Genomic DNA, 54,940 nt, shown 5'->3' with positions numbered 1-54,940 from the left:
GGGCCGGCGCGGCGGTCGCCGACCTGTCCGGCTTCGCGGCCCGGCGGGTCGACCGACGGGTCGATCCCCGGATCGCGGACATCCTCGTCGACCTGCGGGCCCGGCCGGAGGCCCGGATGAGCGCGGGACGGCTGGCCATGGCGGCGTCCTTGTCCTCGTCGCGGATGCAGCACCTCTTCCGTGCGACCATGGGCGTCCCCTTCCGGCGCTATCGCGGCTGGCTGCGCATGCGCCGCGCCATCGAGGCCGTCATGCGCGGTGCCAACTTCACCGGGGCCGCCCATGAGGCGGCGTTCGCCGACCAGGCGCATTTCGCCAACGCCTTCCGCCGGACCTTCGGCGCGCCGGCCTCCTACAGCCTGCAGGACATCCGCCGCCCGATCCCGTCGCGACGCTCAGGCGCGATCGCGCAGGCTGGTCAGGACGAACACCCGCAGGGCGGATGAGAGGTTCTGGCCCTCCCGGCCGGCATCGATGGCGCCGATCAGGGCCTGGACGGACTGGTCGCGGGCCGCCGCGATCTCCCGCAGGACCTCCCAGAACGGGTCTTCCAGGGAGACGCTGGTCCGGTGGCCGGCGATCATCACCGAGCGCTTGGTGATGCCGGTGGTCATTCCGATGCCGGGCCCTCTCCCGCAGGAGGGAGGGGGAGATGCGCACCCGCCATCCCCATCACCCCTCCGACTCGGGCCCCACCAGCTTGTGGCCCTCGTGGCGGGCGAACGCGATCGCCTTCTTGGCCTCCGCCAGGGTCCTGGCCTTCTTCGGGCGGCCGAAGGCGATGCGGTTGTCCGCCGCCTGCGCCTCCTTGACGTCGCGGGCCTTGGCCTTGCGGGCCTGACGCAGGTTGATGATCTCCGCCATGCCGGTCGGCTCCCTCACTCGGCGCTGGGCGCCAGCATCGTCTCCGGGCGGACCACCCGCTCGAACTCCTCGGCCGTGACGTAGCCGAGGCGCAGGGCCTCCTCCTTGAGGGTGGTGCCGTTCTTGTGCGCCGTCTTGGCGATCTCGGCGGCCTTGTCGTAGCCGATCGAGGGGGCGAGCGCGGTCACCAGCATGAGCGAACGGCTCATCAGGTCGGCGATCTTGTCCTCGTTGGCCTTGATGCCGACGACGCAGTTGTCGGTGAAGCTCACGGCGGCGTCGGCCAGGATGCGGATCGACTGCAGCACCGCGTTGGCGATCACCGGCTTGAACACGTTCAGCTCGAAATTACCCTGGCTGCCGGCGAAGCTCACGGTGGTGCCGTTGCCGATCACCTGGGCGCAGACCATCGTCAGGGCCTCGCACTGGGTCGGGTTGACCTTGCCGGGCATGATCGACGAACCGGGCTCGTTCTCCGGCAGCGAGAGCTCGCCGAGGCCCGAGCGCGGGCCCGAGCCGAGGAAGCGGATGTCCTGGGCGATCTTGAACAGGCCGGAGGCGAGCGCCGTGAGTGCGCCTTGCGTGAAGACCAGGGCGTCATGGGTGGCCAGGGCCTCGAACTTGTTGGCGGCCGAGGTGAAGGGCAGACCGGTCAGCTCCGCGACCTTGGCCGCGAACTTCTCCGCGAAGGCGGGATGGGCGTTGAGGCCGGTGCCCACCGCCGTGCCGCCCTGGGCCAGCGCCAGCACGCCCGGCAGGGTCGCCTTCACACGCTCGGTGCCGAGGGCCACCTGCGCCACGTAGCCGGAGAACTCCTGGCCGAGGGAGACCGGGGTCGCGTCCTGCAGGTGGGTGCGGCCGATCTTGACGATGCTGGCGAACGCCTCGGACTTGGCCTGGAGCGCGTGCTGCAGGTGCTGGAGGGCGGGCAGCAGCCGGTCGTTGATCTCGCGCGAGACCGCGATGTGCATCGCGGTCGGGAAGACGTCGTTCGAGGACTGGCCGCGATTGACGTGGTCGTTGGGATGGACCGGGGACTTGCCGCCGCGCTTGCCGCCGAGCAGCTCGTTGGCGAGGCTGGCGATCACCTCGTTGGCGTTCATGTTCGACTGGGTGCCGGAGCCCGTCTGCCAGACCGCCAGGGGAAATTCCTGGTCGTGCTCGCCCGAGACCACCTCGGCCGCGGAGGCCGCGACGGCCTGGGCCACCTTCGGGTCGAGGGCGCCGAGATCCTGGTTCACCAGGGCGGCGGCCTGCTTGACCATGCCGAGGGCGTGGACGAGGGGCGCCGGCATCTTCTCCGTGCCGATCTTGAAGTTCTGGATCGAGCGCTGCGTCTGCGCGCCCCAGTAGCGATGCGCCGGGACCTCGATCGGGCCGAAGGTGTCGGACTCGGTGCGGGTGGCGGGCGTCTCGGTGGGCGACATCGTGGCCTCTTCGTCTGGTTCAAGCGGACCCTACTTAAACCGCACGTGGTCGGAGCGCGATGGCGCAGGTCCAGCGGGCCGTGTGCCCGGCGCCGAATTGTCATGGTTTATCAGCCCGGAGCCCGGGCCCGGAGTGTCGTCGATGTCGAGTGCCGCCGCCCGCGTTGAAGCCCCGATCGACGAAACCCGGAGGGGCGACGTCCAGACCGGCCACGCCGGGGTCGACCCGGCCGCGCCGGTCCGCTTCCGGCCCGCGGTCCCGAAGCCCCTGCGCGAGCAGCCGGGCCTGTTCGGCTTCCTCAAGGCGGCCCGCGCCAACCCCCTGACGACCTGGCTCGACGTGCATTTCGAGAAGCCGGTGGTGGCCGCCGACGGCGCCCTCGGGCGCGTCACCGTGGTGAGCGACCCGGCCCTGATCCGCTACCTCTACGTCGAGAACGCCGCCAATTATCGCAAGGACGACCTGCAGCGGCGGGTCCTGGCGCCCGGCCTCGGCAACGGCCTGCTCACCGCCGAGGGCGAGGAGTGGAAGCTGCAGCGCCGGACCCTGGCGCCGATCTTCTCGGCCCGGCACGTGCTCGGTTTCAACGGAGCCATGAACGCCGCCGGTGCCCGCATCGCGCGCCGGCTGGCCCGCCGCGACGGCACCCGCATCGACGTCGCCCTGGAGATGACCCGCGTCACCCTCGACGTGCTGGAGCGGACGATCTTCACCAACGGCCTCGCCAGCGACCCCGACGCCCTGGGCCGCGCGATCACCCGCTTCCTCGAATCGGTCGGTCCGATCGACCCCCTCGACGTGTTCGGGGTGCCGGGCTTCGTGCCGCGCATCGGCCGCCTGCGGGCGCGGCCTGCCCTCCGCTTCTTCGCCGAGGTGGTGGACGAACTGATCGAGCGCCGCCGCGCCCTGATCGCGCAGGGGACCGCGCCCGCCGACCTGCTGACGCTCCTCCTGAAGGCGCAGGACCCCGAAACCGGCAAGGGGCTCACCGACCTCGAGGTGAAGGCCAACATCGTCACCTTCATCGCCGCCGGCCACGAGACCACGGCCAACGCCCTGACCTGGGCGCTCTACTGCCTGTCGCAGGACCCCGCCGCCCAGGCGCGGATCGAGGCGGAGGTCGATGCCGTGCCGGCGGGCCAGGACTTCGACGCGGATGCGCTGCCCTACACCAAGGCCGTGATGGAGGAGACCATGCGGCTGTTCCCGCCGGTGCCCTTCCTGAGCCGGCAGGCCATCGCGGAGGACCGGATCGGCCGCATCAAGATCCCCAAGGGCTCCCTGGTGATGGTGGCGCCCTACGTGCTCCATCGCCACAAGACCCTGTGGCAGGAGCCCGGCGCCTTCATGCCCGAGCGCTTCCTGCCCGAGGCCCGGGCCGCGATTCCGCGCTTCGCCTACCTGCCGTTCGGGGCCGGCCCCCGCGTCTGCATCGGCCAGAGCTTCTCGCTGCAGGAGGCGGTGGTGGTGCTCGCCCACATCGCCCGCGCGGCGCGCTTCACCCTGGCCGACGACCACGCCCCGGTGGTCCCGCTCCACCGCGTCACGCTGCGGCCGGAGCACGGGCTGCACATGACGGTGCATCCGCGGGGGTGAAGGACGCGCTGTCCTGTCCGAAGGGCCGTCGCCTCGATCCAGGCGGTGTTGGGGGCAGTACCCGCGCCCAGCACCGCGTCATCCCGGGGGCGCACGGCGGCGCCGGGGATTCAGACCCGCACGGGGTTCAGGACTTGAAGCCCTCGGCGGCTCGGGCTTGCACGCCTCCGGCGCGCGCCCGCAGGTCCGGGGCTCGCTTGCGGCGACCCGGACCGACGGTTCGGTTTTCCCGGTGAGCGTCCGCGTCGGCGCTGCTCCGGTCAGCTCTTCTTGCGGAAGGCGTCGAGACTGACGACCTCGGCGCTGGTCTCGCTGCCGTCCTCGGCCTTCTTGGCCGCCGGCTTCGATTCGGACCCGTCCTCCGACTTCGCGGCCTGGGCGGCGGGGGCCGGTGCGGTGCCGGAGCCGATCTTGGGGACGGCGCTGCCGATGGTGGCGAGGCCCGTGCTCTTCGGCTTGATCTCGGTGGGCTCCGAGGCGGCACCGCGGGGCGGGGTCTTGCCGGCCAGGGCCGGCGCCTCCTCCGAATCCTCCTCGGAGGCGGCCGTCTCCGTGCCCTCGCTGAGGTCGAACTTCAGGCCGAACTGGACGGAAGGGTCGAAGAAGCCCGTCAGGGCGTCGAAGGGCACCAGCAGGCGCTCGGGCACTCCGGAGAAGGACAGCCCGACCTCGAAGGTGTGCTCGTTGACGCCGAGGTCCCAGAACTGGTGCTGGAGCACGATCGTCATGTCCTGCGGGTATTTTTCGCGCAGGCGCTGCGACATGCGCACGCCCGGCGCCTCGGTACGGAACGAGACGTAGAAGTGGTGCTCGCCCGCGAGCCCCTCGCGGGCCGCGTCGGTCAGCACCTTGCGCACCACGCCGCGCAGCGCGTCCTGCACCAGAAGATCGTAGCGGATCAGGTCGTCTGCCATCTGCGGTCGCTTATGCCCGGTCACTGCCCGCCGTCACACGCCGCGATGGCGCTCCGGGTCGGATGAAAATCGAATGGGAACGCCGATGCCCGGCCCTCCCAGAACCCTGCCTGAACAGCCGTCGCGGCCATCCGGGCTTCCGCCCCATCGGGGACGCCCGCCCCGAACGATCCGCGACGCGGCGGCTGCCCGGCGCGGCACTGACCGAGATCCCTGCAACGGACCGAGCTTCCGCCAAAACCCGGGGCCTGTCGAGCCTCGGACCCTTGCGTCCAAAAGCCCGTGGTCCGGAGAGGGGCTGCCGGGTTACCGTTCGGGTCTCGAAGCCGTTCCGGCACCGCCGGATCCCCGTCCTCGCCGAGCCTTTCGGCCAACGCCTTGATTATAGTGGGAGTGCCGCAGCATTTGAAGCCCGATGATGGGGCGCCGATGCCCGAGGTGCCGGCAGGCGGGTCCGCCCCCGCACGGCCGCGGCCGTCCCGGGTCCGCACCGGCCTCGGCGCCGCGGCGGCGCTGGTCGGGCTGGCCTTCGCGGCGTTCCTGGCCCTGGCGGTGGCGACCCTCCTCGCCCTGGTGATCGTGCGGGTGGGCGGCGACTGGATCGACGGCGTCGCCGTCCTGGGCGGGGACCGTCCGCGCCTGCATCCCCGCCAGCTCGCCCTGCGGGAACTCTCCGTGGACGTGGTGCGGCAGCTGGTCCTCGCCCTCCTGGTCGTGGGGGCGGTGCGCTGGCGCGACGGCGCGGCCTGGCGCCGGACCCTGGCCCTGGTCCCGCCGGTGCCCCCGCCCTGGGGGGCCGGCGCCCCGGGCCTGTCGGTGCGCCGCTTCGCCGTGATCCTGCTGGTCTGGCCCGTGCTCCACATCACCTGGGTGACCGGCAGCGCCGAGCTGTTCCGGATGCCGATCGGCCGGCACACCGCCCTGTCGCCGGGCCTCACCCCGGCCGCGGCGGCCCTGTGGTTCGCCTACGTGCTCGTCCTGGCCCCGGTGGCGGAGGAACTGCTGATGCGCGGGGCCCTGTTCGCCCGGGCGCGGGAGACCTTCACGGCGCGGGGCGCGATCCTGGCGACGGCCCTGCTCTTCGCCGGCGCGCACCTCACCCCCGCGGGCTTCGCCCGGCCGGTCTCGCTCATCCCCCTGGCGCTCATCCTCGGCTGGGTGCGCTGGCGCAGCGGCCGGCTCTGGCCAGGCATCCTGCTCCACGCCTGGAGCAACCTCGCGATGATCGCCTACGTGCTGGGGCCGGCCGTCGGCTGAGGCCGGCGCGGAGGCGGGGCGATGGCACGACCTGTTGACGCCCCGGCCCGCCACCTCGCCAGCCCCGGCGCTTCGGAGTATTCCGGGGACCCCCGCCTCGGAGCCGCGATGCACGCCTATCACCAGCTTCTCGAACGCATCCTGCAGGACGGGGTGCGCAAGGACGACCGGACCGGCACCGGCACCCTCTCGGTGTTCGGGCATCAGATGCGCTTCGACCTCGCGGAGGGCTTTCCCCTCGTCACCACGAAGCAGCTGCACCTGCGCTCGATCATCCACGAACTGCTGTGGTTCCTCACGGGCGACACCAACGTGCGCGCCCTCCAGGCCAACGGCGTCAGCATCTGGGACGAGTGGGCGGATGCGAACGGCGACCTCGGGCCGGTCTACGGCCACCAGTGGCGCTCCTGGGCCAAGCCCGACGGCGGCAGCGTCGACCAGATCGCCTGGGTGCTCGATGAGATCCGGCGCAACCCGGATTCCCGGCGCCTCATCGTTTCGGCCTGGAACCCGGCCGACCTCGACCGGATGGCGCTAGCACCCTGCCACTGCCTGTTCCAGTTCTACGTCGCCGAGGGGCGGCTCTCGTGCCAGCTCTACCAGCGCTCGGCGGACGTCTTCCTCGGCGTGCCCTTCAACATCGCGAGCTACGCCCTCCTGACCGCGATGATCGCTCAGGTGACAGGCCTGAGGCCCGGCGACTTCATCCATACCCTCGGGGACGCCCACCTCTACGTGAACCACCTCGAACAGGCCCGGCTGCAGCTGACGCGGGCGCAGCGGCCGCTGCCGCGCGTCGTGCTCAATCCCGCCGTGACCTCGCTGTTCGACTTCCGCTTCGAGGACGTCGCGATCGAGGGCTACGCCCCCCATCCGGCGATCCGCGCCCCGGTGGCCGTCTGATGCCGGCCCCCCGCATCACGATCATCGCGGCGGTCGCCCGCAACGGCGTCATCGGCCGCGACAACGACCTGATCTGGCGGCTGCGCAGCGACCTGCGCCGGTTCAAGGCCCTGACCATGGGCAAGCCCCTGCTGATGGGGCGCAAGACCTTCGCGTCGATCGGCAAGCCGCTGCCCGGCCGGCGCACCATCGTGCTCACCCGCGATCCCGGCTTCGCGGTGCCCGAGGTCGCGGTGGCGCATGACTGGGCGGGCGCCCTCGCGGCGGCCGAGGGCGCCGACGAGCTGATGGTGGCGGGCGGCGGCGAGATCTACGCCCTGGCGCTGCCCCAGGCCGAGCGCATCCACCTCACCGAGGTCGATCTGGCGCCCGAGGGCGACACGGTGTTCCCGCCGTTCGACCGCGGCCTCTACCGGGAGACGCACCGCGAGGCGCATCCCCCCGGCGAGCACGATGCCTGCGCGTTCAGCTTCGTCGATCTGGCGCGCACGGCGTGATGGCGCCGTAAACCATGGAAGCGCGACCCATTGCGCAATGGGCGCCGGTGCGGTTGTCTTTCCCGCGCCCGATGCCCAAGTGGCAATCTTGACAGGATCCCGGGCGCCCACGCAGGTGCCAGGGTCGGGTCACGACGAGATCAACACTCTTGTCCACGCGGGGGAGTTCCGGCCCGCCTCCTGAGGAGGCCGGGGCGGAGAGCGCGGGTGGGCTTCGTGCGCGGCGCAGACGCTGCTGGAACAGGAGAGATCGGCGAGCATGCCTTGGAGCAATCAGAGCGGCGGCGGTAGCGGCAACGGGGGAGGGCCCTGGGGCCGAGGCGGCGGCGGCAATGGCGGCGGGGGTGGCCCGTGGGGCGGTGGCGGCGGCGGTGGCGGCAAGACCCCGCCCGACCTCGAGGAACTCCTGCGACGCAGCCAGGACCGCCTGCGCGGCGTGCTCCCGGGCGGCTCCTTCGGCGGCGGCCGCGGCCTCCTGATCGCCGGCGGCATCGTGGTCGCCGTCTGGCTCGCGACCGGCTTCTACACCGTGGCGCCGCAGCAGGTCGGCATCGAGACGGTCTTCGGCCGCTACCTCAGCACCACCGGCCAGGGCCTGAACTACAACTTCCCGGCCCCCATCGGCGCCGTGACCAAGCCGAATGTCGGCCAGGTCAACAGCGTGCAGATCGGCTACCGCGCCGGGCTCGGCAACCAGAGCCGAACCGTCGACAAGCCCGAGGAGAGCCTGATGCTCACGGGCGACGAGAACATCGTCGACCTCGACTTCGAGGTGCAGTGGCGCATCAATCCCCTGAAGGCGTCCGACTTCGTCTTCAACCTCGAGAACCCCGAGGGCACGATCAAGGCCATCGCCGAGAGCGCGATGCGCGAGGTCGTCGGCCGTCGCAACATCCAGCCGATCCTCACCAACGAGCAGTCGAGCGTCGCCCAGGAGGTCCGCGAGATCACCCAGAAGGCCCTCGACGAGTACGGCGCCGGCGTACGCATCGAGCTGGTCCAGCTCGTCAGCGTGCAGCCTCCGCCGGAGGTGCGGCCCGCCTTCTTCGACGTGAACGCGGCGCAGCAGGATGCCGAGCGCGCCAAGAACGACGCGCGCACCTACGAGAGCCAGAAGGTGCCGCTCGCCAAGGGTGAGGCCCAGAAGATCATCCAGGCGGCGGAAGCCTACAAGACGCAGTCGACGGCCGACGCGACCGGACAGGCCGCCCGCTTCAGCCAGGTCTACGAATCCTACAAGGTCGCCCCGGTCATCAGCCGCGAGCGCATCTTCCTCGAAACGATGGAGCGGGTCCTGGGCTCGGTCAACAAGGTGATCATCGATCAGAACGGAGCCGGTGCCGGCCCGGGCGCCAGCGCGGCCGGCGTGCTGCCGGTGCTGCCGCTGACCGAGTTCGGTCCCCGCAACGCTGCCGGTGGAGTGGCCCGATGAACAACCAAGCCCTCCGCACCGGCCTGATGATCGTGGCCGCCGCCGTGGTCGTCGGCCTCTACGCCTCGGTCTTCACCGTCGGCCAGATGCAGCAGGCCCTGGTGCTCCGCTTCGGCGGCGTCCGCGCCGTCCTGAACCAGACCGGCACCGACAAGCCCGGCCTCTACTTCAAGCTGCCGTTCTTCGAGAACGTCGTCCTGTTCGACAAGCGGGTGCTCGACCTCGACCTGCCGGTCCAGACCCTGCTGACCACCGACCGCCAGAACCTCGAGGTGGATGCCTTCGCGCGCTACCGGATCATCGATCCGCTGAAGTTCTACCAGTCGGCCAACAACATCGCCCGCGCCAACACCCTGCTGGCCAGCTTCACCAACTCGGCCCTGCGCAACCTGCTCGCCCGCTCCACCCGCGACGCCATCGTCCGGACCCAGCGCGCCGAGCTGATGAACCAGATCCAGGCGGACGTGAACCGGCAGGCCAAGGAGCTCGGCGTCGAGATCGTCGACCTGCGCATGACCCGCGTCGACCTGCCGGCCCAGAACAGCTCGGCGGTCTACAAGCGCATGACGACGGAGCGCCAGCGCGAGGCGGCCGACATCCGGGCCACCGGCGAGCAGGCCGCGGTCACGATCAAGGCCAAGGCCGACCGCGACGTCACCGTGCTGCTCTCGGAAGCCAACCAAACGGCCGAGACCCTGCGCGGCCAGGGCGACGCCGACAAGAACCGGATCCTGGCGGAAGCCTACGGCAAGGACGCGGACTTCTTCAGCTTCTACCGCTCCATGCAGGCCTACGAGACCGGGCTGAAGGGCTCCGACACGCGGCTCGTGATCAGCCCGTCCTCGGACTTCTTCCGCTACTTCAGCGATCCGCAGGGCCGGACCCCGGCGACGCCGGCCGCCCGCACCCGGGCTCCGGCCGAGCCCGGGACGACGGGCAGCACCCGCTGACGAGACCCGATGACACGCCGGCGGCGGACCCTGGTTCGCCGCCGGACTCTTGATCGGGGACCGGCGCGGACGATCTAAGACCGTCCAGACACACATGAGGTCGACCATGCTTCCCGTTGCGAGCGCCGTCCGGGCGCCCCGTTCCCGAGCGCTCCAGCGCAGCCTGCGCTCCGCCCTCGCCGCCGCGGCGCTGGCGACCTCCCTCGCGGTGGCGGGCGCCCCGGCTCCGGCCTTCGCCAAGGGCCCGGAATCCCTCGCCGACCTCGCCGATCAGGTCACCGATGCGGTGGTGAACATCTCGGCCTCGACCACCGTCGATGCGCGCCCGAACACGCGTTCCGGCCCGCAGCTGCCGCAGGGGACGCCCTTCGAGGACTTGTTCGAGGAGTTCTTCAACAAGCGCGGCCAGCGCGGCGGGGGCGACCGCAGCGAAGCCGACCGGCCGAAGCCGCAGCAGCGCAAGTCGAACTCGCTCGGATCGGGCTTCATCATCGACGCCTCCGGCATCGTGGTGACGAACAACCACGTCATCGGCGACGCCAACGACATCCAGGTCATCCTGCACAACGGCACCAAGCTGAAGGCGGAGATCATCGGCAAGGATGCCAAGATCGATCTTGCGGTGCTGCGGGTGAAGCCCGAGGCGGGCAAGCCTCTGAAGGCCGTGCCGTTCGGCGATTCCGAGAAGATGCGCCCGGGCGACTGGGTCATCGCCATCGGCAACCCGTTCGGCCTCGGCGGCTCGGTCTCGGCCGGCATCGTCTCGGCGCGGGGCCGCAACATTGAGTCCGGTCCGTACGACAACTACATCCAGACCGACGCGGCCATCAACAAGGGCAATTCCGGCGGTCCGCTGTTCAACATGAACGGCGAGGTCATCGGCATCAACACCGCGATCCTGTCGCCCACCGGCGGCTCGGTCGGCATCGGCTTCGCGGTCCCGTCGAACAACGCCTCCCAGGTCATCGACCAGCTGCGCGAGTTCGGCGAGGTCCGCCGCGGCTGGCTCGGCGTGCGCATCCAGAACGTCGACGAGACCACCGCGGAGGCCCTCGACATGAAGGACGGGGTCAAGGGCGCGCTCGTGGCCGGCGTCGACGAGAAGGGCCCGGCCAAGGCCGCCGGCCTCGAGATCGGCGACGTCATCGTCAAGTTCAACGGCACGGCGGTGAAGTCGTCCAGCGACCTGCCCCGGATCGTCGCCTCGACGCCGGTCGGCAAGACGGTGGACGTGCTGGTGATCCGCAAGGGTGCCGAGACCACGAAGTCGGTCACCCTCGGCCGCCTTGAGGACACCGAGAAGCCGACGCTCGCCAGCGTCAAGCAGCCGGAGCCCGAGAGCGCCGTGCGCCAGGTGCTCGGCCTCAACCTGTCGGGCATCACCGACGAGGCCCGCAAGCGCTACAGCCTCAAGGACGGCCTCAAGGGCGTCCTCGTCACCCGCGTCGATCCAAACTCCACGGCGGCCGACAAGCAGATCAAGCCGGGCGAGGTCATCGTCGAGGTCGGGCAGGAGGCGGTGAACGCCCCGGCCGATGTCAGCAAGCGCATCGACCAGCTGAAGAAGGACGGTCGCAAGTCGGTCCTGCTCCTCGTCGCCAGCGCCAGCGGCGACGTCCGCTTCGTGGCCCTCGGGATCGACTGATCCTGCCGAGCCGCGAGACGCTCTGAAGCCGCCGCCCCAGAGGGCGGCGGTTTCGTTTCGACGGGCGGGACGCCATCCCCCCGCACCGCCTGCGCGGCGAGGCGATCCGCAGCGATTGATCTTCGTGCGTGGCGAGAAGCGGCTCAGCCCACGAATTCGGCCGAGGCATAGCCTTGGAGGTAGAGCAGGGCGGTCAGGTCGCCGTGGTCGATCCGCACCTGTGCGGCCGCCGCGACCTTGGGCTTGGCCCGGAAGGCGACGCCGAGGCCGGCCTCCCCGAGCATGTCGAGGTCGTTGGCGCCGTCGCCCACCGCCAGGGTCTCCTGGGTCTCGAGCCCGAAGCGGCTGCGCAGGGCGATCAGGGTGGCGCGCTTCGTCGCCTTGTCGACGATCGGCTCGATGACCTCGCCGGTGAGGCGGCCGTCCCGGACTCCGAGGGTGGTGGCATGGGCTTCGTCGAAGCCGATCCGGGCTGAGACCGGCCCGGTGAACAGGGTGAAGCCCCCCGAGATCAGGCAGGTATGGCTGCCATGCGCCTTCATGGTCTGCACCAGGGTGCGGCCGCCCGGCGTCAGGGTGATCCGCTCGGCGATCAGCGCGTCGATCTTGTGCACCGGCACGTCGCGCAGGAGGGCGACGCGCTCGCGCAGGGCCGGGCCGAAGGCGATCTCGCCCCGCATGGCGCGCTCAGTGATCGCCGCGACATGGTTCTTCAGGCCGATCGTGTCGGCGAGCTCGTCGATGCATTCCTGCTCGATCATGGTCGAATCCATGTCGGCCAGGAACAGGCGCTTGCGCCGGTGCGGCCCGGCGTCGAGGACGGCCACGTCGATCGGCTCGGAGGCCAGCGCCGCGCGCAGGCGGCGCGCCAGGGACGGCGCATCCGCCTCCGCGCCCGGGACCAGGACTTCGGCCGCGACCTCCCCGTGCAGGATGCGGGGCTGATGCTCGGTGCGCATCACCGCGCGGGTCTCGGCCAGGACCGCATCGGTGATGGCGGGGCGGCTCTCGTTTGCTATCAGGATCGCGACGAGGGTCATCCGGGAGCTTTCCACGCCAGTGCCGCCGGTCACGCAACGCACGCACGCGCCTCTTCTGCCGGCGGGCATCCTCATCGCAGGGCCGACCGCCTCGGGCAAGTCGGGCCTGGCCCTGGCGCTGGCCTGCGCCTTCGGCGGGGTGGTGATCAACACCGACTCGATGCAGGTCTATGCCGACCTGCGCCGGCTCTCCGCCCGGCCGAGCGCGGCCGAGGAGGAGCTCGCGCCCCACCGCCTCTACGGCCATGTCGACGGCGCGGTGAACTACTCCGCCGGGCACTTCGCCCGCGAAGCGGAGCCGCTGGTCGCCGCGCTGCGCGACGCGGGCCGCCTGCCGATCTTCGTCGGCGGCACGGGCCTGTACTTCCGGGCCCTGGAGGAGGGGCTCTCCGAGCTGCCGCCGGTGCCGGACGACGTCCGGTCCGCCCTGCGCGCGCGGGCCGAGGGGCGGGCGACGGAGGACCTTCACGCCGACCTGGCCCGACGCGACCCCGCCGGGGCGGCGGCCCTGCGCCCGAGCGACCGGGCGCGGGTGATGCGCGCCCTCGAGGTGTTCGCGGCCACCGGCCGGCCGATCGCGGACTTCCACGGGGCGCGCACGCCCGGGCCTCTGTCCGGCCTGCCGCTCCTGAAGCTGTTCCTGGCGCCCGAGCGCGAGGCCCTGCGCCGGGCCATCGATGCCCGGTTCGAGGCGATGATCGCCGAAGGGGCGCTCGGCGAGGTCGAGGCCCTGCGCGACCGGCGCCTCGACCCGCTGCTGCCGATCATGCGCGCCCACGGGGTTCCGGGCCTGATCGCCCATCTCGACGGGACGCTGTCCCGGGCGGAGGCGATCCGGCGCGGGCAGGGCGACACCCGGCGCTACGCCAAGCGCCAGTTCACCTGGTTCCGGCACCAGATGGGCACCGACTGGCTCTGGACGCCGCCCGAGGACGCCCTCGGGCGGGCGCGGGCGGCGCTGACGTCTCCGGGCCTTACTTCTCCAGGCGGGCGATGAGGGACGAGGTGTCCCAGCGCTTGCCGCCCATGCCCTGCACGTCGGCGTAGAACTGGTCGACCAGGGCGGTGACGGGGAGCTGTGCGCCGTTGCGCCGGGCCTCGGCGAGCAGGATGCCGAGGTCCTTGCGCATCCAGTCCACGGCGAAGCCGAAGTCGAACCTACCCGCGTTCATGGTCTTGCCGCGGTTCTCCATCTGCCAGGAGCCGGCGGCGCCCTTGGAGATCACCTCCAGCACGGCCTCGACGTCGAGGTTCGCCCGCTTGGCGAAGTGCACCGCCTCGGACAGGCCCTGGACCAGGCCCGCGATGGCGATCTGGTTGACCATCTTGGTGAGCTGGCCGGAGCCGGCCGGGCCCATCAGGCGGCTGGCCCGGGCAAAGCACAGGATGGCGGGCTCGACGGCCGCGTAGGTCTCGGCCTCGCCGCCGCACATCACGGTGAGCGCGGCGTTCTCGGCGCCCGCCTGTCCGCCGGAGACGGGGGCGTCGATGAAGCCGAGGCCGGCGGTCTTGGCGGCGTCGGCGAGTTCGCGGGCGACCTCGGCCGAGGCGGTGGTGTGGTCGACGAAGACCGCGCCCTTCTCCATGCCCGCGAAGGCGCCGTCCGCGCCGAGGGTGACGCTGCGCAGGTCGTCGTCGTTGCCGACGCAGGCGAAGACGATGGCCCGGCCCGTCGCGGCCTCGCGCGGGGTGGCCGCGAAGGCGCCGCCATGGGCCGAGACCCAGGCCTCGGCCTTGGCGGTCGTGCGGTTGTAGACCGTGACCTCGTGACCCTTGGCGGCGAGGTGGCGGGCCATCGGGCCGCCCATCACGCCGAGGCCCAGAAACGCGACCTTCGCCATCATCATCTCCGCTCGTATCCTGAATACGAGCGGGGTCTAGGAGCGATACTTCCGAGCGTCAAACCGATGCGGAGACTTATCCGCCGGTGACGCTCATGTGGCGCGGCACCGCGGCCGGGCGCGCCCGCTCGATGACGAAGTCGTGGCCCTTGGGCTTGCGCGCGATGGCGTCGATCACCGCCTGGGTCACCAGGGCGTCGTCCGGGGAGGCGCGCAGGGCCGCGCGCAGGTCGGCGGCGTCCTCCTGGCCGAGGCACATGTAGAGCTTGCCCGTGCAGGTCAGGCGCACCCGGTTGCAGCTCTCGCAGAAATTATGGGTGAGCGGCGTGATGAAGCCCAGGCGCCCGCCGGTCTCGGCGATGCGGACGTAGCGGGCCGGGCCGCCGGTGCGGTCGGGCAGGGGGGTCATGGTGTAGCGCTGCTCGAGCCGGGCGCGGGCCACCGACAGGGGCAGGAACTGGTCGGTCCGGTCACCCTCGATCTCGCCGAGTGGCATGACCTCGATGAGGGTCATGTCCATCCCGTCGCCGTGGGCCCAGGCGATCATGTCGGCGATCTCGTCCTCGTTGACGCCCTTCAGCGCCACGGCGTTGATCTTGACCTTGATGCCGGCCTTGCGCGCCGTCTCGATGCCGTCGAGCACGACCTTGAGGTCGCCCCGTCGGGTCACCGCGCGGAACTTGTCCGGGTCGAGGGTATCGAGCGAGACGTTGACGCGACGCACGCCGAGTTCGGCCAGCTCCGGTGCGAAGCGGCCGAGTTGGGTGCCGTTGGTGGTCATCGTCAGCTCTTCGAGGGCGCCTGTGTCGAGGTGACGGGACAGGCGCCGGAACAGGTGCATGATGTCGCGGCGGACCAGCGGCTCGCCGCCGGTGATGCGCAGCTTGCGCACGCCGCGCTGGATGAACACGGCGCAGAGCCGGTCCAGTTCTTCCAGGGAAAGCAGGTCGCGCTTGGGCAAAAACTGCATGTCGTCGGACATGCAGTAGACGCAACGCAGGTCGCAGCGATCGGTCACCGAGATGCGCAGATAGGTAATCGCCCGTTGGAACGGGTCGATCAGCGGCGCAGGTGCGACCGGGGCAGCGTCGTTGGTGGCGCGGGGACCCCACATGCGGGATTCTATGCTCTGTTGGGGTGAGGAAACGTTGGCGCGGTCGCGTGACGAACCTAGCATGGCACGTCATATGAGGTCTCGCACCCTCGCGGGCAAGTTTGCGTCGGTCGCAGGGGTCATGCAAGGCCGGTGTCCTGCAAGGCCGGTGTCATGCAAGACCGGTATCCTGCGATCCACGCGGCCGACGCGGCCGGAAGGAAGCCACCATGACTCAACAGGCTGTCGATCCGCACGCGGCCCCGGCCGCATCCGAGCGCTGGCCCACCGAGATCCGTCTCGCGGGCGACAAGCGCACGCTCAACGTCGCCTTCGAGGATGGCGGCCGCTTCGCCCTGCCGGCGGAGTATCTCCGGGTCTCGAGCCCCTCGGCCGAGGTCCAGGGGCACTCGCCCTCCGAGCGCAAGGTCGTCGGCGGCAAGCGTGACGTGGCGATCCTCAAGGTCGAGCCGATCGGCAACTACGCCGTGAAGCTGACCTTCGACGACATGCACGATACCGGGCTGTTCGGCTGGGGCTACCTCTACGATCTCGGTCGCGAGTACCGGAACCGCTGGGCGACCTACCTGTCCGAGCTCGAGGATCGGGGCTTGAGCCGCGATCCCGTCCGCCGCGCCGCGAAGCCGGCCCCCGCCCCGAGCGAGGGCGGCGGAAGCTGCGGCAGCGGCTGCGGCTGCCACTGAACCGATCGACCGCCGCCCGGAAGGCCGCCGCAGGACCCCTTCGCCATGACGCCTTCGCCATGACGCCCTCGACCAGCCCGGCGACGAGCCGGCACGTCCTCGCGCTCGCGCTGCCGATGACGCTCGCCAACGTGACGACGCCACTCCTCGGCTTCGTCGGCGCCACCGTGATCGGCCGGCTCGGCGATGCCGCGCTCCTCGGCGCGATGGCGCTGGGTGCGGTGATCTTCGACGCGATCTTCTGGTCGTTCGGCTCGCTGCGCATGGCCACCGCCGGGCTCACCGCGCAGGCGGTGGGCGCCGACGACCCGGCCGAGGTCGACCGGACCCTGGCCCGGGCCCTCGCGGCCGCCGTCGTGGTCGGGCTGGTGATCGTGGGGCTGCAGGGGCCGATCGGCCGGGCGGCCTTCTCCCTCAGCGGCGCGAGCCCCGCGGTGATCGCCGCCCTGGCGGCCTATTTCCACATCCGCATCTTCGCCGCCCCCTTCACCCTGGCGAACTACGCCATCCTCGGCTCGGTGCTGGGGCGCGGGCGCACCGATCTCGGGCTGATCCTGCAGGTCGCCATCAACCTCACCAACATCGTCCTGACCCTGGCCCTGGTCCTCGGGGCGGACATGAGCGTGGCCGGAGCCGGGCTCGCCACCCTGATCGCGGAGGCGGCCGGTGCGGGCCTCGGCCTGGTCCTGCTGGCGCGGCTCGGCTCGCGGCCCTTCGCGGTGCCGTTCCGGGTGGTGCGCGATCCCCTGGCCCTCGCCCGGATGCTCAGCGTCAATGCCGACGTGATGATCCGGACCCTGCTGCTGGTGGGCTGCATCACCCTGTTCTCGGCGCTCGGCGCCCGCTCCGGCGACGTGGTGCTGGCGGCCAACGCCGTCCTGTGGAATCTCTTCATGATCGGCGGGTTCTTCCTCGACGGCTTCGCCACCGCCGCCGAGACCCTGTGCGGTCAGGCGGTCGGGGCCCGGGACGAGGCCCGCTTCCGTCGCGCCGCGCGCCTCAGCCTGCTCTGGTGCCTCGCCTTCGGCGGCGCCATCGCGGGCGGGTTTCTCCTGGCCGGAAACGCCTTCATCGACGCCGTGACCACGAGCCCGGAGGTGCGGGCCATGGCCCGGCTCTACCTGCTGCCGGCGGCCCTGGCGCCCTTCATGGCGGCGCTGCCCTTCGCCTTCGACGGCATCTATATCGGCGCCACCTGGACCCGGGCGATGCGCAACCTGATGCTCGTGGCGAGCGCGGTCTACGGCGTGGCCCTCTTCGCCGCCCACGCGGCCGGCCTCGGCAATGGCGGTCTCTGGCTCTCGTTCCTGATTCTGCTGGCCGGGCGCGGGATCAGCCAGGCCCTGGCCTATCCCGGTCTGACGCGCCGGACCTTCCAGCAAACCGGCCAGATCCCTTTGGATAAGCGTGCGGGCGAATTCACGCCTGCGTGACGCGGCTCCGGCGCGATGCACGTCGGCATTTGGCTTTTCGGAGACGTTTAAGATCAGCAGCCTGGACCGCGCCGCAGATTTACTTGAAAGGTCAGGTAGAAGCTTAGTTTGGAATTGTTCTGATTAAGGAACGTGACGAAAAAGCCTCTTTGCTTGTTTTATCGTCTGGTCTACGCGCTAGCGACGATGCGCAAGAATCTCCGCTCCTCCCTCGCCCTGGCCCTCCTGTTCGCCGGCGCCGTCTCCCTCGGGAGCGGGGCCCAGGCGAAAGAGACGCCCATCGGCCCGCACGTGACCCAGAACGGGATCGAGGTGGGGGCGGTCTACCTGCAGCCGATCGAGATGGATCCGCCGGACATGATGCGCGCCGCAGCGGCGTCCGACATCCATCTGGAGGCCGACATTCACGCCGCGAAGGACAACCGCAACGGCTTCGCCGAGGGCGACTGGGTGCCGTCCCTGACGGTCAGCTTCGAGATCACCAAGTTGGAGGGCGAGGCGGCCACCGGGCCGAAGGTCACCGGTTCGCTGATGCCGATGGTGGCCAATGACGGCCCGCATTACGGCGACAACGTCAAGCTGTCCGGTCCCGGCCGCTATCGTCTCAAGCTCACCGTCGCACCGCCCGGTCCGCACAGCCATTTCGGCCGTCACGTCGACAAGGAGACCGGCGTCGCCGAGTGGTTCAAGCCCTTCGACCTGATCCAGGACTTCACCTTCGCGGGTATCGGCAAGAAGGGAGCCTACTGAGCCCCATGGCCGTGCTCCGCGGAACCCTGACCGTCGCCCTCGCGGCCGGTCTCCTCGCCGTCACCGGTCCGGCGCGCGCCGAGGATCTGCCGGTCATCAAGGTCGAGATGAAGGACGGGACCATCACCCCGAACGTCATCGAGGTGCCGGCCAACACCCGGTTCAAGCTCGAGATCACCAACACGGGCACCAGCCCGGTGGAGTTCGAGAGCCTGGAACTGAAGCGCGAGAAGGCGCTTGCCGCGGGCGCGACCTCCTCCATCGTGTTCCGCACCGTCGATCCCGGCAGCTACGACGTGTTCGACGATTTCCACCCCAACTCCAAGGCCACCCTGGTGGCGAAGTGAAGCGGCACCCGTAACCCTGGCGAACCCAACCGGAATGGCAGCCTCGACGTCCCTCAAGCCGCACGACGTCCGTCCGCCGCGCGAAACCCGCACGCCGGGTGGCGCCCGGGACGCCTGGATCGACGCGAAGCTCGCGGATCTCGGGCAGTGGATGCAGCGCCATGGCGGTGCGATCCGCACCATCCAGTGGGGCGTGGTCGCCGTGTACCTGGTGCTGGTCGCCGTGCCGGCCTTCCTGCCGCTGCCCGACCGCAGTGCGCACCTGTGGAACAACCTGACGGTCTTCGCCCAGTTCGCCTTCTGGGGCATCTGGTGGCCCTTCGTGCTGGTGAGCATGGTGGTGGTCGGCCGGGCCTGGTGCGGCATCCTCTGCCCCGAGGGGGCGCTGACCGAGTTTGCCAGCCGCTGGAGCCTGGGCCGCGCCGTGCCGCGCTGGATCACCTGGGGCGGCTGGCCCTTCGTGGCCTTCGCCGGGACCACGATCTACGGCCAGATGGTCAGCGTCTACGGCTACCCCAAGCCCGTGCTGGCGGTGCTGGGCGGCTCCACCGTGGCGGCGATCATCGTCGGGCTGCTCTACGGCCGCAACAAGCGGGTCTGGTGCCGCTATCTCTGCCCCGTCAACGGCGTCTTCGCGGTGCTCGCCAAGCTCGCGCCGGTGAGCTTCCAGGTCGATCACGCCGCCTGGGCGACCTCGGCCAAGCCCCGTGGGGACGCCTTCAACTGCGCGCCGCTGGTGCCGGTGAAGACTATGAACGGCGCCGGCGCCTGCCACATGTGCGGGCGCTGCTCCGGCTATCGGGGCTCCGTACGCCTCGCCCGGCGCTCTCCCACCCACGAGATCGTTCACGTGGCCGGCACCGAGCCGAGCCTCGACCAGACCATGCTGATCCTGTTCGGCATGATGGGTCTGGCCGTCGGCGCCTTCCAGTGGTCGTCGAGCCCCTGGTTCATCGACGTCAAGCAGGCCCTGGCCACCTGGCTGATCGAGCGCGGCACGACCTGGCCCCTCGAGACCACGCTGCCCTGGTACATCCTGACGAACTACCCCGAGCACAACGACGTGCTCAGCGTGCTCGATGGCGGACTCCTGCTCGGTTACATCGCCGCCGCCGCGATCGTCCTCGGCCTCTCCCTCTCGGGCCTCGTGGCCCTGGCCACCCTGGCCCTCGGCTGGTCGCGTGCCCGCTTCCACCACCTGACCCAGACCCTGATCCCGGTGGCGGGCTGCGGCGTCTTCCTCGGCCTCTCGGCCCTCACCGTCACCTTCCTGCGCGGCGACGGCATCCTCATTCCCTACGTCTCGGAGATGCGCGCCGCGCTCCTCCTCGGCACCAGCCTGTGGAGCGTCTGGCTCGCTTGGTCGGTGGCCGGCCTCTCGGCGCGGGGCCTGCGCCGCATCGGCTCGACCCTCGGCATCGCCGCCGCCTGCGCCCTCTCGGTCTCCGGCTGGGTGCTGCTGTTCTGGATCTGGTAGGGCGGCTCCCAGGGCCGCGACCGCGAACCCACGAAAAGGAATCCTCCGCATGATCGGAGCCTTCGTCATCGCCTTCCGCGAAGTCATCGAGGCGGGCCTCATCATCGGCATCGTGCTCGCCGCCACCCGCGGCATCGCCGGGCGCGGCCGCTGGATCGCCCTCGGCGTCCTCGGCGGTCTCGCCGGCGCGGCCCTGGTGGCGCTCTTCGCCGAGCGCATCTCCGATGCCTTCGAGGGCGCGGGGCAGGAGATCCTCAACGCCGCCGTGCTCATCGTCGCGGTGCTGATGCTGATCTGGCACAACACCTGGATGGCCAAGCACGGACGCGAGCTCGCGGGCGAATTGCGGGCCGCCGGCGAGGCGGTGCGCACCGGCCAGAGCACGGCCGCCGGTCTCGCGCTGGTGGTCGGCGCCGCGATCCTGCGGGAGGGCGCGGAGCTGGTGCTGTTCCTCTACGGCCTCGTGGCCTCCGGCACGTCCGGGCCGGACATCCAGTTCGGCGCCCTGGCCGGCGTCGCCGTCGGCGCGGCGACCTCCTCGGTCAGCTATTTCGGCCTCGCCGCGATCCCGACCCGCTACGTCTTCTCGGTGACAAGCGGCCTCATCGTCCTGCTGGCGGCGGGCCTGGCGGCGCAGGCTGCTCAGTTCCTCACCAATGCGGGCCTGATCACCGTGCTCGACCGGCCCCTGTGGAACACTTCCGCCGTCCTGCGGGAGGACAGCCTCGTCGGCCGCGTGCTCCACGCCCTGGTGGGGTACACCGACCGCCCCAGCGCCATGCAGGTGCTGGTCTATCTCGGCACCATCCTGGTCATGGTCGCGCTGATGCAGGTCTCGTCGGCCGGCAAGCGCCGCCAGCTCCGCACGGCCTGAGCGCCCATGCACGTCACCCACGCCGCCGACGCGCCGGCCGCCCCGGCCATCACCTTCGACGACTTCCTGGCGGTGGACATCCGCGTCGGGACCGTCGTCTCGGCCGAGCCGTTCCCCGAGGCGCGCAAGCCGGCCCTGAAGCTGGTGATCGATTTCGGGCCGGCGATCGGCACCCGGCGCTCCAGCGCACAGATCACCGAGCATTACCGGGCCGAGGACCTGCCCGGCCGCCAGGTCGCCGCCGTGGTGAACTTCCCGCCGCGCCAGATCGGCAAGTTCCTGTCGGAGGTGCTCACCCTGGGATTTGCCGATCCGCAGGGCGCCGTGGTGCTGTTCCGCCCCGATCAGGCCGTGCCGAACGGGAGCCGCCTGTTCTGAGGAGCGGGTTGCCGGACGGTCGGTTTTTCGCCATCCCTGTCCGCATGAGCGACCTCGGACACGACGAATCCGGCATCGAGTGGGACGACGGGTTCGCCGATCAGCTGATCGGCGCGACGCTCTTCGTCGGCATCACCTATCTCGACCATGACGGAACCCTGATCCGTCGCGAGCAGGTCTTCGGCCGGGTCGAGACGGTGGATGCCGAGGCCGGAATCACGATCCGGCCGTTCGACGGCGCCGCGCCCTTCACCATGGTGCCGATCCTCGAGGCCATCGAGGCGGCCGACCCCGGATCGTATCAGCTCTCCCCCGACGACCCGGTTGTTGAGAACCCCGACTACACGGTGGTGTTCAGCCTCACCGCCCCGCTCCGCCACTAGGCGCGTCGGGCTCAGCGGCGCAAGGGGGCACCCCGGGTCCAGTCGGCCAGGCGGGCGACCAGAGCCGGGCCGTCGCCGGACAGGGCGACGATCTTGAGGCGGGCGGTCTCGCCGGAGACGATCCGGATCTCGGACCGGCGGAGTTTCAGGGTCTTGGCGAGATAGGCGATCAGCGCCGCGTTGGCGGCGCCCTCGACGGGCGGCGCGGCCACCCGGACCTGCAGGGCGACCCGCCCCTCCGCATCCACCACCAGACCGTCCAGCCCATCACGGCTCGCCCGCGGTGTCAGCCGCAGGGCGAGGCGCACACCGTCCGGGGTCACCTGGTAAGGCGCGCTCATCCGTTTCCCGTCCCCGCGGATCTGATCCGGAATCGCGTCCGATCCTCCGGCCCCCAGCCCGAGATCCGCCTCGGGGGACAGGGGCGAGCCGCCTGCCTTGCGTGCGTCGCAACAAAATCGCTGGAATGCCACGCCATTCAGGCCGTATCGGGGTGTCCCGCCCAGCGTGTTGCACTAAGCTTCAGTGAAAATCACGGGAACGCCAGATGTCCGACCTCCGCTTGCGCCGCAGCGTGCTCTATATGCCCGGTTCGAACCAGAGGGCGCTCGACAAAGCAAAGACCCTGGCTGCTGACTCGCTGATCCTCGACCTCGAGGATGCCGTGGCGCCCGACGCTAAGGATGTCGCCCGCGAGCAGGTCTGTGCCGCGGTGAAGGGCGGCGGCTACGGCGAGCGCGAGATCATCATCCGCGTCAACGCCCCCCAGACGCCCTGGGGCGAGGCCGACCTCAAGGCGGCGATCCAGGCCCGCCCCGACGCGATCCTGATGCCCAAGGTGTCCTCGCCGGCCGTGCTGGAGAGCATCGCCAACCACCTCGAAGCTCTCGACGCGCCCGAGAGCATCGCCGTCTGGGCGATGATCGAGACCCCGGCCGCGATCCTTAACATCCAGGACATCGCCAAGGCGCAGCGCGACCGGCGCACCCGCCTGACCTGCTTCGTGCTGGGCACCAACGATCTCGCCAAGGACACCTGGGCCCAGCTCGTGCCCGGCCGCGTGCCGATGCTGCCCTGGATGATGTTCACCCTGGCGGCCGCCCGGGCCGAGGGCCTGACCATCCTCGACGGCGTCTGGAACGACATCGAGGATGTGGCGGGCTGCCGGGCCGAGTGCCAGCAGGCCCGCGACCTCGGCTTCGACGGCAAGACCCTGATCCATCCCAACCAGCTGGAGCCGGCCAACACCTGCTTCGCCCCCTCCGACGAGGAGGTGCGCCGCGCCCGCCTCGTCATCGAGGCCTTCGACCGCGCCGAGAATGCCAAGCGCGGCGCGATCAAGATCGAGGGTCGCATGTACGAGCGCCAGCACATCGGCATGGCCCGCCGGGCCGTGAACTGGCGGGAGGCGATCGCCGCCAAGGGGTATTGAGCGAGCCCGAGTCACCGTGGAGCCCGAGGCACCGGAGAGCCCGGATCGGTCCGGCGGCGCCGCGCCTGCGGGCGGAGGCGGCCCGATGATCGTCGAGATCCCTGGTGAGATCACCTTCTCGCGGACCTACAACATCCCGCCGATCCCGGTGCGGCTCCCCCTGATCGCCCGGGCCCGCACCCTCGGGCAGGCCGCGGTCACCGCCATCGCGTGGGGCCTGATGATGCCCACGCTGGTGCTGTTCGTGATGCTGCTCTGGTACGCCGCAGTCGCGGCCGATTCCGGCGGATCGACGCTGGTCCTGGGCGCCCTGGCATTCCTGCTGCTCTGTTTCATGCCGCGGGCGCTGTTCGGTCTGGAAGACTTCACCCGCGCCGGGCCGACCCTCGTCGTCGATGCCGACGGCGTCACCGACGGGCGTTCCGGCCAGACGATTCGCTGGACGGACGTGGCGGCGGCGCGCCTCGTCCGGGGCAAGGCCGCGTCCGTTCGCCTGAGCCTGCGGACGCCCCTTCCGCCACGACCCCTGTTCGATCGTGGGGGCACCGGCCTGCTCGGGCGTCGCGCGCCGGACGCATACACCGTCGACATCACCCACCTCGACGTCCGCCAGCACGTGCTCGGCCAGACGATGCTCGCGCGCGTCGTCGCCCATGGCGGGCGGGTGGAGCGCTGAGCGCCCTCCCGGAGCGTTCTCCCGGAGCGCCCGGCGCAGCAGGGCAGGGCTGCGTCCGGACCCCCGGGCGGAACACCCTCCGGCGCTGCCGCTTGTCCCGGCTGAACCCGGCGCCGCCGCGCGCTGCGCCCCAGCCAGGACATTGACGACCGCATGAGCCCGATCCTCGCGCCCTTCACCCTGGGCGATCTCACCCTGAAGAACCGCGTCGTGATGGCGCCGCTCACCCGCAGCCGCTCCTCCACCGAAGGGGTGCCGCCGGATTTCGCGGTGGACTATTACGCGCAGCGTGCCAATGCTGGCCTCATCATCAGCGAGGCCACCAACATCTCGCCCCAGGCCGTCGGCTACGCCTACACCCCCGGCATCTGGAGCGACGCACAGGTCGAGGCCTGGAAGCCGGTCACCGCCGGCGTCCACGCCAACGGGGGCCTGATCTTCCTGCAACTCTGGCACACCGGCCGGATCTCGCATCCCGACGTGCAGCCGGACGGACAGCTGCCGGTGGCACCCTCGGCGCTCAAGCCCGAGGGCACGGCCTTCACGGAATCCGGCATGCAGCCCCACGTCACGCCGCGGGCGCTGGAAACGGACGAGATCCCGGGCATCGTCGAGGATTACCGCCGGGCGGCCGAGAACGCCAAGCGGGCCGGCTTCGACGGCGTCGAGATCCACTCGGCCAACAACTACCTGCTCGAGCAGTTCGTGCGCGATTCCACCAACCACCGCACCGACCCGTACGGCGGCTCGATCGAGAACCGCCTGCGCTTCCCGCTGGCCGTGGTGAAGGCGGTGACGGAGGTCTGGGGCGGCGGTCACCGCGTCGGCATCCGCCTGTCGCCCGCGACCACCGAGCCCGGCAAGACCCCCCTCGACAGCGACCCGAAGGCGACCTTCGGCGCCTACGTGGAGGCCCTTAACGCCTTCGGCCTGCTCTACGTCCACACCATCGAAGGGGTGACGCAGCAGACCCGCGACGTCCCGGACTCGGTGGATTTCGGCCAGATCCGCGAGCGCTTCAAGGGCGCCTATATCGGCAACAACCAGTACACCCTGGAACTGGCCGAGAAGGACCTCGCGGCCGGCCGCGCCGACCTCTTCAGCTTCGGCCGCCCCTACATCGCCAACCCGGATCTCGTGCAGCGGATGGCGAGCGGAGCGCCCCTGGCCGAGGCGCCCAAGCCCTACTGGTACGGCGGCGGCGCCAACGGCTACTCGGACTGGCCGGGCATGAACGGCCCGGTGGCGATCAAGCGCTGAGCGGAGCGTTCACTTCCCTTCACGGGGGGAGCCGGGGTGGGCGTGATCGGGTGCCCCTCCGGTCGTGAGGGCGGCGGTCGCACCGACACGCCGCTCTGCCCCCGACACGGTCACGCGCATGGCAACCGGCGCCACCGCTTTATCGCGGGGCACGGCCGGCGAGCCTCGACCCGAAGGGGCGCGCCTGCGGCCTGCAAGCCAGGGCCGCCGGCAGCGCCGGATCTTACCCGGTCGGCGGTTCTGGATCCCGGGCTCCGCTGCGCGGCCCCGGGATGACCGAGGGCGGATCCGAGCCTTTCGGCAGGCCTCTCGGCGCCTGTCGATACCCCTGGCGCGAGGGCGCTTACCCGTGCAGGTGCGCCAGCACCGCATCCCCGGCCGCGCTGGCGGCGTAGCGGGTGCGCTGGGTCCGCGGATTGCGGTCCTGCAGGGCGAGGAGGCCGGCATCGCCCGCCAGCGTCTCGACGGCGCGCAGCACCAGCGCGTGCTCCAGGCCGAAGACGCGGGCGAAGCTGCGGCTGTCGCGGGCGAGGTCGAGGTGGAGGGCGGCGAGGATGCCGGCCTCCAGGGTCGAGAGGCCGGGCTGGAGGGCGGCCACCGAGTCGGTGACGGCTAGGAAGGTCTCCGCGTCGGCCGGCGGTTCGCTCATGCGGCGGCCGGGGCGCGCAGGCGCACCAGCACCGACTTCGAGGTCGGCGTGTCACTGCCCTCACCGAAGGTGGACAGCGGCACGAGGACGTTGAGCTCCGGGTAGTAGCCGGCCAGCGATCCGCGCGGCATGTCGAAGGGCACCATGCGGAAATCCTCGGCCACCCGGGTCACGCCGTCGGCATGGGTGCCGACGATATCGACCCGGTCGCCGGTCCGGGCCCGGATCTCGGCCAGATCGTCCGGATGGGCGAACACCACGCGGCGCTCGCCGTAGACGCCCCGGTAGCGGTCGTCGAGGCCGTAGATCGTGGTGTTGTACTGGTCGTGGCTGCGGAAGGTCTGGAGCACGAAGGTGTCCGCCGCGCGCTTCGCCTGCTGGTGCTCCGTCGCCTCCGGAAGCGGATCGGCGGAGAAGTTGGCGCGGCCGGTCGGCGTCTCGAAGCTGCGCTCGGCGGCGAGATTCCGCAGCATGAAGCCGCGCGGGCGCCGGACACGCAGGTTGTAGCCGGTGAAGCCCGGGATCGTGCGCTCGATCAGGTCGCGGATCCGATCGTAATCGTCGGAGAGGGCGGCCCAGTCGACCCGCTCGGAGCCGACCGTCGCCGCAGCCATGCCGGCGATGATGCCGATCTCGGAGCGCAGTTCGGCGGAGGCCGGCTTGTTGATGCCGCCCGAGCCGTGGACCATGCTCATGGAATCCTCGACCGTGACGATCTGGGTCTTGCCCTTCGAATTCCGGTCGATCTCGGTGCGGCCGAGGCAGGGCAGCAGGTAGGCCACGCGGCCCGGGACGAGGTGCGAGTGGTTGAGCTTCGTCGCGATGTGGACGGTGAGTTCGCAGGAGGCCAGGGCCTTGGCCACCAGGGTGGTGTCCGGGGTCGCGCGGGCGAAGTTGCCCCCGAGCCCGATGAAGGCCTTCGAAGACCCGTCGAGCATGGCCCGGATGGCGGCGAGCACGTTGTGGCCGTGGGTGCGCGGGGCGGTGAAGCCGAACTCGTGCTCCAGGGCGTCGAGGAGGGCGGCCGGCGGCTTCTCGTTGATGCCGACGGTGCGATCCCCCTGCACGTTGGAATGGCCGCGCACGGGGCACAGGCCGGTGCCGGGGCGGCCGACATGGCCGCGCAGGAGCATGACGTTGGCGAGTTCGCGGATGGTGGCCACCGAGTGGCGGTGCTGGGTCACGCCCATCGCCCAGGTGCAGATCACCTTGTCGGCTGCGAGGTAGACCTCGGCCGCGACCTCGAGGTCGGCCCGGGTCAGGCCGGACTGATCCTCGATGGTGTCCCAGCCCGTGGCGTCCACGGCGGCCCGGTAGGCCTCGTAATCCGCGGTGTGGTTGCGCAGGAACGTACGGTCGAGCAGCGACGGCTTTCCGGCCGCGCGCGCCGCATCGTCGGCCGCGAACACCGCCTTGGCGATGCCGCGGAACGCCGCCATGTCGCCGCCGAGGCGCGGCTGGTAGTAGTGGCTCGCCACCGGCGCGCTGGCGCCGCGCAGCATCTCCACGGTGTTCTGGGGGTCGGCGAAGCGCTCCAGCCCGCGCTCGCGCACGGGGTTGAACACCACGACCTTCGCGCCGCGCTGGGCCGCGCGCCGCAGGTCGCCGAGCATGCGCGGATGGTTGGTGCCGGGGTTCTGCCCGACCACGAAGATCGCGTCGGCCTTCTCGAAATCCTCCAGCAGCACGGTGCCCTTGCCGACGCCGATGGCCGCCTGGAGGGCGATGCCGCTGGCCTCGTGGCACATGTTGGAGCAGTCGGGGAAGTTGTTGGTGCCGTAGTGCCGGGCGAAGAGCTGGTAGAGGTAGGCGGCCTCGTTGGAGGCGCGGCCCGAGGTGTAGAACTCGGCCTGGTCCGGGTGATCGAGGCCGCGCAGGGTGGCGCCGATCTCCGCGAAGGCGGCGTCCCAGGTGGTGACGACGTAGCGGTCGCTCGCCGCGTCGTAGCGCATCGGATGCGTGAGGCGGCCCTCGCCCTCCAGGGCGTAGTCGGTCCAGCCGCGCAGCTCGGTCACGGTATGCCTGGCGAAGAATTTCGGCGGGGTGCGCTTGTCCGTGGCTTCCCAGGACACCGCCTTCACGCCGTTCTCGCAGAACTCGAAGGAGGAGCCGTGCGCCGGATCCCCCCAGGCGCAGCCTGGGCAGTCGAAGCCGTCGGGCTGGTTGGCCTTCAGCATGGCACGGGCGCCCGACAGCGGCGCCCGGCTTCCCAGCAGGTGCTTGCCGCAGCTTTTCAGGGCCCCCCAGCCGCCAGCCGCGGAGGAGCGCTTCGGGGACGCGACCGGATGATCCATGAAGGGGTCCTGAGGGGCAGGGCTCGCGCGGCCGACGATCGGTCGCGAAGCGGAGCAGTCTCGCTTCAGCGATATCGCGATGCACCGTTCGCGCTCAATCGCGTGAAAACGCAGGCCAGTCATGCCGTTAGGGGTACCATGCGTTTTTTGCAGAGCCGATGAAGAGTGGGTTAAAACCGTTCCAGGCCGCGATGCGAAACATCAGGTGCTCGATCCCGAGGGCCGCGCTCTGGCGGAGGGCCGGCTGATCGCCTAACCCTCGCCCCGGATCGCGGCGGGGACGCGTGGCAGGCGGGAGCGCGGGAGATGAAGACGCCGGTGAGGATCTTCGCGGCGGCGGCCGTCGCTCTCGCGGTCGGCCTCGCGGTGATGGCGCATGATCGGCAGATGGGGGCCGAATGGGCCGTGTCCGCCGAGCAGATCGCCGACGCTCAGGCCTACGGAAAGCCCGGCGTGGAACTACCGCCGGGTCACATGGTGACCGAGCCCCAGCGCAGCGAGGGCGCGGAACGGCTTCCCCTGAAGTGGATCCTCCTCGGCCTGGCGGCCGGCGGCGCCGTGCTGGCTGGGACGGGCCACCGGCGCGAGCCGTCCCGGAAACCGGAGGGGCGCGAGCCGTCCCGGAAACCGGAGGGACGGCGCTGACGCCCGGCCCCTGTCGCCTGCCGGGCACACCGGCCTGAAAACCCGCCGCGGCCATTGACGCCGCAGCCGCCGATCGGGCCTCCTGACCCCCGACGGTTCCTCTTTATCGAGGATCAAAAGGGAACGCGGTGAGGGCGAGCGGCGGTGACCCGCGAGCCAGGAGACCTGCCGTCAGTCGTGGTCACACGCGAAACGCATCGGGCGGGGTGTCCTGGTGGGTGTCGGGGGTGGATGCCGCATGGCATCCGCGCCGGCCTCGTTCGCGGTGACGTGCCACCGACGTCGCCCGAGGTCCCATGTCGTCCTCTGATTTTTGTTCGCCCTCACGTTCTCGTTCGCCCTCTCGTTCTCGATCGTCTCGGCGTTTTCGCGCGTTTCGCCGTTCACGGCTTTCCCGCCGATCCTGGCTCCTCGCCGCCTGCGCCGGTCTCGCCCCCTACGGCGCCGGGATTCCCGACGCCGACGCCCAGAGCGCGCAGGCGGATCTCGCCGAGTTGTCCGTGACCGCGGAGGCACCGGCGGGCGGCGGGCGTGGGCCGGCCGCCAATGCGGGGTATGTCGGCGGCGTCACCGGCATCGGCGGCGGCCTCCGGACCGTCGATGCGGCGAGCGCCGGCGTGATCTCGGGTGCGGCGCTGAACAGCCGGCCGATCACCCGGCCCGGCGAGGTGCTGGAGAGCGTGCCCGGCCTCATCGTCACCCAACATTCCGGGGAGGGGAAGGCCAATCAGTTCTTCCTGCGCGGGTTCAACCTCGACCACGGCACCGACATCGCCATCGCGGTGGACGGCATGCCGGTGAACATGCGCACCCACGCCCACGGCCAGGGCTATGCCGATCTCAACTTCCTGATTCCCGAGCTCGTCGGCGCGGTGGCGTTCCACAAGGGGCCGTACTTCGTCCGCGACGGCGACTTCGCCTCGGCCGGCTCGGTGCGGATCGACTATCTCGACACGGTGGAGCGCAACCTCGCGCTGACCTCGCTCGGCAGCTTCGGCTACAAGCGCGCCCTCAGCATCGCCTCCGCGCCCCTCGGCGAAGGCCGTCTGCTCGTGGCCGGCGAGGCCCAGACCTATGACGGCCCCTGGGACGTGCCGGACCGCCTCGCCAAGCTCAACGCCGTCGTGCGCTACAGCCAGGGGACGGCCCTCGACGGCTTCGCGCTGACGGGAATGGCCTACTGGGCCAGGTGGAACGCCACCAACCAGATCCCCGAGCGGGCGGTGGCGGAAGGCCTGATCGGCCGCTTCGGCTCCCTGAATCCCACCGATGGCGGCGACACCGGCCGCTTCTCCCTCTCGGGCCGCTGGAGCCGGACGAGCGACGCCGGGATCACCCGGGCGAGCGCCTACGTCATCCGCTACGGCATGAACCTGTTCAACGACTTCACCTACTTCCTCAACGATCCGGTGAACGGCGACCAGTTCCGCCAGCGCGACAGCCGCGTGCTCGGCGGCGGGGAGGTCAGCCATACCGTCCAGGGCAGCCTGTTCGGCGTGGCCATGGAGAACGAGATCGGCCTCCAGACCCGCACCGACAGCATCCGGGTCGGCCTGTTCAACACCACGAACCGGCAGTACCGCTCGACGGTCCTGGACGACCGGGTGCTGGAGGCAAGTGGAGCGTTCTACTACGAGAACCGCCTGCGCTGGACCGACTGGCTGCGCACCAGCGTCGGCTTCCGCGCCGATACCTATTACGCCGACGTGGTGTCCGATACGGCGGCGAATTCCGGCACGGCGCGCGACAGCATCGTCAACCCGAAGCTTGGCCTCGTGCTGGGCCCGTGGTTCGACACCGAGCTGTTCGTGAACTACGGCGGCGGCTTCCACTCGAACGACGCCCGCGGCGTCACCGCCACGGTGGATCCGACCAGCCCCCTGTTCACCATCAGCCGGTCGCCCTTCCTGGTGCCCTCGACGGGATCGGAGATCGGCCTGCGCAACCGCAGCATAGCCGGGCTGGAGACGGCCGTGACGCTGTTCCAGCTCGATTTCGCGTCCGAGAACCTGTTCCAGGGCGACAGCGGCACCACCGAGCCGAGCCGTCCCACCCGCCGCTTCGGCATCGAGTGGACCAACCGCTACGCGGTGACGCCCTGGCTCTCCCTCGAGGGGGACCTGACGGTGACCCATGCGCGCTTCGCCGACCGCGACCCCGTCGGCGACCGGGTCCCGGAGGCGCCGACCACCATCGCCTCGGCCGGGTTCACCGTCGGCGAGGGGCCGGGCTGGTTCGGATCGATGCGCCTGCGCTACTTCGGGCCGCGGCCGCTGATCGAGGACAATTCCGTGCGCTCGCGCCCGACCGCACTCGTGAACGGCCGGGTTGGCTACAATTTCGACAACGGGGTCAGCCTGTCCCTCGACGTCCTGAACCTGACCAACGCCAAGGCCGACCAGATCACCTACTTCTACGCCTCGCGCCTGCCCGGCGAGGCGGCGGACGGCGTCGCGGACCGGCACATCCACCCCGTCGAGCCGACCGCTCTGCGCCTGACCCTGGCGGGGCGGTTCTAGGCCCCGCGCACCCGTCAGCCCGTCAGCTTCGCCAGCGCGATGGCATCGCGCCCGACCAGGGGCGCGAGCTGTGGCGCGCCCTCGGCCTTCATCCGCTGCACCAGCCCGGCCTTGATCTCGGGGATCAGGCCGGGGCCGGCGTAGACGAGGCTCGAGTAGAGCTGCAGCAGGCTGGCGCCGGCCCGGATCTTGGTCCAGGCGGCCTCCGCCGAGTCGATGCCGCCGACGCCGACCAGGGGGAGCTTTCCGCCGACCCGGAGGTAGGTCTCCGCGAGGAGACGGGTCGCCGCGGCGAAGAGCGGCCGGCCGGAGAGCCCGCCGGTCTCGCGGGCGAGGCTCGCCTCGCGCAGGGTCTCGGGGCGGGCGATGGTGGTGTTGGACACGACCAGACCCTGGACGCCGCGCCGCAGGGCCGTGGCCGTCATCGCGTCGAGGGCGTTGAGGGTGATGTCGGGCGCGATCTTCAGCAGGATGGCGGTGGCCGGATGGGTCGCGTCCCGCGCCTCGACCACACGGGCGAGCAGTTCGTCGAGGAAGGCCTCGCCCTGGAGGTCGCGCAGGCCGGGCGTGTTCGGCGAGGAGACGTTGACGGTGACGAAATCCACCAGCGGCGCCAGGGCACGGGTGCAGGTCACGTAGTCGGCGAGGCGGTTGGTCGACTCCTTGTTGGCGCCGATGTTGACGCCGACGCGTCCGGGCCGGCCCTGGCGGGCGGCGAGACGCCCACGCACCACCTCGAGGCCTTCGCTGTTCAAGCCGAAGCGGTTGATGACCGCCCGGTCCTGCGTCAGCCGGAAGACCCGGGGGCGGGGATTGCCCGGCTGGGCCATGGGAACCACGCCGCCGACCTCGACGAAGCCGAAGCCGAGCCCGAGCAGGGCGTCGGGAACCTCGGCGCCCTTGTCGAAGCCCGCCGCGAGGCCGACCGGATTGGGGAAGCGGCGGCCCAGGACGTCCACGGCCAGGCGGGCATCGTCGGCCGGCGGACGGCGCGGGGGCAGCGCGGCGAGGCCGCGCAGCGTGAGATTGTGCGCCGTCTCGGCATCGAGGCGATGCAGCAGGGGCTTGGCCAGGGGGAAGAGGGCGCCGATCATGCCGGGCGTCCTTCGACGATCGCTGCCGCGCCGAGATCACCCGGGAAGACGTGGCGTCCGTCGGCCCCGAGGGGCAGGTCGCTGACCGACCGGACGGCCTTCAGGTCCAGGTCGGCGTAGAGATGCGGGAACAGATCGCCCCCCCGCGACGGTTCGTATCGCAGGGCCGGTCCGAGATCGTCGGCCTCCACGGCGACGAGAACGAGGTCCTCGGCACCGGCGAAGTGACGGGCCGCGGTCTCGGCCACCTGGGCGGCGGTGGAGAAATGGATGTAGCCGTCGCTGCGGTCGATCGGGGCGCCCTCGAAGCGGCCGATATCCTCGGCCCTGCGCCAGAGGGCCCGGGGGGAGATCTTGTAGATGAGCGCCATGCCCGCTCCGTACCGGGTTTCGCAGGGCCGATCAAACGCCGCCGGAGCGTCGGAAACCGCAACCTCAGGGACTCAGTTGACGTCATGAGTTGCCAGGACCTCACGATGACCCGGCGGGCCGGATTGGCAGCCTTCGCACCATTGCTATCCGAGAAGAATAGTTCTACTTTCCTAACTCTAGGCTGGACGTCTTAACCGTAATACGCTTTGAGCTTTCGATGCTGTCTCATGAACAGATTTGGACCGCAATCGACCGCTTAGCGGAACGTCATGGATTCTCCGCGTCCGGTCTCGCGCGCCGCGCTGGACTGGATGCGACGAGCTTCAATCGCTCGAAGCGCATCGGCCCCGATGGTCGCAAGCGCTGGCCCTCCACCGAATCAGTCTCCAAGGTGCTCGCCGCCACCGGGGCGAGCCTCGACGAGTTCCTCCGGCTGATCGAGGCGCGCGACGGCCCGCCGCGCACGATGATCCCGCTGATCGGCATGACCCAGGCCGGCGCCGGGCGCCTCTTCACCGACGAGGGCATGCCCACCGGCGGCCCCGGCTGGGAGGAGATCGAGTTTCCGGATCTCGCCGACGATCGCGCCTTCGCCCTGGAGGTGCAGGGCGATTCGATGGCGCCGCTCTACCGCGACGGCGACGTGCTCATCGTCTCGCCGACGGCCGGGGTCCGAAAAGGCGACCGGGTGGTGGTGCGGCTGGTGGCCGGCGAGGTGCTGGCCAAGGAACTCAAGCGCAAGACCGCGCGCACCATCGAACTCGCCTCGCTCAACCCGGAGCACGAGGACCGGGTCGTCAACGTCAGCGATATTGCCTGGATCGGCCGGGTGATGTGGGTGCGCCAGTAGCATCTCCGGCGCAGCTTTGCCGTTCCCCCGGTTGCGGCTATGCCTTGAGGCCGGAGGGGCCGCGCGCCCCGGATCGGCGGACAGGCCATGGCATTGCCCCGAACGGACGATCACGCTGCGGAAAGCGCACCTGAGGCCGGGCTCGCCCGATTGCTGAGCGCCTCGGCCGTGCCGGCCGCGCTGCTGGCGCCCGACGCGCCTGGCGGCCGTCTCCTCATCGCCAACCGCGCCCTCCGCGACCTCGTCCGGCGCCCTTCCGATGCGCCCTCCGACGGCGACCTGCACGACTGGCTCGGCCTCGGCGGCGACCGGGATTCCGGCTCCACCTTCGCGGCGGCCCTGGCCGACGGGGCGCCCGAGGGCGTCGAAGTGCTGGCACGTCCGGGCGGCGGCGCGGCCTTCTGGGCGCAGGTCTTCATCGTCCCGGTTCCGGAGACCCCCTACCGGCTCGCGCAGGTCGTGGACGTCACCCGCCGCCACGACGCGGAGGGAGCCCTCGCGCTCTCCCGCCAGCGCGAGGCGCTGGGCCTGCTGACCAACAGCGTGGCGCACGAGTTCAACAACTTCCTCCAAATCCTCATCGGCTACATCGACGGGCTGAAGCGTCGTCTGGGCGACCGCGACGAGCCCTTCATCCAGCGCGCCATCGTCCGCTCCACGGATGCGGCCGAGCGCGCCACCACGCTGACCCGCCAACTCCTCGCCTTCTCGCGCCGCATCGCGCCCGATGTCCGCCCCGTCGACCTGAACCAGCTCATCGAAGCGTTCGGCGCCCGGATCGGCCCGACACTGCCGGCCCGGATCACCCTGGAGACCCGGACCACGCCGGGGCTCGCCTGCGGCCTCAGCAACCCGACGCAGATCGAACTCGCCCTCAACCACATCGTGGCCAATGCCTGCGAGGCCATGCCGGCCCCCGGGCGCATCGTGATCGCGACCTTCGCGGTGCCCCCGGGGGACCGCGCCCTTCAGCGGCCCGGGGACGGTGCCGTCGGCATCACGGTGACCGACGAGGGCCAGGGCATGTCCCCCGAGATGGCGGCCCGCGCCCTGGCGCCCTTCGTCACCAGCCGCGAGGCCGGCCGCGGTGCCGGGCTCGCCATCGTCCACGGCCTGGTGAAACGCCAGAACGGCACGGTGTCGATCGACTCGAAGCCCGGGGAGGGCGCCACGGTCCGGATGGTCTTCCCCGCGGCGCTTTGAGGAGAATCCAACAGGATTCTGTCAAGAACAGCGGACTAAAACTCCGGCGCGAACGTCACCATATCAGGAGCGGCGTCATCGCCGGACTTCCCAGTTGTTCACCAGAGGCGTTTTCATGCTCACCTCCACCACTCGCCGGAAGCGCGCGGCGTCCATCCTCGCGCTCGCCGCGACGCTGGTTCTCGCCGCGCCCGTCGTCGAGGCGCGTCCCGGTAGCGGCAGCAGCGGTGGCATGGGTTCGCGCGGCTCGCGCACCTACGCGCCGCCCTCGGCCACCACCACGGCGCCCGGCGCCCCGGCCCCGATCCAGCGCTCGCAGACCCAGCCCGGCCCGGCCATGGGCAATCCCGGCATGAACACGGCCGCACAGCCCGGCCGACGCTTCGGCGGCGGCTTCATGGCCGGCCTGCTCGGTGCCGGCCTGCTCGGCGCGCTCCTGGGCGGCGGCTTCTTCGGCGGCCTCGGCGGGATCGCCTCGTTCCTCGGCCTGATCCTGCAGGTCGGCCTCGTCGTCCTGCTGGTATCCTTCGCCGTCCGCTGGTTCCGCCGGCGCCAGGGCCAGCCGGCCGCAGCCGGCCTGTCCCGCTCGACCCTCGACGGCGCCGGTGCCAACCCGGGCCCGATGGGTGGCGCGCCTCTGGGTGGTGCGCCCGGCGGCGCCCCGATGGGCGGCGGCTACGGCAACGGCCAGCGCGGTCCCGCCCCGGTCCAGCCGGTGCAGGCGCGTCCGGTCCAGATCGGACCGGGCGATTTCCAGAGCTTCGAGATCGCGCTCAACGACGTGCAGGCGGCCTATGGCCGTGAGGACGTCGCGGCGCTGCGCAACCTCGCGACCCCGGAGATGGCCGGCTACTTCATCGAGGAGCTGCGCGCCAACGAGGCACGCGGCGTCGTCAACCGGATCTCCGACGTGAAGCTGCTGCAGGGCGACCTGTCCGAGTCCTGGGGCGAGGGCAATGCCGAGTACGCCACGGTGGCGATGCGCTACGCCATCAAGGACGTGACCCTCGACCGCCGCACCGACCGCGTCGTCGAGACCGGCGAACCGGAGGCCGTGGAGCTCTGGACCTTCGTGCGGGAGCGCGGCGGCCGCTGGGTCCTCTCGGCGATCCAGCAGGGTCGCTGACGGTCGGCTTCACCCGGTATCGATCGAAAAGACAGGGCCGCGCGGAGAGATCCGCGCGGCCCTTTTCACGTCGTGAGAGGCTGAGGCGAGCCGGGGGCTCAGACGGGGCGGTAGGCCTGGGCCATCGCCACGAAGGCGGAGACCGGGACCTCCTCGGCCCGGGCGGTCTCGGGAATGCCGGCGGCCTCCAGGAGCCGGGCGGGATCCGGGACCGCCGCCTTGAGGCTCTGGCGCAGCATCTTGCGGCGCTGCCCGAAGGCCGCCCGGGTGATCGCTTCGAGGGCCTGGACCGAGCAGGGCAGGGGCGCGCGCCGGGGCGTCAATCGGACGACGGAGGACGTCACCTTCGGCGGCGGCACGAAGGCCGAGGGCGCGACGTCAAACAGGATGTGGGCCTCCGTGCGCCAGCCGCAGAGGACGCCGAGGCGGCCGTAATTCGCCCGGTCGTCCTCGTCCGCGACGATGCGCTCGGCGACCTCGCGCTGGAACATCAGCGTCAGGGAATCCCACCAGGGCGGCCAGGCCCCGCCGGTGAGCCAGCCGACGAGGAGGGGTGTGCCGATGTTGTAGGGCAGGTTCGCGACGATCCGCGCCGGTCCCGTGCCGATCAGCGGCACCGGGTCGAAGTTCAGGGCGTCGGCATCGACCACCTCGAGGCGTCCCGGATAATGCGCGGCGATCTCGGCGAGCGCCGGGAGGGCTCGGGGATCGCGCTCGATGGCGATGACCCGCGCGGCGCCCTCGGCCAGCAGCGCGCGGGTCAGGCCGCCGGGGCCCGGTCCGATCTCCACGACGGTGACGCCCGCGAGTGGTCCGGCCGACCGGGCGATCCGCCCCGTCAGGTTGAGGTCGAACAGGAAGTTCTGTCCGAGCGCCTTCTTGGGCTCCAGGCCGTGCCGGCGCACCACCTCCCGCAGGGGCGGCAACCCGTCGATGCTGACGCTCCCGTCCTCGCTCACGCGCCGGCCTTCACGAGACGGGCGGCGAGGCGGAGCGCCGCCATCAGGCTGTCGGGCCGTGCGATGCCCTTGCCAGCGATGTCGAAGGCGGTGCCGTGGTCCGGCGAGGTGCGGATGAAGGGCAACCCGAGGGTGACGTTCACGCCCTCGTCGAAGGCCAGGGTCTTGATCGGGATCAGGGCCTGGTCGTGGGTCGGCGTCAGAGCCACGTCGTAGGTCTCCCGCGCCCGCGCATGGAACAGGGTGTCGGCGGGCAGGGGCCCGCGGATGTCGATGCCCTCGCTCTGCAATCGCAGCACCGCGGGCTCCAGCACGTCGCGATCCTCCGTGCCCATGGTGGCGTTCTCCCCCGCATGCGGGTTGAGGCCGGACAGCACCAGGCGCGGCCGGGCGATGCCGAAGCGCCGGCGCAGGTCCTCGGCCACGATGCGGGCGGTGCGCAGGACGAGATCCTGCGTCAGCAGGTCGGGCACCCGCCGTAGGGCGACGTGGATCGTCACCGGGACCACCGCCAGGGTCTCGCTCCACAGCATCATCACCGGGAGCGGCGGGGTCTCGCCGGGCTCCACCGCGCAGGCGGCCAGGAACTCGGTGTGGCCCGGATGCGCGAAGCCGACCTGCGTCAGGACGTACTTGGCGATCGGGTTGGTGACGAGGGCGGTCGCCGCCCCGGAACGGACGAGGGTCACCGCCGTGGTGATCGATTCCAGCGTCGCACCGGCATTGGCGGAATCGGGCCGACCCGCCACCGCGTGGATCGCGGCGCCGCTCGGCAGGGCCATCACCGGCAGGGCGCGCCCGAAGACTTCGGTGGCGAGGTCCGGGCCGACATCCGCGATGGGAACCTGAAGGTTCAAGTCGCTCGCCCGCCGCTCGATGAAGGCGGGATCGCCGATCAGGAAGAACGGCGGCAGGCCGGGACCGGCATCCCGCAGGCGCCAGGCCATGAGGGCGAGTTCCGGCCCGATGCCGGCCGGATCTCCGAGTGTGAGGGCGATCGGCCCGTGCAGGCTGCTCACCGCATCACTCCGCGTCGTTCGAGGGGTGGACCGCCTCAGCGGACCGTCGAGATGCCGTCGGCCGTGATGGCCGTGTTCAGGTTCTGGCGGAAATCCGCCTCGCCCAGGGTCTTCAGTTCGAGCCGGAGCAGGACGGTCCGGTTGCGCTCGCTGGTGCCGAGAGCGGCCGCCACCGGCGAGACGATGTAGTTGACCGACACCGTCGTGCACTCGTCCTGGTAGCCGCCGCCGATGCTCATGCCCGACAGGTAGGCGCGCCCCGGGTTGCGGTAGACGGGGGCGTCCCCGACGGGGTTCGCCAGGTAGGAGGCGTAGGCGGTCTGGAAGTTGTCGCGCACGTCGAGGTAGTGCGACAGGTCCACCAGGGCCGAGCCCGTGACGAACCAGTTCGGGGTCACGTGATAGGTGGCCGAGGCGGTGATGCCCTCGCGGCGGTTGGCGAAGCCGAGGGCCGGCTGGGCCTTGTAGTAGGAGTAGAACGCCGAGAGGTCGATCGGCGCGAAGGGGGCGAGGCGGGCGATCACCCCGGTCTCGACCCGGTTCACCCCGAGATCGGCGTGATCGAAGCGTCCGCGGGTGATGAAGGTGATGTGCTGATTCGGCGAGAGCTGGAACCGGCCGACGAAGTCCGAGGCCCGGGTGTCGAGGCCGGAATCGAGGCCCACATTGGCGATATCGCCGCGGCGGAACGAGTTCACGCCGGCGATCTGGATCGACTCGCCGAACATGACGTTCGCGTACCAGCCGGCCGGGGTCACGACGGAGTACTGCGCGCCGAGATTGGTGCGCACGCCGCCCTCGACCCGGTCGTAGCCCGAGAACTTGTCCCACTCGAACAGCGAGGTGTCGTCGAAGATCAGGCTCTGGGCATCCTCGTTCGGCAGGCGGCCGATATGGGTCTCGCTCGGCCGCGCGATCACCTGCGCGATCGGCTCGATCGTGTGCACGCCCAGCGGTCCGAAATTGCTGACGAACGGGTAGCGGTAGTCGATGCCGACGGCGGGCAGCACCCGGCCCGAGAAGTCCGCATCCTGCGTCGCGATGTTGGCGGACAGGGCGTTCTGGTAGCCGGAGGTGCGCGGGTCGACGAAGAACGCGTCCGTGCGCAGGTAGGCGAAGGGCGTGAAGACCTGGCCGACGTCGTCGATGAAGCTGCGGCGCCAGGAGAGCTGGGCCGAGGCGCGGGTGTTCGTGCCGGCGAGGCCCCGGATCACGCACTGGCCGCGCGAGAAGGACGTGCAGGTCTCGTAGAGGTAGTAGGTCCTGCCGTTGATCGTCGGCGTCTGCAGATAGGCCGTCGGGCTCTGGACCGCCTGGAAATCCGTCGCCTGACGGGTCAGGCTGGTGATGTTGGCCTCGAACCGCACCTCGCCGCCGAGGAAGCCCGGCCCGTTGATGCGCTTGTCGTAGTCGATCACCGGCGCGACGAAGGGCTGCTCCTTCTGCCAGTCGAAGCTCGACAGGCCCTTGAAGTAGTAGCCCCGCGCCTCGAACCACGAGCGATCGCCCTGACCGATCAGGTAGGCCGTCGAGACGGCCTCACGGAAGTAGTCCGTCGTGATGCTCTGGTTGCGGATGCGGTAGTTGTCGAGGAACCACTTGTCGGTGACGCCGACGATGTCCCAGCCCGTGCGCCAGCGGTCGTTGATGTAGAACTGGCCCTTCGACTCCACCGAGCCGCGGAAGTCGCGGTCGCCTGCGCCGAGCGGGCCGGGCAGGAAGGCGCTCGGCGTGGTCTGGAAGATGCCGGAGAGGCGCAGGTTGTAGGAGCCCGTTTCCAGGCGATGGCGGAACTCCGCCTGGCCGAGGACGCCCTGGTTGCTGAGGAAGGCCGGCGACAGCGTCAGGTCGTAGTTCGGCGCCAGGTTGACGAAGAACGGGGTCGCGAGGCCGGAGCCCAGGGCCGTCGAGGTGAGGAAGCGCGGCGTCAGGAAGCCGGTCTTGCGCTTCACCGTCGGGTCGGCGGTCTCGAAATACGGCAGGTAGGCGACCGGGATGCCGCCGACCTCGAGGGTCGATTCCTCGAACGCGACGGTATGGGTCTGGTTGTTGTGGATGATCTTGGTGGCGCGGATCTGCCAGAGCGGCGGCGTCTCCGGATTGTTCTTGCACGGCTCGCAGGCGGTGTAGGTGCCGTATTCGAAGCTGGTGCTGTCGCCCTCGATCCGCTCGGCGCGGGGGGCCGAGAAGCGGGTGCGGACGGTCTGCCCGTTGAGCTCGACGCTCTGCTGCACCCGGAGCGCGTCGATGAAGCCGTTCTTGAAATCGTCGGTGAGCTCCATCTTGGAGCCGGTGACCACGGCGCCCGACGCCTCCGTCAGGCGGACGTTGCCCTCGGCGAAGACGCGGCTCACCTTGCGGTCGTAGATCACCCGGTCGGCCTGCAGGGTGCGCGGGCCGTAATGCAGCTCGGCATTGCCGCGGGCCGTCACCGTGTTGCGGTCGTTGTCGTAGACGAGCTCGGAGGCTTCCACGAGGAGGCGCTCGGCCGGCTTGGCCGAATCCAGTTTGCCTGAATCCGGCTTGCCTGCCGCCGACTTCGCCGCAGCCGTCTTGGGCACACCCTGGGCGAGCGCCTGCCCGCCGGGCGCCGCGGGGGCGACGGCCGTGAGCAGCACCACGAACCCCGTGGCCAACGTGATGTCGGCGACCTTACGCAACGCCAGTCCCAACTCCTGCCAAGGCTTGCGCCCCTTCGCCACCACCGAGTCCGACATCAGCCGTCCTCCTGATAGAGAAGCGTGAGCGTACCAAGGAGACTCCCTACCACGGCCGGGAACCACGCCGCCACAGCCGGCGTCACGATTCCCGAGGCACCGAGGCCTTCCAGCACCTGTCGGGCGACGTACAGCACGAACCCCGCCGCGACGCCGCCCAGCACCAGTTTGCCGACACCACCAAAGCGGAAGAACCTTAAGGAAACGCTGGCCGCCACCAGCACCATGGCCAGGAACAGGACAGGCCGGGCCAGCAGCACGTCGTATTGCAGGCGGTACCGCGTGGCATCGAGGCCGGCCCGCTCGAAGCGCGAAATGGTCTCCGGCAGTTGCCAGAAAGGCACGGATTCCGGCGGCGTGAAGCGCTGGCGCACCTGGGACGGCACCAGCGTCGAGGCGATCAGGTAGGTGTCGAAGCTCTCGGCCGGCTGGCCCTTGGCCATCACCCGGGCCTGGCTCAATTCCCAGTAGCCGTCGTGGAGGCTGGCCTTGGCCGCCTCGATCTGCGCGGTGAAGATGCCGGCCTCGTCGAAGGTGAAGACCGAGACGCCGGCCAGCGTGGTCGTGCCCTCCACCGCGGTGTCGGCCCGGATGATCGCCTGCCCGTCGAGGCTGCGCTGGCGGATCCAGAGGTCCTTGCCCGAATTGGCCTTGGTCGAGCGCGAGAAGATCTTCGCCTCGATCTCGGTGGAGCGCTGCTTCATCAGCGCCGAGACCGGATTGTAGACCCCCACGGTGAAGGCCCCGATGGCGAGGGCGACGAACACGCCCGGCTGCAGGAACTGCCAGGCCGAGATGCCGGCGGCCCGGGCCACCACCAGTTCGAGCTTGCGTGAGAGCTGGAGCAGGGCGGCCATCGAGCCGAACAGGATGGCGAAGGGCAGCACGCCCTCGGCCACCGCCGGGGTGCGGTAGAGCGAGAGCTGCGCCATCAAACCTGTGGACGCGCCCTCGGCATCGCCGGCGCGACGCAGGAGCTCGACGAAGTCCAGGGTGTAGACGAGCGTGAAGACCGTGAGGAACACGCCCAGGATCGTGCGCACGAAGCGCATCGCGAAGTAGCGGCCGAGGGTGGCGCCGATCAGCATGGCGTCAGCTCCGCCTCACTGCACGCCGAGGCGCGGACGCCGGCCGAAGCGGCCGACGAACCCGGTCGCGGCCCGAGCGACCCGGGCGTTCCAGTCCCGCATCGCCCCGCCGTTGAAGATCACCATCGCGGAGATCAGGATGGCGAGGAGAGGTACGGCGTAGACCGCAACGACCGCGCCCTGGCTGCGCGCCGCGGCGCTGGAGGCCGCGAAGCCCCCGATGCGCACCACCACCACCGCGAGGACGGCGCCGGCCACCGCGAGGCCGCGCCCCTGGCGGGTGGTGCGCGGGTCGCCGAGCGCCGCGAAGGCGATGAAGGTGAGCGCCAGCGGGTAGAGCCAGGACGAGAGCCGGTCGTGCAGCTCGGCCCGGAAGCGGCCCTTCTGCTGCTTGTAGTAGGTCTCGCTGGTATCGGGGAACAGCAGCTGCGCCGTGGCGCGCTCGCGCGGCTTGTAGACCAGTTCCGCATCGGGGGGCGTGAAGGCGGCGAGGTCGACGGTGTAGCGCTCGAAGGTGATGATCGAGGCGTCGCGGGACTCCTTCTGCTGCCGGTGGATGCTCCCCTTCTCGAGGGCGAGATAGCTCTGGCCGCCGTATTCCAGCGCCTGCCCGCGCTCGGCGAGGTAGACCACCGACTTGCCGGCCTCGCGCTTGTCCTGGATGAACAGGCCGAGCAGGGCGCCGCCCGGGCCGCGCTCGCGGAAGTGGAAGGTGATGCCGCTGTCGAGGCTGGTGAACTGGCCCTCCTTGACCACGTTCGCGATGAAGTCGCCGCGCACGCGGGTCAGCACGTCGCGCAGTTCCTGGAACGACGACGGCATCACCTGGATCGTCAGGAAGGCCACCGCGAGGCTGACCGCGAGGCCGAGGCTGAGGAAGGGGCGCAGGATCTGCCGCGGCCGCATCCCGGCCGCCGACATCACGATGAGCTCGGAATCCCCGTTGAGCTTGTTCAGCGCGTAGACGACGGCGATGAACAGGGCCACCGGGGCGATCACGGTGATCAGCGTCGGCAGCGACAGGCCGGTGATGAGGAAGAAGATCACCAGGGTCTGGCCCTTGGCGGTGATGAGGTCGAGCTCGCGCAGGGCCTGCGTCACCCAGATCGTGCCGGTCAGGCCGACGAGGCAGGCGAAGAAGGCCCCGAGCGCGATTTTGAAGATGTAGCGCTCGATCTGCGTCATGGGTTCTCGTGGATCGGCGTCTCGCGGATCGCCCCCCGCATCGCCCGGCGAGGCCTCGGCCCCGCCCGTTTCTACCCGTCCCGCCCCCCGGCCGTCGACTCCGATCGGGGCGCGCCGATTCGGGCGCTTTCACGGCCGTCCGGTCGCGTTGCGTTCTGTGCCTCAACAGGTACACAGAAGCGCCGGGGGTGGCACGTCCAATGCCGTGCCGCTCCGCACATCCTGCACGCACCACTTCGAACGCATGGTTCGTTCGAGCCCAATCCTCGGAAAGCTAGCGTCATGGCGGACGGAATCACGATCGCGTTCGGGCCCCTCGGCCCGGTGGGCCAGGGCGACGTCGTCCTCTTCGTCGGCGACGACCTCGCCGTGGCTCCGGCCGTGGCCCAGGCGATCGGCGGCGGCGTGGCCGATCTCGTGGCGCGCGCGGCGGCCAGCGAGCGCTTCAAGGGCAAGTCCCTGTCGGCCCTGGCGCTGCCCGCGCCCGCCGGCCTCGACGCGGACCGCCTCGTGGTGATCGGCCTCGGTTCGGAGAAGGACCGCGCCAAGCTCGACTGGCCGGCGCTCGGCGGCTTCACCGCCAGCAAGGTCTCGGGCCGGAGCGCCCGGGCCGCGCTGATCCTCGCCGGCCTCGACGTCACCGCGGCGAACGCCGCCGACTTCGCCCTCGGGGCCCGCCTGCGCCACTACAGCTTCGACCGCTACAAGACCAAGAAGAAGCCCGAGGGCGAGGAGGCCAAGGGGACCGCGCTGACCCTGATGGTGGCCGATGTCGCCGCCGCCGAGGCCGCCGCGAAGGTTTCGGAGGCAGTCTCCGACGGCGTCATCCTGGCGCGCGAGCTCATCAACGAGCCGCCGAACGTCCTCTACCCGGAGGAGTTCGCTCGGCGCGCCGAGGCCCTGACGCAGCTCGGCGTCGAGGTCGAGGTTCTCGGCCCAGGCAAGCTGGAGGCGCTCGGCATGCGCGCCCTCCTGGCCGTGGCGCAGGGCTCGACGAAGGAGGCCCGCGTTGTGGTGATGCGCTGGAACGGCGCCGCCGACCCGGCCGAGGCGCCCCTGGCCTTCATCGGCAAGGGCGTCTGCTTCGATTCCGGCGGCGTCTCGATCAAGTCCGCCGGCGGCATGGAGGACATGAAGGGCGACATGGGCGGCGCCGCCTGCGTCGTCGGCACGATGCACGCGCTCGCCAGCCGCAAGGCGAAGGTGAACGTGGTCGGCGCCATCGGCATCGTCGAGAACATGCCGGACGGCAACGCCATGCGCCCGAGCGACATCATCACCTCGATGTCGGGCCAGACCATCGAGATCATCAACACCGACGCCGAGGGCCGCCTCGTCCTCGCCGACGTGCTCTGGCACATCCAGAGCGCCTACAAGCCGAAGTTCATGATCGACCTCGCGACCCTGACGGGGGCGATCATCGTCGCCCTCGGCCAGGACATCGCCGGGATGTTCTCCAACGACGATGCCCTCTCGGCCAAGATCACCGCGGCCGGCGAGGCGACGGGGGAGGCCGTGTGGCGGATGCCGCTGATCCCGGCCTACGACAAGGCGATCGACTCGAAGTTCGCCGACATGAAGAACTCCGGCGGCCGCCATGGTGGCGCGGCCACGGCGGCGTCCTTCCTGAAGCGCTACGTCAACGACGTGCCGTGGGCGCATCTCGACATCGCCGGCGTGGCGATGTCCTCGTCGGCGAGCGAGATCAACCGAAGCTGGGGTGCGGGCTGGGGCGTGCGCCTGCTCGACCGTCTGGTGCGCGACAACTACGAGGCCTGAGCCGCGTGCTGCCGGCTTTGCTTCCGCTGGCAGCAGCGCTCCTGGCGATCGCGCTCGCCTTCGCCACGGGCTTCGACCAACGGGTGGCCCTGCCGCCCGAACTCGACGCCCGCTTCTACGGCTTCTTCCTCGATCGCTACCCGCTCTTCGCGGTGGCGATCGTCTACGGGCTCGCCTGCCTTGCCCTGCGGATCCTGCGACCGGGTCCCGCCGGCTGGCTCCGCCGGCTCATCGGCGGGGCCCTGGCCCTGGCGCTGTTCCTGGCGGCCTGCCTCTATCCAACCTTCGGCGGCGTGGCCCTGCGCCTGGCCTTCGCCAGCGGTGGTACCGCCTTCATCACGCAGCAGCCGATGCCGGCGGCCTACGCCCTCGGATCGGCACTGGCCGCGACGGTGTTCGGGAGCGTCCTGGCGATCGGCGCCCTGCTCATCGGCAACGGTCCTTCCCGCCGATCCCAGTCCCGGCCCTGGCTGCGGGCCGCTGCCGACGTCCTGGTTCGTTGCCTGGCCCTCTGGTTCGCCCTCGCCGTACTCGGCCTCGCCCATACGGCGGGTTTCGGCCTCTGGCCGCGGCGATCGATGACGATCGGGGATGCCCTGTTAGCCTGTACCCTGGCCGGCATCGCGTTTCTGCCGCACCTGAGTTGCAACGGTCTCACGACGGGGCCGGATCGTCGGCCCCCGTCCCGCGCCGCCGCTTGATCCCGCCGCCGGGATGGCCGAGGATGGTTTAGATGTGAACTAAGGAGGCAGGAAGCCGCCGGGTCGCATCGCAGGGAGGATCGACATGCCCGAAACCCGGAGCGCCGCGCGCCCGTGGCTGTCCGCATATCCGCCGGGCATCCCGGCTGAACTCGACATCGACGGCCTCGGGACGCTGGTCGACCTGTTCGAGGAGTGCATGACGCGCTCGGCCATGCGGCCCGCGCTGGAGAGCTTCGGCGCCCGCATCTCCTACGCGGCGCTCGGAGCGTCGTCGGAGGCGATCGCCGCGTGGCTGGTGGCGCAGGGCCTGACCAAGGGTGACCGCGTCGCGATCATGATGCCGAACGTCGCCGCCTATCCGGCGGCCATCTTCGGCGTGCTGCTCGCCGGCTGCACCGTCGTCAACGTCAACCCGCTCTACACGCCGCGCGAATTGACGGCGCAGCTGAACGACTCGGGCGCGCGCATCCTCTTCGTCCTCGAGAACTTCGCCCACACGGTGGTGCGCGCCCTGCCGGACCTGACCCTCGACCGCGTGGTCCTGGCCGGACCCGGCGACGGCCTCGGACTGAAGGGGCGCCTGATCACCCTGGCGTCGCGCCATCTGAAGAAGGCGGTTCCGGCCTATCGCTTCCCGAACGGAGTCGCGGTCCGCTTCGACGCGGTGATCCGCGCGGGCAGCGGCAAGCCCAAGGTCCGGGTTCCCATCGGGCAGGACGACCTCGCCTTCCTGCAATATACCGGCGGGACCACGGGGGTCGCCAAGGCCGCGATGCTGACCCATCGCAACATCATGGCCAATGTCGAGCAGAGCCGGATCTGGTTCCGCGTCTCGGCCGAAGACGGCGCGGCGCGCGTCATGGTCACGGCGCTGCCGCTGTATCACATCTTCGCCCTGACCTGCTGTTTCTTCTTCTTCATGAAGGTCGGGGGCTGCTGCCTGCTGATCGCCAACCCGCGCGACGCGGACGGCTTCATCAAGACCCTCAAGGGCACGCCCTTCACCCACTTCTCGGGGGTGAACACCCTGTTCAACCTGCTCATCAACCACCCGAAGATCCGCGAGGTCGACTTCTCGAAGCTCGATTTCGTCATCGCCGGCGGCATGGCGGTGCAGGCGGCCGTCGCCGAGAAGTGGAAGGCGATCACCGGTCGCGCCATCGTCGAGGGCTACGGCCTGTCCGAGACCTCCCCGGTGGTCTGCGTCAACCCACCGGACCTCACCGCGTGGAGCGGCACCATCGGCTATCCCTTGCCCTCGACCGACGTCTCGATCCGGGGACTCGACGGCCGCGAGGTCGACGCCGGCGAGCCCGGCGAACTCTGCGTCCGCGGCCCCCAGGTCATGGCCGGCTACTGGAAGCGCCCGGACGAGACCGCCCGCGCCACCACCGCCGACGGCTACTTCCGCACCGGCGACGTGGCGGTGCTGAACCCCGACGGGCAGGTCCGCATCGTCGACCGGATGAAGGACATGATCCTGGTCTCGGGCTTCAACGTCTACCCGAACGAGATCGAGGACGTGCTCGCGAGCCATCCGGGCGTGCTCGAATGCGCGGTGGTCGGCGCCGTCAACGACGAGACCGGCGAGATGGTCGTCGCGCACGTGGTGCGCAAGGACGGCGCGATGACCACCGACGCCCTGCGGACCTTCGCCCGTTCGCAGCTCACCGGTTACAAGGTCCCCCGCCGGGTCGTCTTCCACGACACCCTGCCCAAGACCAACGTGGGCAAGGTGCTGCGCCGGGCCCTGCGCGACGATCCGCCCCCTCCGTGATTGCGGTCCCACCGTAACCTGCGGCCGCCCGTCGACGAAGGGTGACATCGAGACGGCTTGCGCGCTCGCCGCGTCCGGCCAATGTCAGGGCAACAGGCCGGCGTGCCGCGATTCGCGCCGAACGGAGGGAACGACATGCACATCAAACGCACCCATTCCTGGGAGATCCCGGAGCATCTCGCGACGCCGGAGGGTATCTTCCTGGATCGTCGACGCCTCCTCGGGGGCGCCGCGGGCTTGGCGGCCGCCTCGCTGATCGGGATGGAGAGCGCCCGGGCGGCGTCCGACCCCACCGGCGACCTCTATCCGGCCAAGCGCAACGAGGCCTACACCCTCGACCGCCCGCTGACCCCGGAGAAGTTCAGCGCCGACTACAACAACTTCTACGAATACGGCACCTCGAAGTCGGTGCTCCCGGCCGCCAACGCCCTGAAGACGCGGCCCTGGACGGTGGCCATCGACGGCCTCGTCGAGAAGCCGATGACCCTCGGAATCGACGACCTCATCCGCAAGATGCCGCTGGAGGAGCGCCTCTACCGGCACCGTTGCGTCGAGGCCTGGTCGATGTCGGTGCCCTGGACGGGCTTCCCTTTCGCAAAGCTCGTGGCCCTGGCCAAGCCGACCTCGGGCGCGAAGTACATCCAGATGCAGACCTTCCTCGACCGGTCGATGGCACCGGGACAGAAGTCGTTCCTGTATCCCTGGCCCTACACCGAGGGGCTGACCCTCGAGGAGGCGGGCAACGACCTCGCCTTCGTCGCCACCGGTGTCTACGGCAAGCCGCTCGCCAACCAGTTCGGCGCACCGATCCGCCTCGTGGTGCCGTGGAAGTACGGCTTCAAGTCGGTGAAATCGATCACCAAGATCTCGTTCGTGGCCGAGCGTCCGAAGACCTTCTGGGAAGGGCTGCAATCGGCCGAGTACGGATTCTGGGCCAACGTCAACCCGGCGGTCTCGCATCCGCGCTGGAGCCAGGCCACGGAACGGGTCCTGGGCAGCGAACAGCGCGTGCCGACCCTGATCTACAACGGCTACGGCGAACAGGTGGCCGGCCTCTACAAGGGGCTGGAGAAGGAGCGCCTGTTCGTCTGACGGGACGCGCGGCGGGGCAGGAGGCTGCCCCGTCCGCTCCGCGAGGCCAGCGCGGGCCCTAGTAGGTCCAGCGCTGGGCCTTGGCGACGAGGAAATCGCGAAAGGCCTGCACGCGGGCGACGGAGCGCATCTCCTCGGCATAGACGAGGTAGCTCTCCATGTGCGGCATCTCGGTCTCGCGCATGACCTGCACCAGGCCCGCCTGACCCTCCGCCGCGTAGTCGGGCAGGATGCCGATGCCGGCGCCGGTGTCGATGGCCTGCTGCAGGGCCGTGATGTTGTTGACCGTGAAATGGATCGTCCGCCGCTCCTGGCCTTCGCGGCCGACGGTCGAGAGCCAGTGCGTCGCCAGCAGGTAGGACGGCTCGTTGCCGCCGAACGAGACCAGGCGGTGATTGTCGAGGTCGGCGATGGATTTCGGCTCGCCGAAGCGCTTCACATAATCCTGCGACGCGAAGGCGTGATAGTGGACCGTGAACAGGCGCCGCTGGATCAGGTCCGGCTGAGCCGGGCGCCGCATCCGGATCGCCACGTCGGCCTCGCGCATCGCCAGATCGAGTTCCTCGTTGGTGAGGATGAGCTCGACCCGCACGTCCGGATAGAGGTCGAGGAATTCGGCGACGCGCTGGGCGAGCCAGGCCGTGCCGAGGCCGACCGTGGTGGTCACCTTAAGGTCGCCGGTCGGCCGCTCGCTCGTCTCGACGAGGCGGGCCTTGGTGTTCTCCAGGCGCAGCTTCATGTCGCGCGCGGCGCGGAACAGCAGGTCGCCCTGCTCGGTCAGGATCAGGCCGCGGGCGTGGCGGTGGAACAGCGGCGCCTTCAACTCGCGCTCGAGGGCGCTGATCTGGCGGCTGACGGCCGATTGGCTCAGGCCGATGTCGTCGCCCGCGCGCGTGAAGCTGCCAGCCTCCGCCACGTTGAGGAAGATGCGGATCTTGTCCCAGTCCAAGGCGTCCACTCCCGTACGCAACCCGACGCCGGTGACCAGGCCTCCCGTCTCGCGGCGTGCGAGGCGGATCTCCGTGCCAGGCCCGATCGACCCGGGCCTTCCGACGCACGCAGCACGTGGAGCGGAGAGATTCGAGTCATGCGGGTGACGCCGACGGCTCATGCCGTCAGCGCTTAGGTTAGTGGGTCGACCTTGCGATTGTCTTGACGCCGCGCGCAAGACGCAGAGCGCCGTCGTCCGCCGGAATCTTCCTATTCTGCGGCGGCTTGCTGGGGTGTTTCGCCGACTTCGAGGGCGGCCAGGTACTTCTCGGCGTCGAGGGCAGCCATGCAGCCCATGCCGGCAGCGGTGATCGCCTGACGGTAGACGTCGTCGGTGACGTCGCCCGCGGCGTAGACGCCGGGGATGGCCGTATGCGTCGTGCCCGGCGCGGTCTCGATGTAGCCGCCGTCGCGCATGGCGAGCTGGCCCTCGAAGATCCCCGTCGCCGGCTGGTGGCCGATGGCGATGAACACGCCATCCGTCCGGCGCTCCGTGATCGCGCCCGTGCGCGTGTCCTTGAGCCGGACATGGGTCACCGACGGCGGCTTCTCGCTGCCGCAGATCTCCTCCACCGCGTGGTGCCAGACGACCTCGACGTTGGGGTGCTTGAACAGGCGCTCCTGCAGGATGCGCTCGGCCCGGAACTCGCCCCGGCGATGAACCACGATGACCTTGGCGGCGAGGTTGGCGAGATAGAGCGCCTCCTCCACGGCGGTGTTGCCGCCGCCCACCACCACGACCTCCTTGCCGCGGAAGAAGAAGCCGTCACAGGTGGCGCAGGCCGAGACGCCGAAGCCCTGGTACTTGGCTTCCGACGGCAGGCCGAGCCACTTTGCCTGGGCCCCGGTGGCGATGATGACCGCGTCGGCCGAGTAGGTCTCGCCGGAATCGGCTTCCAGCCGGAAGGGCCGGACCTGGAAATCGACCTGGGTGATGTACTCGGAGACGATCTTGGTCCCGACATGCTCGGCCTGGGCCCGCATCTGCTCCATCAGCCAGGGACCCTGGATCGCCTCGGCGAAGCCCGGATAGTTCTCGACGTCGGTGGTGATCATGAGCTGGCCGCCGGGCTGGAAGCCCGAGATCATCAGCGGCTCGACCATGGCGCGGGCGGCGTAGATCGCGGCGGTGTAGCCGGCCGGACCGGAGCCGATGATGATGAGTTTGGAATGGGTGTGCGCCATCGCTCTCGTCTCCTTCAGGCCCATCGCGCGCGGTGTTCGGCATAGGCCTTGGCCATCGCGCCTGCGATGACGGGGGTCGCATCCAGGGGCCGGTAGTGCAGTTCCTCCAGGCGGCCGACGAAGGGCTTCAGGGCCCCGGCCATCGCGAGTCCCGCGAAGAGCCGCCTGTGACGGATATAGGTCTTGGGCAGGTCGAACAGCAGGACGGGAGCCCCGGTGCTCACGGCCTCGCCGACCATGTTGGCCGAGTCCGATGTGACGACGATCGAATCGGCGATCGCCAGCATCGGAATATAGGGATTTGGGCTGCCGCCGTCCCAGAAGAAACCACCCTTGGTCGCCACCATGGTCCGCAGGGCCTCCCGCAGGTTCTGCGGTGTGCGTCGCGACACGGTGACCATCAGCGAACAGCCGCCGTCGGTCAGCTTGTCGAGGTCGCGCAGGAGCCGGCGCATGTCCGCGGGGCGATAGCTGAGATGCCGGCTGTCGCCGCCGATCAGCACCGCGATACGGGGCCAGGGCAGGGCCGACAGGCGCGGGTCCGGCTGGGCGCGGGCCTCGGCGAGGCGCTCCGGCGTAACCTGATGCGGCGGCGTCAGGGTGGTGAAGACGTTGGGGCCGCGCAGGTCGTCGTAATCGGGGACCCAGACGAAGTTCGCCGCATCGTGTCCGATGCGGGGATCCTTCAGGAAGGCCGTGAAGGTGCGGCCCCCGGACGCCGCGCGCACCGCGCGGAGGTACGGGACGGAGCGGCGCCCCGAAGCGATCAGCAGGTCGGGGAGGGGGCCGGACAGGATGCCGCGTGGGTTGCCCGGCTGGTCCCGCGGGTCGGTCGGTCCCCAGGGGGCCATCCAGCCGAAGGGGGGGCGGGGCGCGATCCGACGAACCTCGAATGGCAGGCCGAGGGTCTCGGCCAGGCCGACACACTGGTTCTCGTCGCCCGCCTTACCGTCGGTGACGATCCAGGTCCGGGCCTGCGCGAGTTCGGGAAGCGGCGCAGCGGCGCCGGTGGGGGAGGGCATCGCGGACGCTGCCGACATCAGGTGATCCAGGTCAATCCTCGCGCGGACTCATCCGCCGTGCCGTCCACTCAATCCTGGGGCAGGGCGCGCCGGAGCCAACCCGCGTAGTGCTGGGCGATGGCGGTCACCCGGCGTCGCTCGGAGGCCGGGTCATACCAGGCCCCGCCCGAACTCGACGGCACCGCGGAGAGCTGCGGATGGCGGGCGAGGACCTCGCCCCGACGTCCGATGAGCAGGGCCTCGCCGTCGAGATAATCGCTCTGCGTGCCGCCCCCGAGGCGACCGCGTCCGCCATCGCCGCCGGCGTAGGGATTGATCGAGAGGCCCTTGATCCGCACCAGCAGCACGGGCCCGCGGCCGCCGAGCCGGTCGGCGAATTCGGCCTTCAGGGCGGCGAGTAGATCTTCACGTAGCGCCAGGGCCGGAACGCCGCCGCCGAGCGCGAGCAGGGGGCGGACATCCACGTCGACGCCGGCGAGGCGCTCGCCTCCGAGGCTCGGCAGATCCTTGAGACTCGGTAGGTCCTTGAGACCCGGCCGATCTTCGGCGCGGGCCGATCCGAGCAGCGCAACGAGGCCGAGCAGCGGAGCCGCTGCCCGGAGGAGGCCCGACCGCATGCGCGGCTCAGCCGCCGTACTGGACGGCAACGACCTCGTAGGACTTTCCGCCGCCCGGCGTCGTTACCTCGACGGTGTCGCCGACGCCCTTGCCGATCAGCGCGCGGGCGATCGGAGAGGTGATGGAGACCAGGCCGGAACGCACGTCCGCCTCGGGTTCGCCGACGAGCTGGTAGGTCTTCTCTTCCTCGGTGTCCTCGTCGAGGAGCTTCACCGTGGCGCCGAACTTGATCTTCGTACCCGAAAGCTTCGACACGTCGATCACCTCGGCGCGCGAGATCATGCTCTCCAGCTCCAGGACGCGGCCCTCATTGTGGGACTGCGCCTCCTTGGCGGCATGGTACTCGGCATTCTCCGACAGGTCACCGAGGGCGCGGGCCTCGGCGATGGCCTGGATGATCCGCTGGCGCTCCACCTGCTGGCGGTGCTTCAACTCCTCTTCCAGCGCTGCGTAACCGCGCACCGTCATCGGAACCTTGTCTATCGTCATCGTCTCGCGCCACAATGAATAAGCCCGGCCAGGAGCATGCCGCTCCTTCCGGGCCAGAGTAAGTTACTCCTGAACCGCCAACAACACGGCTTCCGTTAAACACGGAAGCCGCGCGAGAATTCAGGCCGCGAAGTATTCCTGCAAGGCGCGGACCTTGAGATCGCCTCCGAGATAGGCCTTGATCCCTTCGGCCGCCGCCATCGCTCCTGCAAGAGTGGTGTAGTACGGCACTTTATGCAAGAGGGCCGCGCGCCGGAGGGAGCGCGAGTCCGAGAGCGCGCCGGCACCCTCCGTGGTGTTGAAGACGAGCTGGATATCGCCGTTCTTGATCGAGTCGACGACGTGCGGCCGGCCCTCCAGAACCTTGTTCACCCGCTCCGTCGGGACGCCCTCGTCGGCAAGGTAGCGCTGGGTGCCGCCGGTCGCGACGATCGAGAAGCCGAGTTCCGACAGCAGGCGGATCGCCGGCAGGATGCGCTCCTTGTCGGCGTCGCGCACCGAGACGAAGACCGCGCCGCCCTTCGGCACCAGGGTCCCCGAGCCGAGCTGGCTCTTGGCGAAGGCGACGCCGAAGCTCGAATCGAGGCCGATCACCTCGCCCGTGGACCGCATCTCCGGCCCGAGCAGAACATCGACGCCGGGGAAGCGGGCGAAGGGGAACACCGCTTCCTTGACGGCGATGTGATCCAGAACCTTCGGCTTGAGGTCGAAGCTCGCCAGCGACTCGCCGGCCATCACGCGGGCGGCGATCTTGGCGATCGGGTCGCCGATCACCTTGGCGACGAAGGGCACCGTCCGCGAGGCGCGGGGGTTCACTTCGAGAACGTAGATCGTGCCGTCCTTGATGGCGTACTGGACGTTCATCAGGCCACCGACCTTCAGCGCCAGGGCCATGGCCCGGGTCTGCCGCTCCAGTTCGGCGATGATCTCCGGCGAGAGCGAGCGCGAGGGCAGCGAGCAGGCGGAATCGCCCGAGTGGATGCCCGCCTCCTCGATGTGCTCCATGATGCCGGCGATGAAGACGTCCTTGCCGTCGCAGATGGCGTCGACGTCGATCTCGGTGGCATCCGACAGGTAGCGGTCGAACAGGAGCGGGTTCTTGCCCAGCACCGTGTTGATCTGTCCGGTCTTGTCGTTGGGATAGCGCGCCTTGACGTCCGACGGGATCAGGCTCGGCAGGGTGTCGAGGAGGTAGTCGGCGAACTGCGCCTCGTCGCGGATGATCGCCATCGCGCGGCCGCCCAGCACGTAGCTCGGGCGGACCACGAAGGGCAGGCCGAGATCCGAGGCGATGAGCCGGCTCTGCTCCACCGAGTAGGCGATGCCGTTCTTCGGCTGTTTCATGCCGAGCTTGTCGAGGAGCCGCTTGAACTGGTCGCGGTCCTCGGCAAGGTCGATGGCGTCCGGCGAGGTGCCGAGGATCGGCACCCCGGCGGCCTCGAGGGCGCGAGCGAGCTTCAGCGGGGTCTGGCCGCCGAACTGGACGATGACGCCGTGCAGCGTTCCGGCCTGGCGCTCGGTCTCGATGATCTCGAGGACGTCCTCCTGGGTGAGCGGCTCGAAATAGAGCCGGTCGGAGGTGTCGTAGTCGGTCGAGACCGTCTCCGGGTTGCAGTTGACCATGATGGTCTCGTAGCCGGCCTCGGAGAGCGCGAAGCAGGCATGGCAGCAGCAATAGTCGAACTCGATGCCCTGTCCGATCCGGTTCGGGCCGCCGCCGAGGATGATGATCTTCCTGGCGTCGGTCGGACGCGCCTCGTCCACCACCGTGCCGGCGAAGGGCGCCACGTAGGTCGAGTACATGTAGGCGGTGGGCGCCTGGAACTCGGCGGCGCAGGTGTCGATGCGCTTGAACACCGGGCGTACGCCCAGGGCCCGGCGCGCCGCCCGCACGCTGTCCTCGTCGGTCTTGGCGAGCACGGCGAGGCGCGCATCGGAGAAGCCGGCGGCCTTGAGCTGGCGCAACGCCCCGGGGGTGTTCGGGATGCCGTGGGCCTTGACCCGATTCTCCAGGTCGATGATCGCCTGGAGCTGCTCCAGGAACCACGGGTCGATCTTGCAGGAGGCATAGACCTCCTCGTGGCTCACGCCGAGGCGCAGGGCCTGACCGACTTTCAGGAGGCGATCCGGCGTCGGGGTGCCGAGGGCGGCCTTGATGGCGTTGTGATCGTCGCCCTTGCCCAGGCCTTCGATCTCGATCTCGTCGAGACCGGTGAGCCCGGTCTCCAGGGAGCGCAGGGCCTTCTGGAGCGATTCGGCAAAGCAGCGCCCGATCGCCATCGCTTCCCCCACCGACTTCATGGCGGTGGTGAGGGTCGGCTCGGCGCCGGGGAACTTCTCGAAGGCGAAGCGCGGGATCTTGGTGACGACGTAGTCGATCGAGGGCTCGA

The 54,940-nt window shown here is 70.3% G+C and carries 52 protein-coding genes and 1 riboswitch (2 of these 53 running past the window's edge); of the genes, 29 read left to right on the top strand and 23 right to left on the bottom strand.

Annotated elements, in window-relative coordinates:
* Positions 1-446, top strand: the 3' portion of a protein-coding gene (locus ASF58_RS19770) for a helix-turn-helix domain-containing protein (protein ID WP_055956482.1). It extends 394 nt beyond the left edge of the window; only the last 446 of its 840 coding nucleotides appear in the window; the start codon falls outside the window, past its left edge; its stop codon occupies positions 444-446.
* Here the strand turns inward: ASF58_RS19770 and ASF58_RS19765 are convergent.
* Genes ASF58_RS19765 through fumC form a run of 3 tightly spaced genes read right to left on the bottom strand, consistent with a single transcriptional unit; the run spans position 396 to position 2,291 of the window.
* Positions 396-614 (bottom strand): ribbon-helix-helix domain-containing protein, encoded by a 219-nt coding sequence (locus tag ASF58_RS19765; RefSeq protein WP_055956479.1) that lies wholly within the window; start codon positions 612-614, stop codon positions 396-398. The two genes, ASF58_RS19770 and ASF58_RS19765, sit on opposite strands and share 51 nt — an antisense overlap.
* Positions 615-672: 58 nt before the next feature.
* Entirely contained in the window at positions 673-864 is a 192-nt protein-coding gene (locus ASF58_RS19760; protein WP_055956476.1) for a DUF4169 family protein, read from the bottom strand.
* 14 nt (positions 865-878) lie between these two features.
* Positions 879-2,291, bottom strand: coding sequence for a class II fumarate hydratase (gene fumC / locus ASF58_RS19755; protein ID WP_055956474.1), 1,413 nt, complete (start codon positions 2,289-2,291; stop codon positions 879-881).
* A 142-nt stretch (positions 2,292-2,433) separates the two neighbouring features.
* Here fumC and ASF58_RS19750 point away from each other — a divergent pair, with 142 nt between their 5' ends.
* Positions 2,434-3,888: a cytochrome P450 gene (locus ASF58_RS19750; protein ID WP_082513189.1), complete on the top strand. Its 1,455-nt coding sequence runs from the start codon at positions 2,434-2,436 to the stop codon at positions 3,886-3,888.
* 260 nt (positions 3,889-4,148) lie between these two features.
* On the opposite strand, the gene ASF58_RS19745 is transcribed toward ASF58_RS19750, so the two are convergent.
* On the bottom strand, positions 4,149-4,802 hold the full coding sequence (locus ASF58_RS19745; RefSeq protein ID WP_055956470.1) for a ClpXP protease specificity-enhancing factor SspB: 654 nt from the start codon (positions 4,800-4,802) through the stop codon (positions 4,149-4,151).
* A gap of 429 nt (positions 4,803-5,231) precedes the next feature.
* Between ASF58_RS19745 and ASF58_RS19740 the strand changes: the two genes are divergently transcribed.
* The 6 genes from ASF58_RS19740 to ASF58_RS19715 all read left to right on the top strand — a co-directional run bounded on the left by ASF58_RS19740 (position 5,232) and on the right by ASF58_RS19715 (position 11,486).
* Complete coding sequence (locus tag ASF58_RS19740; RefSeq protein ID WP_156375803.1) at positions 5,232-6,059, top strand: type II CAAX endopeptidase family protein; 828 nt, start codon at positions 5,232-5,234, stop codon at positions 6,057-6,059.
* Positions 6,060-6,167: 108 nt separating this feature from the next.
* Positions 6,168-6,962, top strand: coding sequence for a thymidylate synthase (locus ASF58_RS19735; RefSeq protein ID WP_055956467.1), 795 nt, complete (start codon positions 6,168-6,170; stop codon positions 6,960-6,962).
* On the top strand, positions 6,962-7,459 hold the full coding sequence (locus ASF58_RS19730) for a dihydrofolate reductase (protein WP_055956465.1): 498 nt from the start codon (positions 6,962-6,964) through the stop codon (positions 7,457-7,459). Before ASF58_RS19735 ends, ASF58_RS19730 begins: the two co-directional genes overlap by 1 nt.
* Before the next feature lie 259 nt (positions 7,460-7,718).
* Positions 7,719-8,891 carry an FtsH protease activity modulator HflK gene (hflK, locus tag ASF58_RS19725; RefSeq protein WP_055956462.1) on the top strand — a complete coding sequence of 391 codons (1,173 nt, stop codon included), beginning with the start codon at positions 7,719-7,721 and terminating at the stop codon, positions 8,889-8,891.
* Entirely contained in the window at positions 8,888-9,841 is a 954-nt protein-coding gene (gene hflC, locus ASF58_RS19720) for a protease modulator HflC (RefSeq protein ID WP_055956460.1), read from the top strand. The genes hflK and hflC overlap by 4 nt, the downstream gene beginning before the upstream one ends.
* A 106-nt stretch (positions 9,842-9,947) precedes the next feature.
* Positions 9,948-11,486, top strand: a complete 1,539-nt coding sequence (locus tag ASF58_RS19715; protein ID WP_055956457.1) for a DegQ family serine endoprotease — start codon at positions 9,948-9,950, stop codon at positions 11,484-11,486.
* A 143-nt stretch (positions 11,487-11,629) separates the two neighbouring features.
* On the opposite strand, the gene serB is transcribed toward ASF58_RS19715, so the two are convergent.
* Entirely contained in the window at positions 11,630-12,526 is an 897-nt protein-coding gene (gene serB, locus ASF58_RS19710; protein WP_055956454.1) for a phosphoserine phosphatase SerB, read from the bottom strand.
* Positions 12,527-12,545: 19 nt separating this feature from the next.
* Between serB and miaA the strand changes: the two genes are divergently transcribed.
* Positions 12,546-13,523 (top strand): tRNA (adenosine(37)-N6)-dimethylallyltransferase MiaA, encoded by a 978-nt coding sequence (miaA, locus tag ASF58_RS19705; protein WP_055956450.1) that lies wholly within the window; start codon positions 12,546-12,548, stop codon positions 13,521-13,523.
* On the opposite strand, the gene ASF58_RS19700 is transcribed toward miaA, so the two are convergent.
* Positions 13,501-14,367 (bottom strand): NAD(P)-dependent oxidoreductase, encoded by an 867-nt coding sequence (locus tag ASF58_RS19700; protein WP_055956606.1) that lies wholly within the window; start codon positions 14,365-14,367, stop codon positions 13,501-13,503. The two genes, miaA and ASF58_RS19700, sit on opposite strands and share 23 nt — an antisense overlap.
* Positions 14,368-14,443: 76 nt before the next feature.
* On the bottom strand, positions 14,444-15,481 hold the full coding sequence (moaA, locus tag ASF58_RS19695) for a GTP 3',8-cyclase MoaA (RefSeq protein WP_055956447.1): 1,038 nt from the start codon (positions 15,479-15,481) through the stop codon (positions 14,444-14,446).
* A 209-nt stretch (positions 15,482-15,690) separates the two neighbouring features.
* Here moaA and ASF58_RS19690 point away from each other — a divergent pair, with 209 nt between their 5' ends.
* The 8 genes from ASF58_RS19690 to ASF58_RS19655 all read left to right on the top strand — a co-directional run bounded on the left by ASF58_RS19690 (position 15,691) and on the right by ASF58_RS19655 (position 21,806).
* Positions 15,691-16,164, top strand: a complete 474-nt coding sequence (locus tag ASF58_RS19690; RefSeq protein ID WP_055956443.1) for a DUF971 domain-containing protein — start codon at positions 15,691-15,693, stop codon at positions 16,162-16,164.
* A gap of 59 nt (positions 16,165-16,223) precedes the next feature.
* Positions 16,224-17,597, top strand: coding sequence for an MATE family efflux transporter (locus ASF58_RS19685; RefSeq protein ID WP_055956440.1), 1,374 nt, complete (start codon positions 16,224-16,226; stop codon positions 17,595-17,597).
* Between the two features lie 186 nt (positions 17,598-17,783).
* The gene (locus ASF58_RS19680) at positions 17,784-18,347 is read left to right on the top strand and encodes an iron transporter (RefSeq protein ID WP_055956604.1); all 564 of its coding nucleotides are present in this window, start codon (positions 17,784-17,786) and stop codon (positions 18,345-18,347) included.
* Positions 18,348-18,352: 5 nt separating this feature from the next.
* The gene (locus ASF58_RS19675; protein WP_055956437.1) at positions 18,353-18,694 is read left to right on the top strand and encodes a cupredoxin domain-containing protein; all 342 of its coding nucleotides are present in this window, start codon (positions 18,353-18,355) and stop codon (positions 18,692-18,694) included.
* A gap of 34 nt (positions 18,695-18,728) precedes the next feature.
* Positions 18,729-20,171, top strand: a complete 1,443-nt coding sequence (locus tag ASF58_RS19670) for a 4Fe-4S binding protein (protein WP_082513187.1) — start codon at positions 18,729-18,731, stop codon at positions 20,169-20,171.
* Positions 20,172-20,220: 49 nt separating this feature from the next.
* Positions 20,221-21,045 carry an FTR1 family protein gene (locus tag ASF58_RS19665; protein ID WP_055956433.1) on the top strand — a complete coding sequence of 275 codons (825 nt, stop codon included), beginning with the start codon at positions 20,221-20,223 and terminating at the stop codon, positions 21,043-21,045.
* Between the two features lie 6 nt (positions 21,046-21,051).
* Complete coding sequence (locus ASF58_RS19660; RefSeq protein ID WP_055956431.1) at positions 21,052-21,423, top strand: tRNA-binding protein; 372 nt, start codon at positions 21,052-21,054, stop codon at positions 21,421-21,423.
* Between the two features lie 44 nt (positions 21,424-21,467).
* Positions 21,468-21,806, top strand: coding sequence for a hypothetical protein (locus tag ASF58_RS19655; protein WP_055956428.1), 339 nt, complete (start codon positions 21,468-21,470; stop codon positions 21,804-21,806).
* An 11-nt stretch (positions 21,807-21,817) separates the two neighbouring features.
* Here ASF58_RS19655 and ASF58_RS19650 read toward each other — a convergent pair whose 3' ends face one another.
* Entirely contained in the window at positions 21,818-22,147 is a 330-nt protein-coding gene (locus ASF58_RS19650; RefSeq protein WP_055956425.1) for a DUF167 family protein, read from the bottom strand.
* A gap of 206 nt (positions 22,148-22,353) precedes the next feature.
* On the opposite strand from ASF58_RS19650, the gene ASF58_RS19645 reads away from it, so the two are divergent.
* The 3 genes from ASF58_RS19645 to ASF58_RS19635 all read left to right on the top strand — a co-directional run bounded on the left by ASF58_RS19645 (position 22,354) and on the right by ASF58_RS19635 (position 25,174).
* Positions 22,354-23,238, top strand: a complete 885-nt coding sequence (locus ASF58_RS19645; RefSeq protein ID WP_055956422.1) for a CoA ester lyase — start codon at positions 22,354-22,356, stop codon at positions 23,236-23,238.
* A gap of 85 nt (positions 23,239-23,323) precedes the next feature.
* Positions 23,324-23,914: a hypothetical protein gene (locus tag ASF58_RS19640; RefSeq protein WP_055956419.1), complete on the top strand. Its 591-nt coding sequence runs from the start codon at positions 23,324-23,326 to the stop codon at positions 23,912-23,914.
* Positions 23,915-24,067: 153 nt separating this feature from the next.
* A complete protein-coding gene (locus tag ASF58_RS19635) occupies positions 24,068-25,174 on the top strand; it encodes an alkene reductase (protein WP_055956416.1) in 1,107 nt (368 codons plus the stop codon).
* Between the two features lie 343 nt (positions 25,175-25,517).
* Here ASF58_RS19635 and ASF58_RS19630 read toward each other — a convergent pair whose 3' ends face one another.
* Together ASF58_RS19630 and ASF58_RS19625 are read right to left on the bottom strand one after the other, a co-directional pair.
* A complete protein-coding gene (locus tag ASF58_RS19630) occupies positions 25,518-25,823 on the bottom strand; it encodes a hypothetical protein (RefSeq protein WP_055956413.1) in 306 nt (101 codons plus the stop codon).
* Positions 25,820-28,117: an FdhF/YdeP family oxidoreductase gene (locus tag ASF58_RS19625; RefSeq protein ID WP_055956410.1), complete on the bottom strand. Its 2,298-nt coding sequence runs from the start codon at positions 28,115-28,117 to the stop codon at positions 25,820-25,822. Before ASF58_RS19625 ends, ASF58_RS19630 begins: the two co-directional genes overlap by 4 nt.
* A 306-nt stretch (positions 28,118-28,423) precedes the next feature.
* On the opposite strand from ASF58_RS19625, the gene ASF58_RS19620 reads away from it, so the two are divergent.
* Positions 28,424-28,762: a hypothetical protein gene (locus ASF58_RS19620; RefSeq protein ID WP_244477404.1), complete on the top strand. Its 339-nt coding sequence runs from the start codon at positions 28,424-28,426 to the stop codon at positions 28,760-28,762.
* A gap of 76 nt (positions 28,763-28,838) precedes the next feature.
* Positions 28,839-28,950, top strand: a riboswitch (cobalamin riboswitch).
* A 312-nt stretch (positions 28,951-29,262) separates the two neighbouring features.
* On the top strand, positions 29,263-31,281 hold the full coding sequence (locus ASF58_RS19615) for a TonB-dependent receptor (RefSeq protein WP_082513195.1): 2,019 nt from the start codon (positions 29,263-29,265) through the stop codon (positions 31,279-31,281).
* 14 nt (positions 31,282-31,295) lie between these two features.
* Here ASF58_RS19615 and ASF58_RS19610 read toward each other — a convergent pair whose 3' ends face one another.
* Both ASF58_RS19610 and ASF58_RS19605 read right to left on the bottom strand, forming a co-directional pair.
* The gene (locus ASF58_RS19610) at positions 31,296-32,375 is read right to left on the bottom strand and encodes a quinone-dependent dihydroorotate dehydrogenase (RefSeq protein WP_055956408.1); all 1,080 of its coding nucleotides are present in this window, start codon (positions 32,373-32,375) and stop codon (positions 31,296-31,298) included.
* Positions 32,372-32,746 carry a DUF952 domain-containing protein gene (locus ASF58_RS19605; RefSeq protein WP_055956405.1) on the bottom strand — a complete coding sequence of 125 codons (375 nt, stop codon included), beginning with the start codon at positions 32,744-32,746 and terminating at the stop codon, positions 32,372-32,374. Before ASF58_RS19605 ends, ASF58_RS19610 begins: the two co-directional genes overlap by 4 nt.
* Positions 32,747-32,964: 218 nt before the next feature.
* Here ASF58_RS19605 and ASF58_RS19600 point away from each other — a divergent pair, with 218 nt between their 5' ends.
* The 3 genes from ASF58_RS19600 to ASF58_RS19590 all read left to right on the top strand — a co-directional run bounded on the left by ASF58_RS19600 (position 32,965) and on the right by ASF58_RS19590 (position 35,926).
* The gene (locus ASF58_RS19600; RefSeq protein ID WP_055956401.1) at positions 32,965-33,597 is read left to right on the top strand and encodes a helix-turn-helix transcriptional regulator; all 633 of its coding nucleotides are present in this window, start codon (positions 32,965-32,967) and stop codon (positions 33,595-33,597) included.
* A gap of 87 nt (positions 33,598-33,684) precedes the next feature.
* A complete protein-coding gene (locus ASF58_RS19595) occupies positions 33,685-34,800 on the top strand; it encodes an ATP-binding protein (protein WP_055956398.1) in 1,116 nt (371 codons plus the stop codon).
* 115 nt (positions 34,801-34,915) lie between these two features.
* Positions 34,916-35,926 carry a TIM44-like domain-containing protein gene (locus ASF58_RS19590; RefSeq protein WP_055956395.1) on the top strand — a complete coding sequence of 337 codons (1,011 nt, stop codon included), beginning with the start codon at positions 34,916-34,918 and terminating at the stop codon, positions 35,924-35,926.
* A gap of 98 nt (positions 35,927-36,024) precedes the next feature.
* Here ASF58_RS19590 and rsmA read toward each other — a convergent pair whose 3' ends face one another.
* Genes rsmA through lptF form a run of 5 tightly spaced genes read right to left on the bottom strand, consistent with a single transcriptional unit; the run spans position 36,025 to position 42,894 of the window.
* Positions 36,025-36,885: a 16S rRNA (adenine(1518)-N(6)/adenine(1519)-N(6))-dimethyltransferase RsmA gene (gene rsmA, locus ASF58_RS19585; protein WP_055956392.1), complete on the bottom strand. Its 861-nt coding sequence runs from the start codon at positions 36,883-36,885 to the stop codon at positions 36,025-36,027.
* Positions 36,882-37,904 carry a 4-hydroxythreonine-4-phosphate dehydrogenase PdxA gene (pdxA, locus tag ASF58_RS19580; protein WP_055956389.1) on the bottom strand — a complete coding sequence of 341 codons (1,023 nt, stop codon included), beginning with the start codon at positions 37,902-37,904 and terminating at the stop codon, positions 36,882-36,884. Before pdxA ends, rsmA begins: the two co-directional genes overlap by 4 nt.
* 35 nt (positions 37,905-37,939) lie before the next feature.
* Positions 37,940-40,621 carry an LPS-assembly protein LptD gene (locus ASF58_RS19575; protein ID WP_055956386.1) on the bottom strand — a complete coding sequence of 894 codons (2,682 nt, stop codon included), beginning with the start codon at positions 40,619-40,621 and terminating at the stop codon, positions 37,940-37,942.
* On the bottom strand, positions 40,621-41,709 hold the full coding sequence (gene lptG / locus ASF58_RS19570; protein ID WP_055956383.1) for an LPS export ABC transporter permease LptG: 1,089 nt from the start codon (positions 41,707-41,709) through the stop codon (positions 40,621-40,623). The genes ASF58_RS19575 and lptG overlap by 1 nt, the downstream gene beginning before the upstream one ends.
* Positions 41,710-41,724: 15 nt before the next feature.
* Positions 41,725-42,894 carry an LPS export ABC transporter permease LptF gene (gene lptF, locus ASF58_RS19565; protein WP_055956380.1) on the bottom strand — a complete coding sequence of 390 codons (1,170 nt, stop codon included), beginning with the start codon at positions 42,892-42,894 and terminating at the stop codon, positions 41,725-41,727.
* Positions 42,895-43,176: 282 nt separating this feature from the next.
* Between lptF and ASF58_RS19560 the strand changes: the two genes are divergently transcribed.
* The 4 genes from ASF58_RS19560 to msrP all read left to right on the top strand — a co-directional run bounded on the left by ASF58_RS19560 (position 43,177) and on the right by msrP (position 48,246).
* Entirely contained in the window at positions 43,177-44,673 is a 1,497-nt protein-coding gene (locus ASF58_RS19560; RefSeq protein WP_055956375.1) for a leucyl aminopeptidase, read from the top strand.
* Between the two features lie 5 nt (positions 44,674-44,678).
* Complete coding sequence (locus tag ASF58_RS19555) at positions 44,679-45,374, top strand: hypothetical protein (protein WP_200930228.1); 696 nt, start codon at positions 44,679-44,681, stop codon at positions 45,372-45,374.
* An 85-nt stretch (positions 45,375-45,459) separates the two neighbouring features.
* The gene (locus ASF58_RS19550) at positions 45,460-47,154 is read left to right on the top strand and encodes an AMP-binding protein (RefSeq protein ID WP_055956372.1); all 1,695 of its coding nucleotides are present in this window, start codon (positions 45,460-45,462) and stop codon (positions 47,152-47,154) included.
* Positions 47,155-47,289: 135 nt separating this feature from the next.
* Entirely contained in the window at positions 47,290-48,246 is a 957-nt protein-coding gene (gene msrP / locus ASF58_RS19545; RefSeq protein WP_055956369.1) for a protein-methionine-sulfoxide reductase catalytic subunit MsrP, read from the top strand.
* A 58-nt stretch (positions 48,247-48,304) separates the two neighbouring features.
* On the opposite strand, the gene ASF58_RS19540 is transcribed toward msrP, so the two are convergent.
* The 6 genes from ASF58_RS19540 to carB all read right to left on the bottom strand — a co-directional run.
* Positions 48,305-49,195, bottom strand: a complete 891-nt coding sequence (locus tag ASF58_RS19540; RefSeq protein WP_055956592.1) for a LysR family transcriptional regulator — start codon at positions 49,193-49,195, stop codon at positions 48,305-48,307.
* 251 nt (positions 49,196-49,446) lie between these two features.
* On the bottom strand, positions 49,447-50,421 hold the full coding sequence (trxB, locus tag ASF58_RS19535) for a thioredoxin-disulfide reductase (RefSeq protein ID WP_055956589.1): 975 nt from the start codon (positions 50,419-50,421) through the stop codon (positions 49,447-49,449).
* 14 nt (positions 50,422-50,435) lie between these two features.
* Entirely contained in the window at positions 50,436-51,461 is a 1,026-nt protein-coding gene (locus ASF58_RS19530; RefSeq protein ID WP_055956366.1) for a mitochondrial fission ELM1 family protein, read from the bottom strand.
* Positions 51,462-51,511: 50 nt separating this feature from the next.
* On the bottom strand, positions 51,512-52,060 hold the full coding sequence (locus ASF58_RS19525; protein WP_156375802.1) for a hypothetical protein: 549 nt from the start codon (positions 52,058-52,060) through the stop codon (positions 51,512-51,514).
* Positions 52,061-52,067: 7 nt separating this feature from the next.
* On the bottom strand, positions 52,068-52,544 hold the full coding sequence (gene greA / locus ASF58_RS19520; RefSeq protein ID WP_181017364.1) for a transcription elongation factor GreA: 477 nt from the start codon (positions 52,542-52,544) through the stop codon (positions 52,068-52,070).
* A 126-nt stretch (positions 52,545-52,670) separates the two neighbouring features.
* Positions 52,671-54,940 carry the 3' portion of a carbamoyl-phosphate synthase large subunit gene (gene carB, locus ASF58_RS19515; RefSeq protein ID WP_055956362.1) on the bottom strand. Its footprint extends 1,216 nt past the window's final position, so 2,270 of the gene's 3,486 nt are visible here — the last part of the coding sequence; its start codon lies off the right edge, out of view — the gene reads right to left on this strand; the stop codon is at positions 52,671-52,673.

The sequence above is a fragment of the Methylobacterium sp. Leaf125 genome (assembly GCF_001423085.1).
Classification (GTDB): domain Bacteria; phylum Pseudomonadota; class Alphaproteobacteria; order Rhizobiales; family Beijerinckiaceae; genus Methylobacterium.
Note: the sequence above shows the minus strand (reverse complement) of the source record. Positions and strands in the feature narration are given on the sequence as shown.

What these genes read in the sequence shown, in the direction of transcription:
- ASF58_RS19765 (WP_055956479.1), bottom strand. Translation starts at nt 614, where the DNA reads ATGACCACCGGCATCACCAAGCGCTCGGTGATGATCGCCGGCCACCGG.
- ASF58_RS19760 (WP_055956476.1), bottom strand. Translation starts at nt 864, where the DNA reads ATGGCGGAGATCATCAACCTGCGTCAGGCCCGCAAGGCCAAGGCCCGC.
- fumC (WP_055956474.1), bottom strand. Translation starts at nt 2,291, where the DNA reads ATGTCGCCCACCGAGACGCCCGCCACCCGCACCGAGTCCGACACCTTC.
- ASF58_RS19750 (WP_082513189.1), top strand. Translation starts at nt 2,434, where the DNA reads ATGTCGAGTGCCGCCGCCCGCGTTGAAGCCCCGATCGACGAAACCCGG.
- ASF58_RS19745 (WP_055956470.1), bottom strand. Translation starts at nt 4,802, where the DNA reads ATGGCAGACGACCTGATCCGCTACGATCTTCTGGTGCAGGACGCGCTG.
- ASF58_RS19740 (WP_156375803.1), top strand. Translation starts at nt 5,232, where the DNA reads ATGCCCGAGGTGCCGGCAGGCGGGTCCGCCCCCGCACGGCCGCGGCCG.
- ASF58_RS19735 (WP_055956467.1), top strand. Translation starts at nt 6,168, where the DNA reads ATGCACGCCTATCACCAGCTTCTCGAACGCATCCTGCAGGACGGGGTG.
- ASF58_RS19730 (WP_055956465.1), top strand. Translation starts at nt 6,962, where the DNA reads ATGCCGGCCCCCCGCATCACGATCATCGCGGCGGTCGCCCGCAACGGC.
- hflK (WP_055956462.1), top strand. Translation starts at nt 7,719, where the DNA reads ATGCCTTGGAGCAATCAGAGCGGCGGCGGTAGCGGCAACGGGGGAGGG.
- hflC (WP_055956460.1), top strand. Translation starts at nt 8,888, where the DNA reads ATGAACAACCAAGCCCTCCGCACCGGCCTGATGATCGTGGCCGCCGCC.
- ASF58_RS19715 (WP_055956457.1), top strand. Translation starts at nt 9,948, where the DNA reads ATGCTTCCCGTTGCGAGCGCCGTCCGGGCGCCCCGTTCCCGAGCGCTC.
- serB (WP_055956454.1), bottom strand. Translation starts at nt 12,526, where the DNA reads ATGACCCTCGTCGCGATCCTGATAGCAAACGAGAGCCGCCCCGCCATC.
- ASF58_RS19700 (WP_055956606.1), bottom strand. Translation starts at nt 14,367, where the DNA reads ATGGCGAAGGTCGCGTTTCTGGGCCTCGGCGTGATGGGCGGCCCGATG.
- moaA (WP_055956447.1), bottom strand. Translation starts at nt 15,481, where the DNA reads ATGTGGGGTCCCCGCGCCACCAACGACGCTGCCCCGGTCGCACCTGCG.
- ASF58_RS19690 (WP_055956443.1), top strand. Translation starts at nt 15,691, where the DNA reads ATGACTCAACAGGCTGTCGATCCGCACGCGGCCCCGGCCGCATCCGAG.
- ASF58_RS19685 (WP_055956440.1), top strand. Translation starts at nt 16,224, where the DNA reads ATGACGCCCTCGACCAGCCCGGCGACGAGCCGGCACGTCCTCGCGCTC.
- ASF58_RS19680 (WP_055956604.1), top strand. Translation starts at nt 17,784, where the DNA reads ATGCGCAAGAATCTCCGCTCCTCCCTCGCCCTGGCCCTCCTGTTCGCC.
- ASF58_RS19675 (WP_055956437.1), top strand. Translation starts at nt 18,353, where the DNA reads ATGGCCGTGCTCCGCGGAACCCTGACCGTCGCCCTCGCGGCCGGTCTC.
- ASF58_RS19670 (WP_082513187.1), top strand. Translation starts at nt 18,729, where the DNA reads ATGGCAGCCTCGACGTCCCTCAAGCCGCACGACGTCCGTCCGCCGCGC.
- ASF58_RS19665 (WP_055956433.1), top strand. Translation starts at nt 20,221, where the DNA reads ATGATCGGAGCCTTCGTCATCGCCTTCCGCGAAGTCATCGAGGCGGGC.
- ASF58_RS19660 (WP_055956431.1), top strand. Translation starts at nt 21,052, where the DNA reads ATGCACGTCACCCACGCCGCCGACGCGCCGGCCGCCCCGGCCATCACC.
- ASF58_RS19655 (WP_055956428.1), top strand. Translation starts at nt 21,468, where the DNA reads ATGAGCGACCTCGGACACGACGAATCCGGCATCGAGTGGGACGACGGG.
- ASF58_RS19650 (WP_055956425.1), bottom strand. Translation starts at nt 22,147, where the DNA reads ATGAGCGCGCCTTACCAGGTGACCCCGGACGGTGTGCGCCTCGCCCTG.
- ASF58_RS19645 (WP_055956422.1), top strand. Translation starts at nt 22,354, where the DNA reads ATGTCCGACCTCCGCTTGCGCCGCAGCGTGCTCTATATGCCCGGTTCG.
- ASF58_RS19640 (WP_055956419.1), top strand. Translation starts at nt 23,324, where the DNA reads ATGATCGTCGAGATCCCTGGTGAGATCACCTTCTCGCGGACCTACAAC.
- ASF58_RS19635 (WP_055956416.1), top strand. Translation starts at nt 24,068, where the DNA reads ATGAGCCCGATCCTCGCGCCCTTCACCCTGGGCGATCTCACCCTGAAG.
- ASF58_RS19630 (WP_055956413.1), bottom strand. Translation starts at nt 25,823, where the DNA reads ATGAGCGAACCGCCGGCCGACGCGGAGACCTTCCTAGCCGTCACCGAC.
- ASF58_RS19625 (WP_055956410.1), bottom strand. Translation starts at nt 28,117, where the DNA reads ATGGATCATCCGGTCGCGTCCCCGAAGCGCTCCTCCGCGGCTGGCGGC.
- ASF58_RS19620 (WP_244477404.1), top strand. Translation starts at nt 28,424, where the DNA reads ATGAAGACGCCGGTGAGGATCTTCGCGGCGGCGGCCGTCGCTCTCGCG.
- ASF58_RS19610 (WP_055956408.1), bottom strand. Translation starts at nt 32,375, where the DNA reads ATGATCGGCGCCCTCTTCCCCCTGGCCAAGCCCCTGCTGCATCGCCTC.
- ASF58_RS19605 (WP_055956405.1), bottom strand. Translation starts at nt 32,746, where the DNA reads ATGGCGCTCATCTACAAGATCTCCCCCCGGGCCCTCTGGCGCAGGGCC.
- ASF58_RS19600 (WP_055956401.1), top strand. Translation starts at nt 32,965, where the DNA reads ATGCTGTCTCATGAACAGATTTGGACCGCAATCGACCGCTTAGCGGAA.
- ASF58_RS19595 (WP_055956398.1), top strand. Translation starts at nt 33,685, where the DNA reads ATGGCATTGCCCCGAACGGACGATCACGCTGCGGAAAGCGCACCTGAG.
- ASF58_RS19590 (WP_055956395.1), top strand. Translation starts at nt 34,916, where the DNA reads ATGCTCACCTCCACCACTCGCCGGAAGCGCGCGGCGTCCATCCTCGCG.
- ASF58_RS19575 (WP_055956386.1), bottom strand. Translation starts at nt 40,621, where the DNA reads ATGTCGGACTCGGTGGTGGCGAAGGGGCGCAAGCCTTGGCAGGAGTTG.
- lptG (WP_055956383.1), bottom strand. Translation starts at nt 41,709, where the DNA reads ATGCTGATCGGCGCCACCCTCGGCCGCTACTTCGCGATGCGCTTCGTG.
- lptF (WP_055956380.1), bottom strand. Translation starts at nt 42,894, where the DNA reads ATGACGCAGATCGAGCGCTACATCTTCAAAATCGCGCTCGGGGCCTTC.
- ASF58_RS19560 (WP_055956375.1), top strand. Translation starts at nt 43,177, where the DNA reads ATGGCGGACGGAATCACGATCGCGTTCGGGCCCCTCGGCCCGGTGGGC.
- ASF58_RS19550 (WP_055956372.1), top strand. Translation starts at nt 45,460, where the DNA reads ATGCCCGAAACCCGGAGCGCCGCGCGCCCGTGGCTGTCCGCATATCCG.
- msrP (WP_055956369.1), top strand. Translation starts at nt 47,290, where the DNA reads ATGCACATCAAACGCACCCATTCCTGGGAGATCCCGGAGCATCTCGCG.
- trxB (WP_055956589.1), bottom strand. Translation starts at nt 50,421, where the DNA reads ATGGCGCACACCCATTCCAAACTCATCATCATCGGCTCCGGTCCGGCC.
- ASF58_RS19530 (WP_055956366.1), bottom strand. Translation starts at nt 51,461, where the DNA reads ATGTCGGCAGCGTCCGCGATGCCCTCCCCCACCGGCGCCGCTGCGCCG.
- ASF58_RS19525 (WP_156375802.1), bottom strand. Translation starts at nt 52,060, where the DNA reads ATGCGGTCGGGCCTCCTCCGGGCAGCGGCTCCGCTGCTCGGCCTCGTT.